The sequence below is a fragment of the Rickettsia japonica YH genome, from assembly GCF_000283595.1.
GTDB classification, from domain to species: Bacteria; Pseudomonadota; Alphaproteobacteria; order Rickettsiales; family Rickettsiaceae; genus Rickettsia; species Rickettsia rickettsii.
Map to the genome: position 1 here is coordinate 1 of NC_016050.1, position 57,671 is coordinate 57,671.

The following is a 57,671-nucleotide window of genomic DNA, read 5'->3' on the forward strand; positions in this document are numbered from 1 at the left end:
ATGACAAAGCTGATTATTCACTTAGTTTCAGACTCTTCCGTGCAAACTGCAAAATATGCAGCAAATTCTGCCCTTACACAATTTACTTCCTTAAAACCAAAATTATATCATTGGCCAATGATTAGAAATTTGGAATTGCTAAATGAAGTATTAAGTAAAATAGAATATAAATATGGGATAGTATTATACACGATTGCCGATCAAGAACTCCGAAAAGCTTTAACGAAATTTTGCTATGAATTAAAAATTCCATGTATTTCTGTAATAGGTAAAATTATTAAAGAAATGTCTGTTTTTTCAGGTATTGAAATAGAAAAAGAACAGAATTACAATTATAAATTTGATAAAACTTATTTTGATACACTTAATGCCATAGATTATGCTATAAGACATGATGACGGACAAATGCTTAATGAATTATCAGAGGCTAATATAATATTAATAGGTCCTTCTAGAACTTCTAAGACACCGACTTCCGTATTTCTAGCGTATAACGGTTTAAAAGCTGCCAATATTCCTTATGTTTATAATTGCCCCTTTCCTGATTTTATAGAAAAAGATATAGATCAATTGGTAGTAGGACTCGTTATTAATCCAAATAGGTTAATTGAGATAAGAGAAGCTAGATTAAATCTATTACAAATTAACGAAAATAAAAGCTATACGGATTTTAATATAGTACAAAAAGAGTGCCTAGAAGTCAGAAAAATTTGTGATCAAAGAAATTGGCCGGTAATTGATGTGTCGACTAGATCAATAGAGGAAACAGCAGCTTTAATAATGCGAATATATTATAATAGAAAAAATAAATATAATAAATAAAAAGATTTTCATTATTTACAAGTAGAAGTCTGTACTTTATAATTTTATTTATCAAATATAGATGTTGTCCATATATGGACAATGCTACAAAACATAGAGGAATTTATGGCAAATAACGTAATGGATAGCTCTTTTAAAAAGGAAGTATTAGAATCGGGTTTACCTGTACTGGTTGATTTTTGGGCAGAATGGTGCGGACCGTGTAAAATGTTAACACCGATAATAGATGAAATCAGTAAAGAATTACAAGGCAAAGTAAAAGTACTTAAAATGAATATTGATGAAAATCCTAACACTCCTTCAGAATACGGTATTCGTAGTATTCCAACGATAATGTTATTTAAAAATGGTGAACAAAAAGATACTAAAATAGGTTTGCAACAAAAAAAATCTCTTTTAGATTGGATTAATAAATCTATTTAATATTTATTTTATGTCACTTAGCCATCCAAAAGTATTTATAGAGATAACTAATGGTTATGTTGAAGGTATTGATACTCATAAAAGAGCTCAAGGTTTAAAGCATTTCTTCTTGAAAAAAGGAGTCTCTCTTTCTCCAAATATACCTATATTAAACAATATTAATTTTTCTTGTTATGAGGGAGAAAAAATAGCTTTTATAGGGAGTAACGGTTCGGGAAAAAGTTCATTTCTAAAGCTAATCGCTGGAATATATCCGTTAAAATCCGGTACAGTCAAAGTTCATGGAGATATTGCGGCAATTATAGATATGGGAGTTGGTTTTGAGTCTGAGCAAACTGGTCGTGAAAATATAAAAATGTTAATGCTATATAATAATATGCTGGATAAATATAGCAAAAAAATTGAAAAAGAAATTATAGATTTTTCAGAACTTGGTGGTAAAATTGATTTACCGATAAAAATTTATAGCTCCGGTATGTTATCACGTCTTGCTTTTTCTGTATCGATATTTCAAAATCCGCAGATTCTATTACTTGATGAAGTTTTTGCGGCAGGCGATAGCTATTTTATAGAAAAATCTCTTAGTTTAATGAAGAATAAATTTAAAAATACTCCTATTTCAATAATAGTAAGCCATCAAGAAGAAATTATAAAAGATAATTGCGATAGATGTATTTTATTAAAAGACGGCAATATTATAGGTGATGGTACACCATCGGAAATGTTTAAAATCTATAACCAACAACAAGGAAATTCATAAATGATAAAGTATTTTTTTTCTAAAAAATACTGGCGGGCAATAGTATTACTAGTTAAAGCTTCTATAATTAGGCAAAATAAAGATTCTTTTTTAGGTTCTTTATGGAGTTTAATTCAGCCTTTTATTCACATAATGGTAATTTCGTATTTTTTTGGTTTTTTATTAAGACAGCCGAGAGAATTTATGGTAATGAACTTAGTCGGCGGTATTCCTTTGTGGAGTTTTATAGTAAGCAGCTTAACGATTTGTTCAAGTTCTTTAGTTACACGTGATCAAATAATAAAAAAAGTTAGAATTTCTAAGACTTTTTTTCCTGTTGCGGATAGTTTAGGGCAATTATATACTTTAATTTGCTCATTTTCGGCAATGTATTTTGCTTTTATTTTATTATTTCCAGAAAAATTTTCTTGGCAAATAATATTTATGCCGATATTAATTTTGCCCTTAATAATATGTGTGATTAGCAGTTCTATCGCAGTAGCATTTTTAACGCCGTATATTCGAGATATTCCGCAAATGTTGAGTGTTATTCTTGGAGTTATTTATTGGAGTATACCAATAGTTTATCCATATTCGCTAATTCCGGAGTCTAAAAAGATATATTTTGAATTTAATCCGTTCTTTTTAGTTATAAGACCCGTACAAGCGTTGGTGATTGACGGAACATTACCGGATATGATGCTGATAGTTAAGTCTATTATAGTTGCATTTATTACTGTTTGTATTAGTTATTTAATTTATAGACAATTTTCTAAAAGAGTTATTTATTATTTATGAAACTTGGTTTTAATCTAGATTTTAATGAATTAGATTTAACCGGACTTAAAAAATTAGATCAAATATTTTTAGATTATCTCTTTAAAGCCGATAGATCTTTGCATAAAGATATAATGTTATTTAGATCGACTCCTCTCTCCATTATTCCAAAAGATTATTCCGAATTTTTGCTAAAAATTTCCCCTCATTTAGACGATTTTTTAGCAGAGTTATTTTGTATTTCAAAAGAAATAACGATATCAAGGTTAAAACATAAAGATTTTGATATTATTTATGAATGTAAAAGAAAATTTGTTCAACGTGTTGCCGTAAAAAAATATCCACCGGAAAAAATAAAAGATATTGATTTTGAAGATGTGTATTTAAAGCTAACTGATTTAATAGGTGCGAATTTTACTTCTAGAGAATTTGCCAAACAAATAGTTATATGGCAACAGGCAGAAGAAAGTTTTGCAGAAGAATTAGACATAGCAGCTAGGTATGCTGCGTATAGGGTTTATTTGTGTGAGGGTATCAAGCCACAGGATAACATCCTATTCAACCTCCCACAAAAACTAGATAAAGAAAATCTAATAGACGATAAAAAAATATTAAAATATCAAAAAAATGAGAGAGTAGATTTTGACTATACAGATTCTTTTTTAAATCTAGATGAAGCTTTAAACCATTCTCATTATTGTATTTATTGCCATAAGCAAGATAAGGATAGCTGTTCTAAGGGATTGCCACGCTCCTTGCAGTCGCTCGCAATGACGGATTTAAAACAAGGCTGCCCGTTAAAACAAAAAATTTCTGAAATGAACTATGTTAAGGCACAAGGTTTTAACCTAGGTGCTCTTGCTATTATCGTTATTGATAATCCGATGGTTGCAGCAACAGGTCATAGGATTTGTAATGATTGCTCAAAAGCTTGTATTTACCAAAAGCAAGATCCGGTAAATATCCCATTAATAGAATCAAATATTTTAGAAGAAACGCTTAAATTACCTTACGGCTTAGAGATATATTTACTGCTTACTCGTTGGAATCCGCTTAATATTTATGCACCGCTTCCGAAAGAACCTACTAATTATAATATTTTAGTTACCGGTCTTGGTCCTGCAGGTTTTAGTCTTAGCTATTATTTATTACGGTCAGGTCATAATGTTGTGGCTATTGACGGTTTAAGAATTACTCTACTGCCTTTTGACGTTCATAAGCCTATAAAATTTTGGCATGAATATAAAAATTTGTTATCGGAAAGAATGCCAAGAGGATTTGGAGGGGTAGCGGAATATGGGATTACCGTTCGGTGGGATAAAAACAATCTCGATATATTGCGGCTAATATTAGAGAGAAATAATAATTTCAAATATTATGACGGAGTAGCTTTAGATTTTAATATAACGAAAGAACAAGCTTTCGATTTGGGTTTTGACTATATAGCTTTTTGCATTGGAGCAGGTCAGCCGAAAGTTTTGGATATAGAAAATTTTGAAGCTAAGGGCGTAAAAACGGCTTCTGATTTCTTAATGACTTTGCAAAACGGAGGGGCATTTTTGAAAAATTCTAGTACTAATATGGTAATTAGGATGCCGGTTGCGGTAATAGGCGGCGGTCTTACTTCCTTAGACGCAGCAACGGAAAGTTTATATTACTATAAAAAACAAGTAGAGGAATTTGCCGAAGATTATATAGAAAAAGATTTAACGGAGGAAGATAAAGAAATAGCTGAAGAATTTATTGCTCATGCAAAATTGTTTAAAGAAGCTAAGAATAATGAAGAATTAAGAAAGGTTTTTAATAAGCTTGGGGGTGCTACTGTCTACTATCATGGAAGATTGCAAGATTCGCCGGCATATAAATTAAATCACGAAGAGCTAATATATGCATTAGCACTCGGTGTTGATTTTAAGGAAAATATGCAACCTTTAAGGATTAATGTTGATAAATACGGTCATGTGGAATCTGTGGAGTTTGAGAATCGAAACCGTCATTGCGAGCAGTCAAAGACTGCGTGGCAATCTCAGGAGTTTGGCTTAACAAGATTGCCGCGTCAATGCTACGCATTTCCTCGCAATGACATTAAAACCAAAACCGTGATTATGGCAATCGGTATAGAAAATAACACTCAATTCGATGAGGATAAATATAGTTATTTCGGTGATTGTAATCCTAAATATTCGAGTAGTATAGTGAAGGCTCTTGCTAGTACCAAAGAAGGGTACGACACTATTAACAAAAAGCTTATAAATAATAATCCTAGCTTTAAAGGTAGTTATAAAGATTTTTGTACGCAGCTTGATTATTTGCTGACTTCTAGGGTTAATAAAATAAATATTTTAGATGATAAAACTTTTGAGTTGATAATTCATTCGCCGCTTGCTGCTAAAAATTTTAAGTTCGGACAGTTTTTTCGCTTACAAAATTATTCTGAAGATGCTGCTAAGTTAATAGAGCCTGTAGCCTTAAGCCCTATCGATATTGATGTAGAAAAAGGCTTAATTAGCTTTATAGTTTTTGAAGTCGGTAAATCTACTAGCTTATGTAAAACATTATCCGAAAATGAGAAAGTAGTTTTAATGGGACCGACAGGTTCGCCGCTAGAAATACCTCAAAATAAAAAAATAGTTATTGTTGATTTCAAAGCCGGTAATATAGGCTTATTAAAAGTTCTAAAAGAAAATAATAATGAAGTTATATTTGTTACCTATCCTGATATAAAAATCCGTAAATTAGTTTCAGTGGATATAGTAATAATTAATGCTTCTCCTGAAATAATAGAAGAATTGCAAAGTCTAAAAAATGAAATATTCAGTGAAAATACAAAAATAATAGTTAGCGTTAATTCATCGATGCAATGTATGATGAAAGGAATTTGCGGACAATGTATTCAAAAAGTTAAAGGAGAGCAGAAATATATTTTTGCATGTAGCCAGCAAAATCAAAATGCAGAAATAGTTGATTTTAAGAGCTTGAAAACTCGTTTACGCCAAAACTCTTTGCAAGAAAAAATGAGAAAATTAGTGGCTAATTCATCCATAATTTAATAGCTTCAATTAACTCTTCTAGTTGTTCAGGTGATAATTCACCAATTTTTTTTGAATTTTATCACTTCTTATAGCACTAATTTTATCAACCATAATATGAGATTCTAAATTAAGACCATTTAGCTCTGTAGGAGTCAACAACAGGCGAAAAGTTGGGGCATCTATTAAATCCGTTGTTAGAGGGCAAACTGTTATACATGGATGATTTTTATATAAATTAGATTGAACAACAAAAGCGGGGCGAGGTTTACCATAATTTCCGATATTACACCAAGCAACAATATATCTTTTTTTAATTTCTATTATTTCCATTCATCTAACCAACTTTCTTCATTGTGTTTTAACCATAAGTCGGCATCAGGATTGTTTTCTTTACTAGCTAATAAGGATTGACGTTTAGCTTCTTTGGCTAGGTCTGAATTTTCTAGTTGTTTAAGATATATACGTATTGCTTCACTAATTATCCAGCTTTTTTCACGGTGTAAATCATAAGTTGCTTTTTCAAGTTATTTATTTCTAAGCGTATACTAGTCGTAATACTTTTTGTCATTTTTATCCTCCTTATAATATTTAATTGTAACACAAAGTGTTACATATCGCTAGTTAAATAAATTTACTTCTCAAAACGACAAAATGCTCTACTACTATCTTGATTAAGAAAATCGATAATTTGTATTACTATAGAATTATTGTTATATTTCTCAGCAATTTGTTTTATACGCTCAGCAAAATTACCTTCACCTGAGAAGATTTCTTCGATAGCTTTTAAAGCACTTAAAGACTTTACTTTATCAAACCCTTTTCTATTCATACCGATTAGATTTAAGCCCTCAAGCACCGCACGTTTGCTACTTACAAGCCCAAACGGTATTACATCTGCTCCGACCGGCGATAGCCCGCCGATCATCGAATATTCACCGATTCTAGCATATTGATGTACGGCAGATAGTCCGCCGATTATTGCATAATCACCTACCCCAATATGACCTGCTAGGCTTACATAATTAGCAAATACTACATTATTGCCGATTTTACAATCATGACCTATATGGACACCGACCATAAATAAATTATTATTTCCTACTCTTGTCATCATTCCACCACCTTGGCTTCCTGCTTGTACCGTAACATATTCTCTAATAGTATTATTAGAGCCAATTATCGTGCTTGATCGCTCATTAGCATATTTTAAGATTTGTGGAGGTTGACCTATTGATGCAAAAGGATAGATTACGGTATTTTCGCCGATTTCGGTAATCCCTTCAATTACTACATGGGATTTTAGCTCGACATTGTCATGCAGCACAACTTCAGGACCTATAATACAATACGGTCCGATTTTTACGTTTTTACCAAGCTTTGCACCTTCTGCAATTACAGCTGTAGTATGGATATTAGAATTTGACACTATGTCCCTATGCTTTATCTTTAATCATTGCGGTAAACTTACTTTCTGCAGCTATTTCACCTTCGAGCGTAACCGTACTTGAAAATTTCCATACGTTAGCTCTTTGCTGATCAATAACAGCGTGGATATGCATAGTATCCCCCGGCTGAACAATTCTACGAAATTTTGCATTTTCGATAGCCATTAAAAACACTTCTTTATTCTTAGTAGAACCTAAAGATTTAGCAACTAATATAGCAGCTAATTGTGCCATAGCCTCAACCATTAGAACACCAGGCATAACAGGCCTTGCCGGAAAATGTCCTGTAAATTGCGGTTCGTTAACGGTAACGTTTTTAATACCTGTTATTGATTTGTTAGGATCAATTTTAAGTACTCTATCTACTAATAAAAATGGATAGCGATGAGGTATCCAATCCATGATTTCAGTAATATCTATGATCATTTATTTAGATCTCTTCTTTAATGTAAATTTTCCGTCATTGCGAGGAAATTATGAAATAATTGACGAAGCAATCTAGTAAAAAGTACTAAAATCAGCACTTTTTGCTAATTTTTTTGGATTGCCACGTAGCCTAGCTCACAATGACGACTCAGGTATTCATGCAACAACAAAGCTCTTTTCAATAGCAAGCTACTTTTTTAATTTGCTATTAGAGGTCTTTAGTAATTGTTTCATAATAATAGATTGTCTATGCCAATCCATAATAGGAATTGCAGGGCTGCCGCCGACAATTTTACCTGCTTCTATATTTTGTGCTATACCGCTTTGTGCCACTACCTGTGCCCCGTCGCCTATATTTAGATGTCCAGCGATTCCTACTTGCCCTCCAAGAGCACAATATTTACCGATCGTGCTGCTTCCTGCTATACCTGTCTGTGCTACGATAATAGAGCCCTTACCTATTTTGACGCCATGCCCTATTTGTACTAAATTATCTATGCGGCATAAATCTTTTATAATTGTATCTTGAAGTGATCCTCTATCAATAGTAGTGTTTGCACCAATTTCAACATTATTGCCGATTTTAACTATTCCTATATGAAATATTTTGTGATGTACGCCTTTTTCGGTAGAAAATCCAAACCCGTCCTGTCCAATTTTTGCACCTGCAAGTATTACGACGTCGTCACCTATAATTGCATAATTTATTGAAACATGTTGTTCTATTCTAGCGTTTCTGCCGATATTTACGCCTCTACCTATAAAACTTCCAGCTTCTATAATACTATTATCACCTATAATAACATCGTCTTCAATAACTACATTGTGACCTATATAACAATTTTTTCCGATAGTCGCCGAATCTGCAACAATAGCGGATTTCATTATTTTAGCAGGGTATGATTTAATAGGAGCATAAAAAAAATCTATTAATTTGCCGTAAGCAAAATATGAGTTCTGGGCGTGTAATAAAACAGTATTTGGATTTGCTTCTCCCGTAAAATTTTTCGGCACTATACAAGCAGCAGCTTTGGTAGTTTTTAAAAATTCGGAGTATTTAGGATTGCTTAAAAAGCTAATATCATTTGGTGATGCTTCATGCAGAATTTTAATATCATGAATAGCTATATCTTCATGAATCTTAGGAGGTGCTATAATATCGTGTAAAAAATCTATAATTGCTGTTAGTTTTCGTGGCCCTAGATTTTTATAAAAATTACTACTTACCATATAACTTTAAGCAAATTAATCATTAGCGACAGTATATAAGTGATAGTTTTATTATGCAACAAAATTTACAGGTGGCATAAAAGGTATTGCTAAGTAAAGAATTATATCGTCATTGCGAGCAGTCGTAGTCTGCGTGGCAGTCTCATGAAATAATAACAAACTCCTGAGATTGCTTCGTCAATTGCTATGCAAATTCCTCGCAATGATGGAAAAACCGATCCACGCAACAACGTCTACTTGATTGTAAGATCTAGATAAAAAGTCACAAATATTAATTTTTATTAATATAAACCTAATATTTATCTTAATATCTAGAAAAATATTTAGTTAATATTAATTTACGTTTTATTAAGAAGAATTAAATTAATATATTGTGGCTATTTTAGTACAAATCTTATCAATTTTTACAAAAATATTAATAATCTAATTTCTTTTAATAAAGCCTAAATTATATTAACTAAATCAAGGTATTGAAAATGTTAGAAATAAACAACTTAGCCTTTGCAGGTGGTGGAGTAAAAGTCATCGTGTATGCAGGGGCTCTAAAGGCATTAAAAGACAAAGATTGTTTAAAAAAATATCCAGAAAGTAGTTGGAGCTTCCGGTGGTGCAATAGCTGCTTTCTCCATAGCACTAGGATATCAACCGGAAGAAATTGAGGATATACTTAAGAAAATTGATTTTAATAAATTTTCAGATCATACTAGTAAATGGAAGTGTATAACCTTGTATTCTACGGAGGGTTAATTTCTGAGAAATATCTAGAAGAATTTTTAGGGCAATATTAAAAGACAAGGGATTTGACCCCGATATTACTTTTAAACAGCTACATGACAGTCAAAAAACAAATATAGATTTATACTTAGTGTGTACTAATCTCAGTACTCAATTTCCAGAAATTCTATCTTATGAAAATGCTCCTGATGAGAAAGTCATAAAATTCGTATACGCTTCAGGGGCTTTTCCTATATATTTTCAGTCCGTACAAAAAACTGTTCAAGGAGTAGTTTCAACATATGTGGATGGTGGAGTTACGAATAATTACCCGGTTGAGGTGTGATGATAAAACTGCAGCACAAAGCCTCCCTCAAACATATAATAAAAATTATAAAACTCTTGGGTTTAAACCAATCAATAAAGAAATATTAGAAGCTTATCAGAATGGTACAGAATCTAAACCGTTTATGGATACTACTACTGTTGTGGATCAACTATATGCATTAGCTGAAGTTCTCACAAGCTTTGACTTGATAAGTTGTTTTCAGAATCATGATAGAACAGTTTTTATTGATGATCATAATATATCAGCTTTAAGTTTTGATATCACAGCTGAACAAAAAGAAACATTAATAAATTCAGGTTATTCTGCAACTTATGACTATGTGACGAGAATGGAGAATATAATGCTTGCAGGACTAGGAGTAAACGATTCTAATGATAGCCTTGTATTATAACAACGCGAGTGGATAACCCGCTATTCGATTTAATCTTGTTTTACAGATAGCATACAAGGTATTGCAAAATAAAGATTGATATCGTCATTGCAAACGACTGTAAGCTTTGTTGCATGGCTCGAAAAACCCGCTCGATGTCATTTCCGCGAAAGCGGGAATTACATAAAACGAGTCATGCGAGCAATACCAATTTTTGAATTCAATAATCATATTGACTTGTTTAAAGTTTTGCTTAGAATCATCTTGGAACAGCTAAGGTTGTTCTGGAGTATAGAAACCTCCATCAACAGGCGGTAAAATCACCGTTAAATTGGTTTATTCCTCGATATTTTACGGTTGGGGAGGTAGTAGTCATGTTCAGGGCTTAGAGTATTAACTTTAAGCCTAAAAACTACTCAGCTGTTCTTGTTGACGGTGTTTCTAACTCCCTGATCACCAATCGGGCTTTAGCTTAGCTTCTTGGTGATCAAACTTGAATCATTTAAGTTTAACTAATGAGAACTAAGCCGTTATGAACACTAAAACAGTAGAAATAGCTATTATTGAGTCTATCTAGATTTTTTTATTAAAGACAAATACTTATTACGTGAAATTTATCCAAATGGTATAAATAGGGAATTAATAATAGAATTTATTTTAGTTAAAAAACCTTACACATCATATTCTTACTACAAATTAATTAGAAATTTATTCAATTTACCATACCGAAAGTTATACTTATAATCGATAAGCAACTTTTAAAATCATCGCTTGGTTTATTTCGTTCAATTATTCTTGGTACTGTATTATCTAAACTTAGTTAAAATTTTTATCTATGATAAGAATGATTTTGTATTGAACATACGAGCTTTAAAAAGTAATGAAAATTACTTTTTGTTATATTAAAATTAATTACTTTAAAAAACTGATTAACTGGGAGTAATTAAATAAGCAGAATTTAAATGGTGGAGGCAAGTATACTCAAATGCTTTCAAGAATTGAATTTTATTTTGAGAGGTGAGGATGCGAATCCTTGATAAAATGAAAGAGCAATTTTTGAAAGCAGAAGAGAATAGATGATTTGTTCCACCAAGCGACAGTAAATACTTTTTTGTATAACAAAATTTATAAGCATCATAAAAATTAAAGATGAAGGCAAAATTGTCCCTCTTTATTAATTCTATGTAGCGCTACTTTTTCCAGACAACTCAACATCTATCCCCATTTTTCATTTTCTAAGTGGGAGATAATACAACATATTGCTTCATTTGGTAAGCATGATAAATGTAAAAAAGGGTTTTAGAATCCGATTGAATTTCCAGTTGAATTTTTTATATATTCCTGCAATAGCAAATGGGAATAATTTCATAAAATTATTCATCGTTATTATAATAGATTCAGTATTATTATTTTGTTCTTGTAAATAAGATGCTAATAGTTACTTATTTACTTTCACTTTTTTATAGAATTTTGTAGCATATGCAATTTTAAAAAATTATCTAAACCATTGTTATAAAAAAGTTTTATTTAGAAATGAAGCTAAATTTTTTAATAAGTTTTGTTGTTTTTCTTGCAATAATTCCCTTACCTCGGCAAATGCTTTGTCCGTATCTGCGTAGCTTGCAGCCATATTTCTATTATTATCAGCACGAATAATCATCTCAGGTGGCAGCAGCTTAATAAACTCTAGAGAAACTGCTATAATACCTTTTTGGCTGCAAGCATTAACACTGTCCTTCCGAATTTATCAATAGCGTTAATATTTTCCCCAAACATTCTTGGAATAAGCTCTATACAAACATTATCTAAATCACGCCACATAGCCTTTGTTAATGCAGGCTGACCACGTATATTCTCGATCGTATTAATAGCCCGTCAGACATCTTGGGAATAAGTTTTAAACAAGCTTCTTCTAAACCTGCATCAGCAGCTAAAATTAAGGCTGTATTACCATCCTCATCGGATTGATTAAATAAATTAGTATTTTTTATTTTATCAATTAATTTTTCAACTTCTTTTTTATCTTCATCTTTTGTGTGTATTACACACGTTAATTTTTCTAGTAAAGATATTAGTTGATTATATAATATTTCATCTGATTCTTCAGGTGTTGATTCTTTATGTATTCCAAAAATTTTTTTATACGTATAAACATAATTTATCCTTATTAACCTAAAGTTAATTAAAATTACAAAAATAAGTTTACAGATGCAATAGAAATTTAATTGAAGATATAAAATAACGGGATTTAAAGTAAGGAATGGTGGTGACCACGGTTGGAATTGAACCAACGACACAAGGATTTTCAGTCCTTTGCTCTACCGACTGAGCTACGTGGCCGTATATACTCGATGAACTTGAAAAATTGGTTTCGTCGTGTTTGTAAGTCCTCAGATACTCACGTATTAGTATACGCTCCGCTCTTCGGCTTACAGACTCCTTGCTCTTTTCCAAGTTGATCTTCGTCTATACTATTCTTTCATTTATTAGGGTGTAAGAACAAGAAATATAACTTAAGCTTATAATAGATTAATCGGCTTTTGTCTATTCTTAATTAGTAATATTAGACAAAAATACTTAATTATGATATTATGAGTGTTTATTTTTATAACGGTTTTTATGATCAAAATCGGCAATATTGAGCTTTCTTCAAATATTATACTAGCTCCAATGTCGGGTGTTACGGATTTGGAATTTAGAAGATTGGTGAAAAGATTTGGTGCAGGGCTTGTAGTTTCTGAAATGGTAGCAAGTAGAGCAATGATTGTGGAATCTAGACAGTCACTAAAAAAAAGTGCCATTATGCGTGATGATGAAACAAGTGCTTGCGTACAGCTAGCAGGCTGTGAGCCGAATGTGATAGCAGAAGCTGCTAAAATGAATGAGGGTATGGGGGCAAAAATTATCGATCTTAATTTTGGCTGTCCGGCGAAAAAAGTAGTAGGCGGTTATTCAGGCTCGGCTCTAATGAGGGATGAGCAGCTGGCAGCTAAAATTTTTGAAGCTACCGTTGAAGCGGTTAAGTTGCCGGTAACCGTTAAAATGCGTATAGGTTGGGATGATAATACGAAAAACGCTCCGACTTTAGCCAAAATTGCTGAAAGCTCAGGTGTTCAGATGATTACTGTTCACGGTAGAACTAGATGCCAGTTTTATTCCGGTAATGCCGATTGGGATTTTATACGATCAGTTAAAGAATCGGTAAAGATTCCGGTTATTGCTAACGGTGATATTACTAATTTTGCTAAGGCAAAAGAAGCCCTACAAAAATCCGGTGCAGACGGTATTATGGTCGGTAGAGGAGCATATGGCAAACCTTGGCTTATTTCACAAATTGATCATTATCTTAAAACAGGTGAAGCAAAATCTGCTCCCTCTATAGCAGAGCAGCTAGATATCGTAACCGAGCATTATGAGGCAATACTTGATTATTATGGTGAATCTGTGGGCGTACCTATTGCACGTAAGCATATTGGCTGGTATAGTAGTGGTTTACCGAATTCAGCAGAGTTTAGAGGTGCTGTTAATTTAATGAACGATCCTCTAGCTGTAAAAGAGAAAATTGCGGAATTTTATACGAGCGTTATGGAGACGAATAAATTAAAAGAATTTTAAGTTTTATTTTTGTAATATTGTTTTTTAGTTTAAGCTATGCAAGTGAAAAAGCAGTAATTATAACTGATTATAAACCGGTATTTTTGCCTGTAATTGCTGAAAATAAAAAAATAAGAATTGCTATTCGTTCTTATTTAAATAATGAAAAATCATATTTTGTTTTAGTAGATCCGAATTCTTTTAAAACTGAAATAGCCCTACAAGAGTTGGTAATTTTACCTACGAATAAAATAGAAAAAGAAAATCTTCTAAAAAATTAAGTAAAACTCCGTATATTAAAGTTTTAAATAAATATAGCTCTACACCTTATATACAACAAAATTACGGTGCTACGAGTAGCATGTATAAAGTAAAAGGACAGTTCTTGACAATTGACATGTGTCCTTCTTCCAAAAGCTTTGAAGAAGATTTTTTTAAAAAGCTCGTAGAATTATCGATCAAACTAAATAAACCTATTCCGATTGCTATATGTGTTTCAGGATTATGGATTAATAAGCATACAGAAGAATTCTTATGGTTATTAAAACAACAAGAAAACGGTTATTTACAAATAGCATGGGTTAATCATTCATTTAGTCATCCTTATTTTAAAGATAAACCTCTTGAAGATATTTCCTTCTTTCCATAAAGATGATTTTGAAAATGAAGTATTAGAAGCAGGGAAAATATTAGTAAGTTATAATATTGCTCCGTCACCTTTTTTTCGTTTTCCTGGATTAGTTTCCGATCAAACATTAATAGAAAAACTAAAAGATTTGGGATTTATTCCTCTTGGGAGTAATGCATGGCTTGCTAAAGGTGAAAAAGTTCAAAATGGTTCTTTTATATTGGTACACGGTAATAGTAACGAAAAAGCCGGAATAGATTTAATTATGCCGATGTTACCGGAATTAAAATTACTTCCTATTGAAAAGGCGTTTTTATTACATGACAATTGATTAGTTAGATATTAATAATACGGTAAGCCTATAGTTGTTCTTATATCACATGAAGAATATGAGAAAATTAATCAGCTTGAAGATATGTATTGGGCAATGCAAGCAAAAAATGCGAGTAAAAGCGGTTTTTTATCAGAGGAAGAGAGTAAGGATTTTTTAAATAAGATATTAAATATCTTTCTTATAGGAAAAAGAAATGATGGAGAAGTTTATAAATTATTTAAAAGAAAAATTAAATAGTTCATAATTATAACTTAACTTTTCTAGTAGGCCTTTTATCTCTTTGAATATCAAGTTTTGTATCGAATAGCGGAGAATCTTGTAAAAAATCAATAAGGGAAGATTATTGTGAATTTTCTTTATGATTTGTTATTATACTACATAAACGTTTATTATTATTTAATACTTCTAGATTTACTTCGATTAAAGGCGGAGTAAGTAAATGCTTAATAATTTCAGACCATTCTATTAAAATTAAATTGCCGTTTAATGCCTCTTCAAATCCAAGTTCATAAATTTCTTCAGGTGATTTAAGACGATACAGGTCATAGTGATATATAGTGAAGTTAGATGCTTTATATGTTTGCAGTAAGTTAAAAGTCGGGCTTATAATGCTTGTATTTTCACCGCAAAAATATTTAATAATTTCACGACAAAAAAATGTTTTACCTGCTCCAAGGTCACCGTTAAGTAAAACTATATCATTTGGTTTTAAGCTTTGTGCTAAAAGTTTTGCAAGCTTCTTTGTCTCTTCTTCGCTATTTAGTGTATGCATTTTTTAACTTGATAAATCATTTGTAAATATTGATTCTGAAAAGTGTTGGAACCTATATTCTGCACATTCCAGTTTTCGCTATTTAATATTATTATTTTAGCGTTTAATTTGTCGTATAATCGTGAATTTTGTTCATTACTTAAAACAAGACATTTGTTATTAGACTCTTTAATTAAATCTTCTAGCTTGCTTATATATCGGAGGCTTTTTTGACTGTCGCTATATAATTTTGCAGTTTTAATATTAGTATTAAGAAAAAAATACTCGCTACTGTCACTTAATAAAATTACGTCTTTTATCGTTGCAAGCTCATTATTTTTAATCTCTTGTAGCTTATTTAATTCTTTAAGTGCTGTTGAAAGGTTATTATTAATATCTTCTTGTAGCTCAGGAAAATTTTCACTAAATATTCGTGCAAATTCCTGTAGTAAAATCACAGCATTATTAAGATCAAGCCAAATATGCCAATTATCTTTTATAGTGGTTAAAGATTTAATATCACTGATTTTTATAATGTTTTTGCTATGATTATCAATTAATTTCTCGGCAAAACCGTCAAATTGTTCATTAATATAAATTGCTATATCAGAATTTTTGACTTTTACTAAATCACTAGGTTTTAAATTATAATGATGTGGACAGTCACTACTAATAGCTAAGCTCTCGATATCCGCTTTATCCTTAACAAGCATCGAAACAATACTGCCGATTGGCATAATACTTACAACTATCTTAGGCTTAGCATAGCTAGTAAGGCTGAGGAATGTAAGGAATAGTAATGTTAGGTATGTCATCTTTGTGAAGGCTTGCTTGCATTGATACCAAATCGTCATTGCTAGCGACTGAAAGGAGCGTGGCAATCTCAGGATTTTGGCACGAGATTGCTTCGTCAAAATTTTCAATTTTTCCTCACAATGACGGTTTGACTTACTAGCTCTCATAATTTCGCCAACAACTCTAATTTACTAGGTTTAAAATCCTGCTCTATCCAAAAATTTTTTAGATATTCTAGTTTTTCTCCTATCTCTTTTTTTTCTACATTCATATTTAACAAATCATTACCGTTTACTTGGAATTTAGGACGTAATAACGCATCATATTTAAGAATAAATTCTTTTACTTGTGAATGATTTAATTTACTGATTATGCTAGCTGCTAATAAATATTCCTTATAATTCTTTTTTTCAAACCAAATTTTTTTCATGTTAAATTTAGCGTCATTCAGAAAGTTCGTTATTGATAATATTTGTATTGCTTCATGTTTTGAGAATTTCCAATCTAGAAAGACCTTTAAATTTAAATCTTTTTGACAATATAATAAGAGTGCATATCGAGTAACTAATTCTAATTTAAAATCATTTGCCTGCTCAAAAAATTTTATTTCATAATTTTGGATAGAGAATATTAGTTCTAATATTCCTATTTCAAACATAGCTTTTAAAATTTGTGCTGCTCTTTTTGAAACAATAATTTTATCCATTTCGCTTTTAATTCGCTCTCGTGATAAAGTTTTTAAGCCGTCTTTTAAAGCTTTACATGCTTTAAAGCTGCCATCATCAAGCTGATTCGCATAATAGCTAGAAAACCGAAAAAAGCGTAGAATTCGCAAATAATCTTCTTTAATTCTATCTAGAGCTTCCCCTATAAATATAACCTTTTCCTGCTGCAAATCCTTAAACCCTTCAAAATAATCATATATCTCGTTCTTAAAGGGACAATAGCTTAAAGCATTAATAGTAAAATCTCGTCTTGCGGCATCTTCGGCAAAATCGTTGGTGAATATTATTTTGGCATGTCTGCCGTTACATTCAATATCTTTCCTAAGAGTCGTGATCTCAAATTTTTCATTATTTAAAGTAGCCGTAATCGTGCCGAATTTTAAACCGGTCGGAATAGTTTTTATTTTAGCTCCAGATAAAATATTTGTTACTTCACTAGGTGTCAAATTAGTAGCTATATCTATATCGTAGCTACCTTTCTCAAGTCGATCTCTTGGATAACTTGCTTCTAAAGGTAATTTGTACGTCGATCCGGTACTCGAATCCTCACGTACGTTTATGTACATTGCGATTCTGCGTGCCGTATCTCCTTCAAATTCCTCTTTATTAGTTTTGTTATGCAAGAGATCTAGTAACGCATCACGTACGCAGCCGCCTATAAGTCTTGCTTGTCCTTTTTCATTTAAGAGACTCAAGATTTTTCTATATCCTTTTGAGGGGATTTTTAGTATTTTGTGTGTAACTTGCATTATTCGATTTTACCTAAAGTATCGGATAGTTTTTAAAAAGACTTTGATGTCATCCTAGCTAAAAACTGGACCTTGTTATATGGCTCGTTTATGTCATTCCCGCTTGGCATTGTTGTGTGGATACTGAGTAGTCATTGCAAGCGACTTAAGGAGCGTGGCAATCCAGAAAAATAATAAAAAGCATTTTTTACTGGATTGCCTAGTCAAAACTTACAGTTTTTCCTTGCAATGACGGATAAACCTATCCACGCAACAATGCCAAGCGGGAATGACATAAAACAAAAACAGTCCGGTACTAAGATTTTACCGTACATTCCTTTTTATTGCAAAAGATAAGTGTAACAGGGCTTTTTTTAAAAAAATCTTTATTAATCGTTATTAAGCTCCCGCGGCATTTAGATTTATAATTGAGCTTAATATGAATTTCGGCTTTCTCACAATGATTATCTTTATTAATGACAATTTTTTGTCCGTAGTTGGTTAAAAAATATTATTCTCTAAAGGTAACACCATACTATCTTTTTGTCCAAACCAATTAGCCCAGTAAGTTCTATTGAAAGCAGGTATTGTATCAGCATGTATTACTAGTTTATTTTCTCTATCTTTAACGCCTACCGCCATATGATTTGCATCAAATATTAAATTCCGGCTTTGGGGAGTAGAACATAAATATAAAAGATATTGCCATGATTGCAAGACCAAGCAAACGCCAAGCAGTTTTCCATATACAAATCCAAAAAAGCCGAATAAAAAGAGTAATATGCTGAAATTGGTAATATAACCGAAATACCATACAGCAGCCGGTAAACTATTAAAATAGGCGGCTGATTTTATTATTATATCAATAAAGAATCCCATAAGCTTTAAGATATAGTTATCAAACCCGATCATGGTAAAAGGCAGAGATAACAAAGCAAGCGGCATAAGAAAAAATGACGTTATTGGAACGACAATGAGGTTAGCTGGTACTGAGTAAGTAGCAAATATAAAGAATTGATTAATTACTACAGGTGCCGTTATGATGCTTGCTAAGAAGCTTGAATAAATATTTGAGGCTGTATAAAATTTTACTGCTCCAAAAATGCCTTTCTTTTCTCCAAGTAACCATGAATTCTTTAAGTAAAATTCATAACCGGCAACAAGCGATAATACGGCGATAAAAGATAATTGGAAACTTGGATGAAAAATATATTCGGGATTTAACGGTAATATTATAAAAGCCGCAATTGTAAGTGAACGAAGGGGGAAAGCAAGAGCGTCCGGTAAATATAATACCGTAAATAAAAATTGCATCAGTAATAAAAGCTCTAGTCGTTGCTATTTGCATACCGCTTAGTTCTAAATAACCAAAGCTTCCTATTAGCGAACAATAAGCAGAGATTAATTTTATATTGAAATTATATGCCAAATAATTTGAAAGATATAATAAAAACCTTGTAGTAAGGAAAATAATCATCACAACTAAAGATAGATGCAATCCTGAAACACAAAGCACGTGTGATATACCGCTTTGCCTCATATCCTGCATTATTTGCCTGTTTAAACCTTTTGTCTCGCCAAGTAATATTGCAGCTGCAAAATTCCCTTTATCTTTTCCTAGCTTTTCTATTATTATAAATATAGGAACGACTCTATAAATAAAACTATCAAAATTTGTTTCATTACGTTCTATAATTTGCGGCTCAGACATCGCATAGCCGTTTGCTCCAATATCAGATAGATAAGCGTAAAAACCAAAATCATAACCCCCGGGTAGTATACTATTTTGCGGCTTATAGAGCTTAGCAAGCAAAGTAATTCGGTTATTTACCCTAATTTCTTGTATATATTTTTCGGTATACTAATTTTAACTTTTTGTAAGTTACGATTAATTTTTTCTATCTTTATGCGACTTAATACTACTTATCCTCCTATAATAGTCGGTTTTATCGATTCTATTTTACCGCTAATTTTAGTGATGATAGTTTTATAAAGCATTTCGCTATGTAAGTTACACGATATTTAGAGATAAATATGCCAAAAATAAAAGCAATAATCATTCAGTAAGTAAACTGTAAAAATATATTAGAATTTCTAGTAAAGGTTAATATTAAACAAACACAAAAAATGAAAAATCTGTTATATTTTCAATGATTAGAACCAAATTCTCTTGTAATTATAAGTTAAGATAAATTAACTTATATATTGCTTTTTATTAATTTATTTATTATAATGTCCAACGTTATGTATATAAAATTTTAATTTAAATTGAGATATTTGTAATGAATAAGTTAACAGAACAACATTTACTAAAAAAATCAAGATTTTTAAAATATTCTCTGTTTGCCTCTATTTCAGTAGGAGCAATAATTGCAATACCTTTTGAGGGTATGGCGATGAGTAAAGAAGCATTTCGTATCGACCTCAGTAATAAATTGTTGAATCACGTGTCACAATTAAACGGACACAAAGATAAGACAAATACCCCACAGCAGATAGGAACAGTAATTGTACCGGAACCAGAAATAAATACATATACTCCATCTGAAATAAGAGAAATGAAAATATCTAACAAACCTAAGACATCTAATCCATTAAAAGATGTTCCTATAGAGGATCATTATAAAGTGGTAGCACGTAGTAAGTCTGATGTCGGGAAAGCAAGAAAAGTACGACCAATTACTAGACGCAAAACATTTGCAGGCACTGAAAAAACAGCACAAAGTCAAAGTACTTATACTCCTGAATCGATAGAGCAAATGCCTCAAAAATCAGAGATTATAATAACAGAGTCTTCGCCTACTTTTAGCCCAGATTCAAATGGTTTTGTCACTGCACCTAATACACCAAATACTACCCTGACATCACCTGAACATTATACTACGGCACCTGGTACTCCATCATCAACACCGGCGACTCCGTATCAGCCTACTTCAGATTCTAAACCAAATGATAGTTTAGGAGCTAATACACCACCAAACATAAATACAAACTCAAAGGCAGCACGAAGATTATCGTTTAGCAGTAGCAACCCGCAACAACAGGCAGTGCAATCTAGCTCACAGGTTAAACCAGAAGTTCCTCTGAAGCCGACATTTGTACCGTTGCCTACAAAAAAAAGCAGTACTGAAATTGCAGCAGGAATGGTAAGTAATATATCACGAGTTAATGAGATAATAGGAATCAAGTTAGCTGAAGTAACACAGGCTATTAAAGATACCACAGGTAAAAAAAATAAAAAACCATTGCAGAAGTTGTATACGCAGCTAACTTCAGCACAAAAAACAACAGAAGAACTCAAGTCAAGAGCTGAAGAGATAGAAACAAAAATCAAAATAGGTAAAAATAAAGATAAAATAAAGAAGCTTGAAAAAGAGTTAACAAGTAAAAACAATAAAGCAGATAGATTATTTCAGAAAATAGAAAAAATAGATATTCCAGCAAATAAAGTTTCGATAAAATCGCAGGAAACAGTTCCGGTTACAACGGCGTCAACCAAAGTTAGTGCGTTTCAAGCACAGCAAGCAAGAATTAATGAGGCTCGGCAAGGTATATTTAATAAAAATAAATCAAGCGGAGATAATGCAAGAAAAAGTAGTGCTAGAACAGAAAGAGAAAAGAAAAAACAAGAAGCACAAAAGCAGTTATCAGAAATAAAGAAACAAGAAAAAGCTATAAAAACGGCATCAGATAAAGCTAAAGAAGTAGCTGCTAGTGTGAAAAAAGAAACAAGTAGAACGGCATTACGAGCCATGCAAGATAAAATGAATGGTGATTCTGACGGTCCTACTTATAAGCAGCCGCCAAAAGCAAAGCCAACCATACCATTAAGTCATGGGGTTCAGAGAATTTTATGTGAACAACCAGAGGATGAAGAGGGGTACTTAGTGCCAAGAAAAGTTCAGCAGCAACCTTATACAGTAATGTTGCCGAATCAAGAAATAGAGGACCCTATTCCAAGTCATTCAAAAGATATTTACGAGTCTAAGGTTTCACAATACATTAATTATTTGAATAGCATACAGCCAAATCAGTCAAATCAAGCTCAAATAGATAGTGTAATAGATAGTTTAGCAACAGAAATGAGAAAGTTTAGTGCGGATCAGTTTAGTCAAAAATTAGGTGAGATTGCACATCTTGCCAGTATAGAGGCATATAACGATTTGTTCGAGAAATTATATGAAATTCAGCAAGCTAGAATTCCAGAAACTCAAAAAGTATATAAGCAAGAGGAAATATTTCAGTCTTATGCAGAGTATGAAGAGAATTTAAGAAAAAGCAGTACACCAGTATTATCACGCTCGTCTTCAGCTAAAAGTGTAATATCATCAAATTTTGAAGAAAAATCAGCATTGTTACAAACCACAACTACAGATGAAAGCTTGAGATCTGACAACAATTGGAAAAATCCTGCACCATATTCTTCAAGTCCAAAGCTTGACAAAAGAGGATTAGAATATTTAGATTTAGCTGGCGACGCATTCGTTCAGAATCTAAAACAACCTGATACGTTAACTATAGAAGCTCTTAGTTTAATAACGCCAACACAAAATACAACGGTTGCTAAAAGTGACTCATCGAGGAAAAATAATGTAAGTGGAAGTATTCCGGAGATACAACAACTGCAATCAGAAAAAATGCGTACAGAAACTTTAGGTGTGCAGGATGATCTAGAGCTATATTTACATTATACACCTCAAGAAACTTTAACTGAAGAAAGTACCTATTTAGTTTCTAGTAAGAACAAACAAGGTAATATAATAAAGAGAGCTGTATCAAAAATAGGGTCAATTTTGCAAACAAATTATGCAGAGAACAGAAAAAGGAAAAGAGATGGAGAAACCTCAAAGCAAAGAACAGTAGATCAAGAGGGAGAATTTGGCCACGCTTGGGGAAATGAGAATCATAATGTAGTTAGTGGATTCACAAAAAAGGCAACTCAGCTTATAAGCCTTTTAGATGCAAAGAGAACCGCAATACTGCAAACAACCAGTCCTTCACAAAGAAAATCACTTAGTTTAGTTTTACAGGAAATAGAAAATGATTACCGAGAAGCAATTAAAATCTCTCAAGAATTACAGCAGGTATTAATACGCAGACCGGAAGATATAAAAGCTTATAATTCAAAAGCAGAAAAAAAATTGGATGCTATTAAAAGTAGAGCAGATAAATACTTTAATAATATAGAAACAGATGCAGATGTTGGATTTAATCCAAATGGGGGAAATAATCATTCTATGCCGACTGCTAATATGGATAGCTTACCAAAAAATTTAGCTGTAACCCCACCTATAAATGTAGGGTCACTATATAACTCTCCGCAAGCTCAACAATTTCGAGAAGATCATATAGTGAGAGAACTTACAGATGTAGATGCTTCAATATATAATACTGCTCCCCCTGAGGTAGTAAAGGAAGCTGAAGCTTTACTTGATAGATCACAAGGTAGACTAAATTTGGTTGATAGTACTATAGTGAGAGAACTTACAGATGTAGATGCTTCAATATATAATACTGCTCCCCCTGAGGTAGTAAAGGAAGCTGAAGCTTTACTTGATAGATCACAAGATAGACTAAATTTGGTTGATAGTACTATAGTGAGAGAACTTACAGATGTAGATGCTTCAATATATAATATTGCTCCCCCTGAGGTAGTAAAGGAAGCTGAAGCTTTACTTGATAGATCACAAGATAGACTAAATTTGGTTGATAGTACTATTAAAAAAGGTACACAGCCATTATCTACTATATATGAGTCGGTTAGTTATGAGAATTTAGCATCAGAAACAATATATAAGACAGAGCAACCTAAGCCATCTATAAGTTACACAAATACTAGTAAACGAAAATTACCTATACCATTATTCAGAAGTGCCGATCTTGACAAGAAATTAGAGTATTTGGATTTAGAAGATAAATTATTAGAAGTAGAGGAAGCTAGAATAGTTAAGGAAAAGCAAGCTATTGCCACATTGGATCAATATCAAGATCCAGAAAACCCAGAATTTAAGCGGTTAGCTATGGAAGCACTAGACTTATCTTCAAAAGAATCACAATTAAAAGCAAAAAGGAAAACCATAGCAGCAGAATTTTCTTTAAATGAAAAGTCTTCAAGCACAGATGTATCAATATTACGTTCCTATTCAATTGATGACATAAGCAGTGCACTTAGTGATGCAGAATCAAATCTATCCCGTTCACCTTCGGTTAGTGGCTTAGAGGATTTAAATAATTCTAATGTTATGAAATTAGGGGAATTAAAATCTAAACATAAAAAAATAGCCAATGATTATAAAGCTAAGGAATTGGAGTTAGATACTTTAAATCATGATGATCCAGAAAAGATTTGGTTAGAAGGGGAGATAAAGCATCTAGATACTGAGTCTAAACCTAAGGTAAATGAGAGTAAGCCGGTATTTTCATGTTCATCTTCAGTTGGTAGCATAAACAGCTTCTCTAATGGTGATAATTTGAGTAGTCGTGATGTTGTAACTTCGGTAGATACTCTAACTAGAGAAATTGATAAAGATTATGTAGATACCTATATAAGAGTATTAAGCAATAAAATACAAAAAATAGAAGAATTGCCTGGCTCAAGTTCTAGAAGTGAGGAACTTAATCATATTAAAGAAGCAATGGCTTATATAAGTAATCGTATACAGGATGTAGAGGAATTAGATGAAAAAATGCTTTTAGCAATAAATGCACGATTACAAGAACATGATGAAAAAATTTCTTCGTTACTTCTAGAGAAGTATACAGGCGAAGAAGCTGCAGATATTCTTGCTCAGTCATTGTTACAAGAAATGTTAGTGTCGGATGGTAAATCAGAATCTATCTTACCTGCAGGAGATGAAGAACAAGAAGACACAGAAGTAAGTAGACAATTATCTTCATTACCTGCACTTGCATCAAGTAATGAGTGTGCATTAGCATTAAGTGACGATAGAGAAAAGGAATGTTTAGCATTAGGCGATGGTAGCGAAGATGAAGAAAGTAGTAATGAGTGTGCATTAGCATTAAGTGACGATAGAGAAAAGGAATGTTTAGCATTAGGCGATGGTAGCGAAGATGAAGAAAGTTATGATTCAGGGTTTGAAGAGGAAGAAGAAACAATAGGGCAATTATCCGATTCCGATGGGGGTAATCTTAAAATAACGGAAGTTGATACTGCTATTCCTCTTGAACAGGAAGCAAAAAAAGAAATGCAAACACAAATTTCAGAAAACGCTCCTACTTTAAATCAAGCGAAAGTTGTTAATACTATTGTAAATAATATGATTCGTAACAGATTAGATGCATCTATGAATATGTCTAATAATATGGTAGCAGTGGGAGCTGGTGATGAAGAAGAGTCTCATATAAAAAGAGGTTTGTGGATGCGTGGTATGTACGGCACTAATAATCATGGACGCGTTGAGAATATGACCGGTTATAGAGGTACTAACAAAGGTGCTACTATCGGGTTTGATGCTGAAATCGACAATAATATCGTAGGTATAGCTTATAGTAATGTTCATTCAGTATTTAAATTTAAAAATAGTAAAAATAATGATAAAGAACTTATTAATAGTCATGTGGTTTCTATTTACGGACAAAAAGAATTACCGAAGAATTTTGCACTACAAGCTTTAGTATCTGCTTCTAAAAACTTTATTAAAGATAAAACAACTTATTCATATGGTGATACTAAAATTAGAAGTAATGTAAAACATCGTAATAATAGTTATAATGCGGAAGCATTACTGCAGTATAATTATCTTTTGCAGAGCAAGTTCGTTATTACCCCGAATATCGGCTTAAGATACGTGAAGTCACGAGATGGGGTATATAATGAAATCGGTGTTAACGTACAAGAAATAGCTCTTACAATGAAAGAGAATAATATATTGTCCGGAATTGTCGGTACTAAAGTCACAGTACCTTTAAAAGATGCTCTAAAATTTAATAATTTAAGTCTAACATTCCAAGGAGCGGTAGAACATAATTTTAAAGAGAAAACCCAAAGAATAAATAGAGTTGTTAAAATATTTGATAATACATTCAAACATAATTATCTAATACCGAAGCAACCGAAAACATCCTATAATTTAGGAACGGGTATTATAGGCAGTATCAAAAATACTACTATTTCGTTGGATTATAATTATTATCTAAATAAACATTATAGAAGTCATCAAGGTAGTGTTAAGCTTAAGGTAAACCTATAATTTTTATACTTGCAATATTTGCAAAGGTGTTATATAAAACTTCTAACTTAATGTCATGCCGTGGTCATAGCCACGGTATGACTAATATATCTATATTGCTTACTTAAAATTAAGGCCCCTTCGTCTAGCGGTTAGGACACCACCCTTTCACGGTGGGAACACGGGTTCGAGTCCCGTAGGGGTCACCATTCTATATTTTCCTATAATATAAGATCTTAAATAATCTAATTTTAAATTCAGAATAAAAATAATAGTTGAAAATAATAACTTTTAATTTATGATGCTTCAAAAAAATCGGCTGAAAACACAAAGTTCAGTTCAATTAGTATTATACAATACAACTAATAAAATTTTATGAAGTATATTTATGAAAGCAGATGTGTTTTCTTCAAAAAATCTAGTTAACTATTCTCAAACTATAAGTGACTATCAAACAATTATAGTGTGTCTAGAAAAGCATGCCCCTTCATTTGTTCATTTAGATTTTAGCAATCTACATTTAACGCTTCCGCAGCTAGAGGAAATAGCTGCTAAAATCCAAAATAATAATTTTATCGGTAATGTAAGCTGGGGCAAGGTGCCTAATGCTTCTAGTGAGCTTGTACAAAAGATTGAAAGTAAAATTATCTTAAATAATCAAAACTATAAAGCACCACCCTACCGACTTTGTCCATGGTTTATTTAGTTTACATGCTTATATGGATTCTACGGAAAATGATATTGTAGATTTTATTGTAGAAAAAGAAAATAATGAAAAGGTCAAAACCCGAAATGAACAATTAAAAGACAGGAAAGTATTTAAAATATTTAACAAGCCTGAAATAGGTAGATATTACGCAGTAAGCATATGTAAATGAAAAAGTAAAACAAATGGTACTTACCTCTCGAGGTACTACATTTGAAAAATTAGATTTGCTCAAAATTAATTCACCGTTTAAAGCTCATTTTAAAAGTATTTTAGGTGGACAGATAGTGGCACAGCAAGCGGCCGCATATGAAGCTACAAAGGAGATTACCAAATATGCTGAAGAGAATAATTATAATTGATCTTTCACAGGTCATTCTTTAGGTGTATGGCTCGCAGAAGCTTAGTTTATATTTTGCTCATAGAGATTTTCATTATCCAAAAGCAAAGGCAATCACATTTGATAGCCCGGGTTTAGCTACAGAAAATCTTTAGCCGCAGATGTATAGCCATGAAACTACCTTTGACGTAAAAATTTTAAATATAACAACTTATTTATCAGCTCCAAATTTTGTAAATGTCTGTAATCCGCATATTAATAAAGCACTTTTTAGCAAGCAATCTAATATATAAAAATGTTACTGCAACGACATTTGGAAGCTTCTTAGAGGTAATCGATCAGCTTATATAAGCGGTAATATTGCAACCGGACAATTTTTAGGGGTTTATAAGCATTTAGAAAATAATGCCGTACAAGGTTGCCCATCAAAAGAGATCATAACCCCTGAGGGAAAATTTGAACTTTCTTACAAAGGTCATTATCGTATAAAAGAAGTAAATTTGTCTGTAGATATAACAAATACAAATAATAAGGACAGTAGCGATTGGTATCTAGCACAGTTGAGCAAATTGAGTATAGATAAAAAAGAAATACCAAATTTAATAAAACAACAGTTAAAAGTAATAAAAGAACTATATGAAATAAAACCTCAATATGGCAAATATTATATCTTTACAAACTTACCTAAAGTTAAAGTAGATGACTTAAGAGAGCAAATTTTAAGGTTAATTGAAGTCAGTAGGGAAGCAAGGAAGTATTAGAAGACTGCAATGCTTATACTCCTAATGAATCAATTAAAGTTACAGAAAATATAATTAGCAATTTACCCACCTTTATCAACTTATAATCTGATTGTCCATAATGAAATATTACAACAAATAGAAGAAACTTTAAACGAAAAACGATTTGTAACAGTTAGTGCTTTCGCTGGAGCCGGTAAAACCATTCTAGCTATAAAATATGGAGATAGACAAACACAAGCGAAAAAGAAAATAGTACGTTTTATTAACACAGATTCTGCGGACAAAGTCCTTGAAGCATATAGACAACTTGCTAAAGAATTTACTATTTACGTAATAGATGAAAAGGAAGAAAACATAATAAGATTAGTCCATGAGAGGATTGCTAATTTAAATTCAGCTATATTATTTATTTTTGATAATGTTGAAGATCATAAATATATAGAGCCTTATCTTAACAGTATAATTAATATACTTAATGATAAGGTACAAGTGATAATTACTACTAAAAATAATAATTTAAGTGATGATATAGAAAATATTATATTAGAGTCTTTTAGTAAAAAAGAAGCGATATTATATTTAAAGAAATCTCTAAAAAATAGATTAACAAGAAAGATATTGATAAATTAGTAGAAGACTTTGGTAGTAACGATGCTGCATCACCTTATAGGCTATCTAAAGCAGTAGCATATTTAAAAGCAAATAAATTACTTAAAGTAAATGATTACATTAATTACTTTAAAAATAGCAAAGATGATCATATAGAAACCGTTTTATTACTACAATTATTAGAAAAATCACCTTTAGCTTGGCAGATATTTTACAATATTCTGCAGATTTAGACCCTGATTTTATCAGTATAGAGATTTTCAAAGAATTATTTTTAATAGATGAAGAAAAGCTACAAGAACCTATAAAAAGGTTAAAAGCATTATCGATAATGAATCTAACATACCAAAATAGACAAGCCGGCTTACAATTACATAGATTAATGCAATTTATAACAAAGCAAAATATATAAATAAATATAAAGAACATGTGATAGATGAAAAAGAGATTTATACAAGACTAGCAGAAATCTTAGATGATTTATTTCCAATATTAACAGATGTTCCAAGTGAAGACTGGGAAAATTCTAAAATATTTTATCCCCATGTAGTAAAAATATTAAATGATGATATTGAAATGGATAAATGTAGAAAGGCAAATTTATATCAAAAAATGGGTTATTATATTTATAAAAAATAATGAAACTAGGGAGTTTATATTACAAAGAGGCGATTTTGAGGAAGTTACATTAGAAATGAAACAAAAAATACAAAAGAATGTTTTAAATAAAATATATATTAATGCTGATAAAGATAAGAGGAATAGTAAGTTCTCAATCTTAGGAAATTGGGGGCGAAAGGCTATTTAGGCGATAGATATTTATCACAAAACAACTAGGAGTTTTATCTGACCTTAAAAATATAGAAATAGCTAAAATGTTATGTTTTGAAGCGATTTGCTTAGGAGCGATTAACAGCTCTAGTAAAAACTTCACTTGTGTAAAAGAATCTGTTAGAGCCTATCCTGAATTAACAAATAAGATAACGAACATCCTGAATATTTTATTGATGGCTCAATATTACGGGTATGTGTTAATGATGAAGCAATTTTAAATAAATTGCTAGCTAGTGATTAGTGTGGCTATGTAGCTTTACCCTCATCCTGAGGAACATCAGATTTATCCATTAAATTTTTAGCAATGTTGCTTTCTGAAAGCTTAACTGATTGAAAATATTCGGATACAAGTTTTATCACTTCATCACAAAATTCATCTTGTAGCTCTTTACTTGCGGTTGATTTTTGGTTTTGCATTAACTGTATAGCATCAGATTTTTTATGCTCTAAAAATTCTTCAATTTCTTTAGTTTTTTCTTGAATGATTTTCTTGGTAACTTCATTACTTTCTTCTATCATTTGAGAGCGTAAAGTTTCTAATTTCTTTATTTGTGCGTTGGTGTGTTTAAAGAGCAAAGCAGCATCTTCTTTTAACTTTTCAGCTTTTAGAACTTTTTCTTGGACTTCTAAAATCTTAGCATCTAAAGAATTTAAAATGGCTTTTTTTGCCGGTCTATAAACTAAATATACAAAAATTACAAAACTAACGGCAAGCCAGAAGCTCTCATCTAGGAAATTCATTATTTTACTTTTATATTTTGTAGTAAATTCATATCTGCTTTAGTGCCAGCTATTTTTTCAATAATATTAACGGCAAGCTTTATGATTGCTGCGCTTTTATTAGTTCTAAATTGCTTAGCAGCTAAATTTATATCTTCAATGTTTTGATTTATAGCGTTTTTTAAATCTTGCTCTAGATTCTTTTTTTTAATTAAAAATTCTGATTCTAAAGAGTCTATTTTTTCTTTTTTTAGCCTATCTATTTCAGTATTTGTTTTGTCTATTTCCTCGTTATAATATTTATTTAGTTTTTCTACTTCTATGGTCAATGTATCGGCTTGCGTAATATTATCTTGAATATTTGTCTTTCTATTATTAAAAATTTCTTCAGCTTTTGGAGTTATAAATTTATAAACAAAGATATACAATAAGCCAAAAGTAACGATAAGCCAAAAAATTTGTGAATAATAGGTAGCAATATCAAATTGAGGCATCTTATTTAAAAATGAATTTTAAGAAAAAATAAGTAACATAGCAATTACAAAGGAAAAAAGCCCCATTGCTTCAGCAAGACCTGCGCCGATCAGAGCCATTCTTTGTAAGTTTTCTGTAGCCGAAGGGTTTCGTGCTATTGAACTAAGTAGAGAGCTAAATATATTACTAACGCCTAAAGCTGCACCGTACATGCCGATAGCCATAAGTCCTGTACCAATAAATTTTAAAGAAACCATGTCCATAAAAAACCTCACTTTTAATTAATAAAAAAATTTTATCTAATTATCTGTATAATAGGCTTGTTGCACAACGAAGCTAATAAAGAGGAATTTGCAGGAAACACGAAGCACAGAACCGCAGCGTACAAAAAAGTACGTGAGGATTCGAGCATCGGATTGACGTACAAATTACCTTTAGAAGCAAGTTGTGCAAAAAGCCTAGTGTAAATTAATAGCATCATTAAGATACATACAAGATAAAATAGTAAAAATATAAGCTTGAAGTATTGCAACAAAAATTTCAAATCCAATTAGTATCACCATAAGAGGGATTGGCAGAAATTTCAAGTAAATCATTAATGAAACGGTAAAACCGGATATTACTTTTAATAAAACATGTCCCGCCATCATATTAGCGGCAAGTCGCAATGATAAACTAACCGGTCTTGCTAAATATGTAAATAGTTCAATTACTATCATCAACGGTGCTAACCATAAAGGAGTACCGTGCGGTAAAAAAAGGGTTAAAAAACGTAAGCCGTGTTTTACAAAACCGACTATAGTTACCATTAAAAATACTAGAATTGCCAAGGTAAAAGTAACGATAATATGACTAGTAGCAGTAAAGCTATAAGGTGTCATACCAAGTAAATTACAGAATAAAATGAAAATAAATAAACTAAAAACTAACGGAATAAATTTACGTCCTTTTACTCCTATATTCTGATTTAACATATCAGCTATAAGATTATAAACTATTTCAGCACTCACTTGTAATCTAGAAGGTACTAATTTCCGGTTATAAAAAGCTAAGTAAAAATAAGTTAGAGCTAAGATGCTAGCAAGTAACATATAGATACTCGAATTAGTAAAGCTGACGTCAAAACCGAACATTTTGATGTCTATTAATTTTTTGATATCAAATTGTGCTAAAGGGCTATGAGTCATTTCATTACTTTTTATTATTTACTTTTTGCCTTATAATGTTAAAGCCAGCAATCATTCCTATTATTGTAAATATAATAAGAAATAAAGGTTTAGAATTAAAAAATTTATCCGTAAATATTCCAATTACGACACCTACCATTGTACCTGAAACTAAATCTACAGCGATAGTGAACGGGCTAATTTCTGGCCGAATTTTAGGATTAGAAAACTTAGGAGTTTTTAAGTCTTTAATTCTTGCTTTGATATCTTTTAGTTTTTCCTTATTCATTAGTTTATCTCCGTCTTGCGAGAAGACGCCATAGGCGTCAACGAAGCAATCTCAGGATATTTAACGAGATTGCCGTACAGTCTACGACTGCTCGCAATAACGATCTAAATTACAAGCTTATTTCATTTTTTGCTTTTTCTTTCTGCTCCTCTAAAGCTTTATCAACTGCTGTGGAAATAGTATCTATGCTATAACTTCCTGTTTGTACTCCGTTAACGAAGAAAGAAGGAGTACCTATAAATTGGGGTGCTTTTGCTACAAAATTGGTATTAGCAATTAGTATTGCAGTAATTTTATCATTATTTAAACATTGTTTATATTCTTCCGGAGAAATACCGCCAAGTTGTCCTATATCAGTTAATAATTCTCTGTATTTATTGCTATATGCCCACTTATCTTGTTGTATTAATATGATATTATGAAGTTGTGTAAAACTATTTGTATCCCCCTTGCAGCGGGCTAAAATTGCAGCATCTAAATCTTGTTTAGTAGCAATAAATTCACGAACCACATATGCAATTTTGTTAGTATCAATATATTTTTTCTTAAGTTCCGGAAAAATTGTTTGATGATAATAAGCACAATGCGGACAGGTAGGAGAAAAATACTCGACTACTATAACATTTGATTTTTTGTTACCGAGAACCATATCATTATCATCAACTTTAAAAGTGACTTTAACAGGTTTTATTGCAGGATTTTTTTGTTCTTGTGAAGCCGGCGTTGATACTTCATCAGTCTGATTATTATCATTAGCAGGAACTATTGATTCAGCCATATTTTCAGAATTTACGGCTTTCTGATTCGTTTCTTTAGAAGTTGCGTTATTTTGTAGAGTTTTGTGCTCTATTATTTGTTTTTCCTCATGGTTCTTATCTTGTGCTTTTTCTTCTGAACAGCTACTCAAAAATAATAAAAATATTAGTACAATAAAAATACTTCGCATATTTATTCCTTTAACTTATTAATATTATCTACAATAAGATCGTATCAATTTTATTTCAATAAAAATCTCTACTTTATAATAAAAGCAAAATATGCTATGCTATAGAAAATAATAGTCTAACATTAAGTTCTTAGGCATTAAAACCACTACGGAGGAATTAATAATGGCAAATACAACACAATCCGAACAAAAATCCGAGTTTAAAATAGGGCAGAGAATTGTCTATCCTGCACATGGAGTTGGTGAAATAACAAATATAGAATATCATACTATTGCAGGTACTGAAATTAAAGTATATGTAATTTCCTTTTCGCAGGATAAAATGACATTAAAAGTGCCTGTTAGTAGAGCTGCGGTTGTTGGTCTTAGAGCGGTTGCAAGCAGAAAAGATTTAGATGTCATATATTCAACTCTTCAAGGTAAACCAAAACAAGGAAATAGAATGTGGAGTAGAAGAGCCCAAGAATATGAAGGTAAAATTAACTCAGGTAATATTGTAGCCATAGCCGAAGTATTACGGGACTTACATAAAAATGTTGATAATGATCGTTCTTACAGTGAAAGAACACTCTACGAATCAGCTTTAAATAGACTTGCAGGCGAGCTTGCTATCCTTGAAAATATCCACCCAACCGAAGCAATTAATAAGTTAGTTGAAGTATTGCGTGAAAAATTAGTAGCATAGTTATACTCGTTCAACTTGAAAAATTGGCTGTGTCGTCTTTGTAAGTCCTCGGATGCTCACGTATTAAGTATACGCTCTGCTCCTCGGCTTATAGGCTCCTTGCTCTTTTCCAAGTTGAGCTTCGTATAGCTACTCTTCATTGACTCGGATTATATTTTTATGGATTGGCTGTAGTCTACGACTATTCGCAATAACGAAAAATCTGATCCATGCAACAAAGCAGACTTGACCACGAACATTTTAATTACTCTACTAACAGATAATTCATCCGGAATTTCTCAAGGGATGTATTAACTACATAGTCAACAAATTCTTTTAATAATTTTGGATCTGTTACTTCCTGTCCTTTATCGTCACGAGCAGTTAAAAGTTTTGAATTAATTTTTTCAAGAACGCCTTTCTTAATATCATCAATATTATGCGTACCGTCTAACATTTCTAAAATATATTTTTCATGTATCGGTATACCTACCATATCGTTAAGTCTATTAGTGACGCTAAACACGCTAGTTACATTATTAAAATATGCTTGTTTTGCTTGGTATCTTGCAAATTCGCTAGTTTTAGGTTTTTCGGTGATAGTTGCTATAGCATGAGGTTTAGTCTCAAATATTTTGAGATAACCTTGAAAAATGAATATGATAAAATGCTGTTCTAATGCTGCTAAGAAATCTTGTAATTGATATTTACCAAGCTTTTTAAAAGCTTCTTTTGCTACTTGCTCTAAGCTTATCGGATTGCTAATATTTTCGGCATATACATATAAAATAGCTTTCATGATCGGCGAAGTGGTTGAAATAAAAGGCTCAGGTAAATTTTCGTAATAGAAGCTAACATTTTCCTGTTCGTTAGTTAAATCAACAGCTTTTTCTAGAATTACCGGTCTAATATTAAGGCTAGTAAAAAACTCTTTTAAATTATTAAATTCAATTTTTCTGTTTATAGGTATGTTTTGATGACATAATAATGTCGAGCGGAACTTTCTATTAGTGATAAAATCCATATATTGCTCAGTACGAACAATATCATTAACGGCTTGTAGCTTTTCTGCTGCCTGAGTAGGTAAATTACCGATAAACATTGCAGTAAGCGACGTATCACCTAAGTAATTTAGATGATTTTTTTGAGCTTTTTCTATGAATTGGTGAAAATATGTACCTGTATTAATTTCGCCTAAATATTCATGTAATACATATGAGTCCGTATATGCAGATAATAATTTTGTTTCATCTCGTAAGAAATTAGAATAAGGCGTTGTGGAGCTTTCTAATGAGTCATTGATGAACTTTAAAAGTAATTTAGCTTGTTGTAATTTATCATGGCTAGTATTAAATAGCTCTGAATGGAACATAATCATTTCACGTATTGTTCTTTGCATATTCCAGCCCGGGAGCGTATTATAGCTTACAAAAGCTATGCCGTTCGGATTTAGCAGTTTATTACAGACTTCGAGTATTTTATCTTGTACTTCTTCAGGTACCCATGAATATACGCCGTGACAAACTATGTAATCAAACTTACCGTATGACTCATCAAGGTCCAATATAGATAATGCCTTTAGTTCGGCATTTTTTATTTTCAAATCACTGATAATTTTTTTACCTAATTCTATTTGTGTTTTGGATAAGTCAACACCTAGAGATTGTGATTTAGGATATGTTTCAGCAAAGTTAAGCAGATTAACACCGATTCCACAACCGAGTTCAAGTATTTTAGCAGTTTCAAGAGGTGGAGGGTTTAGCCCGAATAGCTTGCCGATAGTTCTTAAATAAGGTGGGGAGGTATAACTGAAAGTAAATGGAGAATAAGGTACTTCATCATAGGATATTTTATTAGCTTGTTTTGTCATAGTATTTACATAAATTAAAAATTAATTTTAAGCAGTTTCAAAAGATTAAGCAATATATTTATATACAAAAAACTTTAAATTTAACTAATGCTCATATAATAGTAAGTGAAGAGTAATTTTATTTTATGAAAAATAATAATAGTTATTTTGGTTTTTTAAGAGGTGCGATAAAAATCAAGAAGGATGTTGTAAATTTTTCTTGTGAAGCTGATTGGGATAGTGCTTTATTTTATGGATCAGAAAATACTCTTGATGTCATTCCTGCGAAAGCGGGAATGACATTATTAAACAAACTATAACTTAATCAATTGTGCTTTAGTTGCAAAATTTTCTATTCCCTCTAGATTGGTAGTGGTAACCCATAGTTGCATGTTTAAGCCGGTAAAAAATTCGATTAAATATTGACGTCTTTTGTCGTCTAAATGCACAAAGACCTCATCTAAAAGTAAAATCGGTGCTATTTTAGTTAGCTTTATAGCATAATTCATTTCAGCAAGGATTATTGCAATTAATATAGCTTTTTGTTCACCGGTAGAACAGAATTTGGCTAAGATATTTTTCTTTTGATGCTTTACTAAAAAGTCACTTTTATGAACTCCAAAACTAGTGCGACCAAGTAGTTTATCTTTGCTTCTTGTTTGATAAAGTTCTGCAATAATAAAACTAACAATATTTTCTTTACCGTTTAATATTTTTTGTTCAACAATGCCGTCAATCGATAAATCGGCTTTTGGAAATTCATTTTCAAGGTCATCTATTGCTTGCTGCATAAATTCTAAGGTTTTTAAGCGATTATTAGCAATATGGTTAGAAATATCAGCCATCTTTTCTTCAATAATTTTAAGCCAATTATCATCTCTTATATCTTCTACTAGAATTTTATTTCTCTCATGCATGTAATATTCGTATTTACTAACTAGCTCTGCATGCTTTGGATCAAAATTATAAACTATTCTATCAAGAAATTTTCTTCTATCACTGCTACCGCTTGTAAAGATTCCTTCCATGTGCGGAGTCAGCCATACCATGCTAGTGAATTTACTTAACTCATTATTGGCTATTTTACTTTCGTTATACTTAGTTATCCTTCTATTAGAACTACGTTTAAATTGGGTGGTAAATTCTGCAAGTCCTAGCTTACTTTGCAATAGAGCTTTAACTAGACAATGATCTTCTGAAGTTTTGAATACATCGGCAAGTTTTGCTGATCTCAGTCCTCTTCCTGGATAAAATAGCGATATAGCTTCTAAAATATTAGTTTTACCGCTACCGTTTTCACCTATTAAAATTATTGGTGTATTATCTGTTTTTAGTTCAAGATTTTTAAAATTACGATAATTCTCAAGACTTAAGGAATGTAGGAAGATATTTTTCATTTTATGAAAGAATAATAGTTAAATTATTGATACGTTGCATTTATACCGTCTAGAAATTGCCATAGTAGTTTTGCTCCTTGATATGCTAATTTTTGTTCTTTTGAGCTTAAATTATTAATCAAATTTGCACATTCTTGTGTATGCCATTGATCAACTTTACTATGAACAATGAAAAATTGTAAAGTTCTGTAATCTGAATTTCCATAAAATTTTTGTAATCCTTGAATTTTAGAGTCAGATACTTTAGGAGTCTGACGCTCATAAGCATAAAGTACTCCAAGACCTATAGAAAAAGATTTCTCTGTTAATTTAATAACCTTGAACAAGTTTTTAAGTTGAGTCTAATTTAGGTTCTGAAGTGCGTTGGTTTCTTAAACAAAGTCCTTCAGCAAAACGTTTCCATAGTTCCGGGTGATTTTCTTCACCTTGTTCTTCTTCTATAAGATTACCAAGTAATATTTGCCTAGCTTGTATATCACTACATTTGTAATGTAACGTGGGAAAGCTGTAACGTGATGATAATATTCTTTTGTGTAAATTTGTAAAGTAGAATGAGTAAGTTTTCCCATATGCCATAATTGATAAAATGGATGATTTAAGAGGTTATATTGCTCAAGATTTTTATATTAAGCTGTTCTAAAAATTTCATCTTACCTCCTCTTAGTAAATTTATAAATCTGATAATTGTTTGTCTTATCTATTATTACAGAATGCCATTCTGCTAAAAGATTAAGAGGCAAAAAAGTATCTCCATCATAATTTTTATTTATTTTTGTAAGTAAAAATTCATAAATAAGATTTTGTTCTAGGAAAAGAGTTGCTATTTCTGCCCCTCCAACCATAAAAATTTTCTTATCAGTAAAAGGTTTTATTACCTGCCAAAAATCATCTAAGGATTTAATAAAAAATATATTATTATAAGATTGTAATGGTGTATTTCTTGAAAAAACAATACAAATACAATTTTTTAAAATCTTTGTAGGTATAGAGTCAAAGGTTTTTCGTCCCATGACTATAATATTATTTTTCACTGTCTGATAAAAATATTCAAACTCCTTAGTATAAGACCAAGGCATCTGACCTTTATTACCTGTCACCCCTTGTGGGTCACATGCCATTATACCGATGATTTTTCTATTTTTCATAAGATATAGTGAATCATATGGTCTGCTACAAAAAATCTTTGATGCTCTATAACATTATGCACTCGTAAATAATCAACTACGTTTTCCATTAAATATTTTGATATTGCTATTATTTCTAAGTCTCTTTCCGATGCTTTGGAATTATAAAAAGCAGAAATATAAGATTTTCGTGAGTGTCCTAGCAATATCTCACATCCTAGATTTTTAAATTCTTTAATATGTTGTAATATATATAAATTTTGATAAACGGATTTTCCAAAACCAATTCCAGGATCAAGAATGATATTTTTCTATCAAATCCACATTTTTCTAATTTTGTTATTTCTTGCTCTGTCCATATATTTAAGCTAGCAAGCGGAGATTTATCGAAATCAAGACATTTTTGTTTTTGCGGTGGAACGGTTAATGAATGCATAGTAATAATTTTACAATTATAATCGGCAATTAATCGTAATGTATAATCATCTAGATTATTTTTAACCAAGTTGATACAGGAAATAGGGTATTTTTAAAAACACGTTTAATTACTTCAGGAATAAAACTATCAATACTGACTATAACTTCCTTAAGCTCTTCAAGAACATTATTAAGCCTTGCATATTCTTCATCTTCATTAATAATTAAAGCAGAAGGACGTGTTGATTGTGATCCAAGCTCAATTATTGTAGCCCTTCATTTATCAAGCGTACAAAATTTCTCACGGCATCTCCTTTATGAAAACTCAATCCTGAAAAAGAATCAGGAGTAATGTTTAAAATACCGACAAATTGAGGATTTAAAACAAGAGAGCGTATAACTCCTTGATTTTCAATTAAATGTGCTATTTCTGCAAAGGTTTTATTGTTGTAAAAATTATTGATCGGATATGAATAACGACATTCCAAGCTTAAACCTGCAATTAGATGAATAAGAAACGGTCTGTTTAATAATTCAGGATGTGGTATCTTTAAATCAGGTAAATCTATATTGCAATTATTCCAAAGTAGGATATCTAAGTCAATAACTCTTGGAGACCATTTATCGTAAGAGCTTGCTCGACCTAGTTGTTTTTCAATCTTTTTAAGCTTAATTAGAAGTTTACTAGGCGTTAAAGTACTTTTGTCCTGCACCACCATATTTAAATATGATTTATCCCAAGCTTTATCTGCATTAGGTGGTAGAATAGCTTGTGTTTCAAAAATAATAGCTTGCTTAAGCAATACAAAATCATAACTTTTTAGTAAATTTAGCGCTTTTTTAATATTTAAAAGTCTATTACCTAAATTACTGCCTATAGAAATATAAATCATAGTGTCTCCTTTCCTGAATAAGAAAAAGAAACTCCGCCATGCACTCCTGAAACCGGTGATTTTAATTTAGTAACGGTTAAGTTTAGAAAAATCTTTTCTAATTTAGATTCGATAAAATTTTGATAAATAATATCATATATTTGTGCGGCTAAATACTCGATAAGATTAAAGTGATTTTCTTGAGAAAGTTTTTGTACTAGCCGTACGATTTCTGCATAACAAACAGTATCGTTTATATTATCCGTTACAGTAGCAAGGGGAGGAGTTAAGAGAAAGAGTTTTATTTTTATGTTAATTTTTACAGGTTGAGCGTGGTGTTTTTCTTGAGTACTGCAGCCAAGATATACCCAAGTTATTAGTTCTGAAAATATTAAGTTTACATGAATAACTTAAGTTGAAAGCTTGATACCTATCATAATATTAATGTTAGTTTAGTATAAGCTCTTTATAAAAGATACAATAGTTAAATTGATATACCGCCACTTTTTTTAAAGCCGACATGAGCTTTTTCAAGTTTTTTAATAAGTCTAGGTGAATATGATTTAATTTCTTGTTCCTTGCCGCCTTCATATTTTTTAGCGAGTTTCATGCCCCCTTTGATCATATTATAGGCGAAGTTCATTAGCTTCGTTTCGCCTGCTATTCTTTTTGGGTTCATAAACATATAAATTTGGTAAACGGCAAAGCTTTTTAATAAACGTTTTAAGTCTATTCTAGCTTGTTTGGTTAAACCTTGTAATTTGTCTTTTGGGTTTGCAAGGTTTTTATTAGCATCTCTAACTATTTTAGAATGCTGATGTATTAAATAATTACTGACTTCGGCAACATTCTTGTTAATGAGCTTCTCATCCATTTTAAGCATTTTAAGCTTTAAGTTTTTAGTTTTACCTAAATACTTACGGATTAATAAGATAATCCGACTTTGCAGTTGAGTTAAATCCATAGTTTGTTCATTTAAGATAGCAAGCATTCGTTCCATCTCATACTCAAATTCTTCATTTTGGCTTAATTCTTCAAAAATTTCCTCTACCTCTTTACTTTCAAGTACAAGATCGTCACTAATACCCATTAATGCATCTTTTATTTGATCAGCAATTTTTTTGGTATCTTCGGAAAATTGATTATTTGTCATAATCTAATTCATCGTTAAATATAGCTATTTTTATACTAGCACCACATTTCTGCTTGTCTATAAAAATTGTATTAAGAGATATTAAATTTTTCTGCTAAATTTTTATATTTTTCAGTTTTTTGTATAAATTTAAGTTGACTACACGGTGAAAAAATTATTGATGTTAACCCTTTAGACAAATCATATAATATTCCATAAGGTTTAGGTCCTCCTCGTTCTTCTATGAGAGCTTTCGTATTAAGACAAAATACTTTTAGTGAATCTTGCAGACTTTTTTCTGATATATCTAGATTATATTGGTTATAAAAATCACCTTGGCTTGAATATAATTCAATTATTTCTGATGCTAATTTAGCTATATCTTGCGGATTCTTTTGCTGTATTTTCTTTTTTAGTTCTGATTCTTTGAGATGTAATAATTTATTAAAAGCATCTTTTGCATAAGATATATGAGTAGTATTTTTAAAATATTCTAAAGCTTTTACATAATTTCCGCTCTTAAATTCAATCTTCCCAAGTTTTATATTTGCCTCTTCAGAACCAAGGTTAGCAGCGTTTTCATACAATCCTATTGAGTCTTTAGATAGTTTTGTTGAGCCATTAGGTGTACAGATTTGTGCTTGTTGACAATAAATTTTTGCTAATTGATGTTTATATAAGTTTTCATTTTTATAACAATCATTAATAGATTTATGAGTTTCTTTTAGTAATTTTTCTAATAAATTATAAATAGGTAGCGCTTGATCAGGTAACACAGGCTGATGTAAAAGCTTATCATATATTACTTTATCGAGATTTTGAGATATTTCTGTAATAGATTTAGAGGCGGTAATATACTTCCAAAGAGATTTAGCTTCTTGCTTGCTGACTGAGCCTATTAGTTTTTCTAAATTACTAATGCTATTATTTATAGTTATACCTAATATATTATTAATATTCTTACAGCTCTTTGTAAAAAATAATTTAATATATCTAAATTTTCAACATCAGTGCTAGAATAGACTATATGCTGTAAAAAGTTTTTTAAGTTATATATATTATAGATTACTTTTAAGTCTAAAACATCGTTATTGTTGATATCTTCATAAAATTTTTCAATAGTCTCATTTAATCTGTTATAAAATGAATCTTTATCTGTGCATATTGTATGCTTAAATGATTCTAATAACTTTTCTTTTATATTATATGCCCCGAGGTAAATAAATCGTTAAACCATTTTGCAGAATTAAGTGTAACCAAATTTTCTTTTTCAGAAAATTTGATGTTAGATAAATATTTAAGGTAATTTAGAAGATTCTCTAATTTATTTTCTGATTTCGGTGTTTCTAAAAGCTGATTTAATTTTTTAACGATTTCTAAGAAAATTCCTATAGTTTTGGCATTGTCTTCTAACTGTTTATAATAATTTACTATATCTATTAATTGTTTCAATTTGTCTGTTTTAGGCAACACATCTTCAAAACTTAAATTATATTCTATATATGTTTAAGCTCATTGATACTAATTGGTACGTCTTTATTAATTACATTAATAGAATTTAAAATATATGTTAAATTTTCGTCATCGATTGTTTTTTTATTATACTCATCTAGAATGATATAATTATCATTTCTAATATTTACTAGCTTTGTACAGTCTTGTGCTTGTTCGCTAGCTTGAGGTAATAAATAGAATCTTTTATTTTATTAATGATACTCTTTTGTTCATCGCTAAAATTACCGAGTTTTATAGTGTCATCAATAATTTTAGATATACGAGTATGATTATTGCTTGCTTGGGCTATCCGGTCACTACTATAGATAAATTACCTTCATTTATATCAATATATCTCAATAATTTAGTAAATTGTTCAAATATACCGACAAGTTTTTCTATTTTGGCTTTGCCAAGGGAAGAGTAAGAGTTTTTGGTTTCACTATTTTTTATTGCTAATATAAATTTAGTAGGAGTCATACTTAGAATTTTTTGTAGGAAAAATTTGTCAATAGTAGATTCAGAGGATGAATTAGCAGCATCCAAATAAGAACTGTTATATGTTAAATATTTTTCGTTTTTTATATAAAAACTATCTAAAATATTTGAACTTTCTGTTAGACTTTTTTTGAGAAGTCCCAATCTCCATACTCATTACTTTCTAATATTAATTCACCGTCTTTGAGAAAAATTAGCTATGAGCTTTAAATCTTCTTTCTCTTGCCCTAATATAATTATAGCTTTATTACTCCTATCAATAATAGATTCATATTTCTCACTATCTTTATTAATTAAGTCGATAAAATTTTTATCCTTTAACATATCGGATATAAAATGTTCCATTTCTGCTTTCTTTATTTCTTCTTTTTTACACATCATTATATCCCTCATATCTTCTGCTTTATTGGGTTCAATATTATTTGTTATTTCAAACGAATTTTGATTTAGGAGTGTTTGTATCGGTTGAGTTGCATTATTGTTGTCATTTAGTATTTGAAATAAATGGTCTTCAGAAATAGTACTATCTACTATTTCCGTATGTTCTTGTTTTTTAAATTTATCATTTAAACGTTTTACATAAACGGTATAATTGTACATAATTAATCTGTTTCTTAGTTGTTTTTTTATTTAATAATCTTAACTCAAAAAATTTCAATTTAGTTAATAAATTAATTAACTAAAAATATCACAATTTAGATATTACGATATTTAATATACTGAAAGATGATTTTTATTGCATATATGATAAGAATAAGGTTTATTATAAATAAATATTAATAATTACTTAGGTTATGAGAAATAATAAAAACCAAATGTATATTATAAAAATTTTTATAGCCCTAGCTATGATTACGGGCATAATATTTTTATGTTTATTGTATTCTTCATTAACTCCGTCTAAGCTTAAGATTGGTGCGAAAACTAGTAATATGGACGATTCGCCTAAAATTAAGTTTACTCTTATAGATCAAGAAGGAAAGAAATTTGATAGTACCCATTTGCAAGGTCATTTAAGTTTGATTTATTTTGGTACTACCTATTCCTTATATGACAATCAAACACTAAAAAGAGTAGAAGATATTATTAAGATTTTGAAGAAAGAGAATATTTTAGTACAAGTAGTTTTTATTACTCTAGATTCTGAGCATGATACAAGTGAAGTATTAAAAAAATATTTAGAAAAAATAGATGATAATTTTATAGGTTTAACAGGGAGAGTCCAAGATATTGAACAATTAGCAGATCAATTTAAGGTCTTCTATACATCCAAAATATTTGATGTAAAAACAAACAAATATGAATTACAACATTCTAATTTTGTGTATTTAATTAGCAGTCAGGGAAAATTTTTAAAGCATTATTGCTTAGGCTTACCGAAAAATGGTTAACAGATAATCTCTAAGCATTTCCTATTTGTGATGAGAAATGTATTTCATCAATGCCTAAGTGTTTTAATGCATTATGCCATTTACTTTCAGGATTATCGGCAAAAATAAATTCTTTATTACAATCCATAACCAGCCATAGATTTGTCTCTAATTCTTCTTCAAGCTGCCCTGGTTTCCATGCTGTATAACCGACAATGAATAAGCTATTTTTAGGTCCTTTACCGAAAGCTATATCTTCTGAAATTTCTAAATTAGAGCTTATTGCTAAATCATTATGGAAATCCAATAACAAATTTTTATTATAATCGCTAGAATGAAGAAAAAACCCTTTTTCATGTTCTACGGGTCCGCCAAGATATATAGGAACCATAACTGGGGTTGTTATTTCGTCATTTTTTATTTTAAAAAACGATTTTAAATCTATATGATTTACTAAGCGGTTAAATATTAATCCTATTGCTCCTTCTTCCGTGTGTGATAACATATAAATTAAGGATTTATGGTAAATGCCTTTTGTAATTACATGCGGTGTAGCAACTAGTGTTTTACCGGATAAGTTATGAAAAATTGTATCGCCCATAAATAAAACTTTAATTATATAAGATTTAAATATATAAGATTTAAATCCAATTATTCAATAGAAGTTAACAATAATGATCACATTTTTTGATATTACTATTTTTGCTATTATTACTCTTTTCTCATTTTTCGGCTTATATCAAGGCATAATCGGGTTTGTAACTAGAATACTCGGTTTTATTACTTCTATAATGTTAGGATATTTTTTATATCCATATATTTCTGACCTAATCGGGAAATATATGGATAATGAGATTATAAGAATAATTATTGCCGGTGTTATATCTTATGTTATTGCTTTAATTTTATGTGTTTTTATAGTTTATAAATTTCTTGCTATAATTTCATTTATGAGAAACGGTTTTATTGACAGATTTTTAGGGCTATTGGCAGGATTTGCCGTAGGTACTACTATCTCGTTAGTACTATTTTTTATAACAATGATCTTTACTTCTGAAAACTATTTTAAAAGTAAATCTTTAAAAGATTTTGTAGTAAGTAGTAAACAGAGCAAATATGGAGGAGTACTGAAAGTTTCCGTTACCACTGATTATTTATATGAATTAAGTAAAAATATTATAGTTATAATTCCAAATGAGACTTTAAAATCTATTGAAATATTTGAAAATAAAGACCTAAATAATTTCAAAAACTCTCTTAAGAAATTGAATGATTCTAACGATGATGAGGATGTATTTTCTCGAGAATTACAAGATGAGCTTTCTAATATATATGATGAATAGGATGTTATTTTGACGTCATTGCGAGGAAATTACGACATTGTTGTGCGGATCGAAAAACGCACTCGGTGTCATCCCGTGGCTTGACCACGGGATGACACCGGAAAACTGATCCATGCGGGCAATGCCTGCTCGCAATGACGATTACCTACCAAACAAACACCATAACCCCTACCTTTCATTAAACCAGCCTATTTCCCTTAAATTTCATAAATCACACCATCGTAAATAATTAATAAATATTAACTAATAGTAAATTTATTCATTAATTATTGTGCGTCGTAAATAAATAGTGTATAATGACCGATAAGTTAAGTGGTAAAATCATTAAAAGCAATAAGTTATAGGGGAAATTATAACTAATAAGAACAAAACTTTTTTTTAATAAAATTTTACTAGCAACCAGTAGTATCGGGCTGCTTGCAAGCATGGGAGGCTTTGCGGCGGATATTATTCCGGCGGGAAATCCATCTTCTAATATAGGTACGATGAATGATTTGAGATATAATCACAACCATTATCTTCCACAAGATAATGACAATATTATTATCGCAGAAAATAACCATAGGGTTAATTTTGCCCAAAAATATTAATATTAATGATATTAATCTTTATGGTTTTAATGGGGTATTTACTATTATTGAAGGCAATCCAACTACAAGAGTTAGTATTAACAATATAACTAATGTTGACAATCCGCAAACTCAAAGGGCAGTTCAAAATGCTTTAGGAGCACCTCTTGCATATGGCGCCAATAATAATGCAAAAGCAAAGCTAAAGCTTACAAGCGGTAATGGAACAGGTTCTGAGCTAACCATTATCGGTAATGATATTAGTGCCGTTGAATCTATTGAGCTTGTATTTAAAGAAAAAGTTGATATGAAACATCGCAACGGCAGTGTAATAGATACAGGAAATTTAGAGTTTATAAGTTTTGGGAAGGTAAGGGTTAATAAAGGTTTTACCGGTAATATTACTAATACTAAAACTATGAGAGGAGAGGTAACTTTCGTAGAGATTCCTGATATTTATGAAATCGGCTCACAAACCAAACAAGTTTCTAAAGTGATGTTTGAAGGTAATCATGAACACAAATTGCATAATGATATTCATTCTAGACAAACTAATTTTGATTCGGGAACTTATAATATTTGCACGCAGGACATTACAATTAACGGTAATGCTAACTTTAACGGCTCGACATTCGATCTTAGACGTAACGTAATTTTTACCGGTGATGTAGTATTTGAAGGCAATATTACTATAAATGCTTTAGGAGAAAGCGGTATAGTTTTTCAAAATCTCCCTACGGCATTCGGTACAAATATTGTGATTAATATTAATAGGGCTCACATGGCGAATAATGTAGCCGTACTATCAATTTTGAGGATGAGTAATGGAGTTTGTTCCTAATGGATATACTGATACTGCAGCTACCGGAACCGTTGTTTTACTGCAAGGATTACAAGTACAACAAGTAGGAGTGCAAGCAGCGGCACAACCGGCACATGCTCAAGTAAGAGTGGAAGCAGCGATAGTAGGAAACGTAATAGTAGCAAGAGAAACAGTAGATATGTTAGGACAGAGACAAGCACGACTAAGATATGGTAGTGGCTCCGGTGAGGGGTCAGCAACAAGTAGACAGAGAAAACTTAAGGTTAAGGCAAGCACAGAATGCACTGGCACGAATACAAGCTGAGAATCCGCAACAATTAGCAGATGCACAGCAACGATTAAATGCTGCACGTGCAGAAGCCGATATAGGGGACTAAAATCGAGCACAGCAAGCTTTATTTGATATTCGTAACGCTTCGTTTGTAGCACAGCTGGACTTAACAAATGCACAAAGAGAAGTACAGGTACAAATTGCAGTACTGCAGCGAGATACAATAACCAATTGATAATATAGCTCTAGAATTGGTTCAAGCTAGACAAGATCAAGTTGATGCAGAGACATAAGCTAACCTAACCGGTTTAGTAGTACCGGCAGATGCACAAGCACAGCAACAAGCACAAGCTCAGCGTTAACGAAAGAGCTGAACAGCAAAGACTGCAAGCGGAGTATCGGCAACGTCAAGCTAACGAAATAAGAGTAGAGAGGAATATGTTAAAAAACCTGAGTTGCAAAAATTAGCTGAGGCAATCAATAATGCTATCGTTGTCCATACGGAAAATACTTTTGTAGCGGAAGCACAAAAGAAGTGATTAGAGAAAAATCTGCACTTGTTATGCAAAATCCTGAAAAACACGCTGTAGAGCTTGCTAAGGAATTAGTAAATAATAAAGCTGAGCTTAAAGAAGTAGCTAATGATGATACTGTTGTAGTGAGTAAAACAAAACAAGAACAATTCTGATTATTCGTAGCAAACTTAGCTCAAGTTGCACCTGATAATGCAAAAAAAGTAGTAGAGCATTTAACCGAGCAAGGAACAAGATCGGTTAGTGTAGTTACAGCTGAAGCAGTAACTACTAGTATTAATAATCACTTATCAGGCGGTACTATGATAGCCGTTGCAGCAGGTGATGAAGCAAACCCTATAATTACTAAAAAAGGATTATGGGTTGCCGGTACTTTCGGTTCAAGTAATCAAGATGCATATAAAGGTAATCCTAGCTATAAAGGCACGGTATCCGGCGGCACGATCGGCGGTGAGTTTTACATCGGGGAAAATAGTCTTGTCAGTATTGTATATAGCCGTATGAACTCTGACTTTAAGTTTAAAGGTTCAAGCACTGGTGATAAATTATCGGCAGAAAGCTATATTATTTCTCTATACGGTCAACAACAATTTAGTAATGGCTTTATATTACAAGAAATATTTTCAGCAAGTAACAGTAAAATCAACAAAAAGGACTTAAGACCGGTCGGACTTCATAGATATAAAACTGCTAGCGGTAAATATACAAGCAAAGCTTATGGTTTTGAGGGGGTAATGTCGGTTATCAATTCTCTGCCATGGACGGTATAAATTTAATACCTAATATCGGTATTAGATATAATACATATAAAGATACCCAAACCGGTACAGGTATCAATAATATTTATGTCGCTGGTAAGTCCGGTAACTTAACTACAGGGATTGCAGGCATAAAATTAACCGCTCCTAAGAGATTATCAAATGATACTCAAATAGTACCGGGACTACATGCTTCTGTAGAAAATAGCTTTAGCAATAAGCAACCTAAGGTGAAAGCTAGATTTATTTGGGCAGATAATTACTTTGAGAACACTACAAGTAGCAGCACACCGAAAGTCGGCTATAATGTAGGTGCAAGTTTACTTACCGCTCATAAGAATATTGAGCTATTTGCAACGTATAACTGTAATTTACGCAGCAAATATACTAGCCACCAAAGGTTCATTAAAGTTAAAGATATTGTTCTAAAAATATCATTCCTGTGCGGGATACCAAATCGTCATTGCGAGCAGCCGTAGGCTGCGTGGCAATCTCATGAAATAATAACAAACTCCTGAGATTGCTTCGTCAAATTACTTTGTAAATTTCCTCGCAATGACGAAAAAACAATATCCACACAGCAATGCCTCATCGCCTTGTGAATTCCTTGCTCTTTTTGAAGTTAATCTTCGTCTACCATTCTTCATTTCACATCAGTATACTCATAATTCCCTAACCGGTTTTAGTACTAACTTTTTGTTACTAAAGATATTGATTTTAGAAAAGAAATTACTTTTGGGCTTTTTAAAATCACGTTGATAATTTTCACCGGTGATAGCATTATAGCTAGTAATTAAAGAAGGTATAACCTCGTTATAATATATTTTATAAAGGTCATGCATAGTTTCTTTGGTAGTTAAATATCCCCATTTTACGGCTTGTTGCGGTACTCTTGCTAAGGCTTCAATGCAGGCTATCGCTTCTTCAATTTCAGGATTTTTATTTTTATACACGTCAGCTGCTGGTGATAAATTAGCTTGCATATCTTTAAACATAGCATCAATCATTAATGCCATATATTCATCGGTTTTAAATTTTCTTACAAATATTAGATTATTCCTACTGCTATAATTTAAAAGCCGAAATTTATATATAAAAATCATAAATTTTATAGCATAAACTTTTAAGCCGCTAACTTTATTTGTATTATAAAATTTAAGTTTCGTTTCATAATCTAATTGCTTTTTCATACCTGCTTTAAGGAGCTTACTCAGCAAATTATGACAATGTATTATGTCATTTTTTCTAGCAATTCGTACTTTATCGGTAGCTTTAGTACCGGAAAAATTAGCCGAATGGCGAGTTATTTGCCTGCCTTTATCATCTCTTTTTATATCGGCAAAATGCCCAAGCTCTTGGGCTGCGATAATCTGAAGTCTTGCTGCCGCAGCAAAGCCGTTGCCGTAAGTCGGATGATCTTTATTGTTTTCAGCAAAAGGATTACCGCCGCATGAAACAAAAATAGCTACATCCTTGCCGTTAGTGCTTTGCATACCGCTATTACCGCCTACTCGTTGCCAGCTAACCATATCCATCATATCGCCGATATTATGTGAGTAGGTAAGAAATACTTCCGTCTTATTAAGAAGAAGCCACCTTATTACAATCGGATGAGCCGATTGAACAAAAATACGTGCTAGCATTTCGGTTACTTCTTTCTTAACCGGCTGTAGCTTTTGTATTTGCTTTTTTAAATTATCGAAAATTGATTTTATTTTTTGATCTGAAGCGGAATTTCTGTATAAATTTTGAAAAAGCTTGGTAGTTTCAGGGATTAAATGCGGGCTTGTTAGTTCTTCTTGACTAACCATTAAGCTTATATTAAGAGCAGGTTCGGTAAACCTTGCAAAATTGCAGCAATCATCAGTATCTATCCGTAATTTACCGGACTTAATTAATTGCATAGCCAAATGCTCATACTCTATTTCCATGTCCTGCTTATAAATAGCAGGCACACGGTCAAGAATGTGATATATGCTAGTCATTTTAAAAATTTAGTTGTTATTTTCTATTACTTGTTGGTAGTACATCATCATTTTCGTCTATATTTAAAGGTATGAGCTCTAAGTTAAATACAAGCTCAGGTTCATTAGGTACGTGCTTCGGTTTAGGTTCTTCTTCAAATATGAGGTTTACAACAACATCTACCTTAGAGAATACTGTATCAAAGCAATCTTTAAAAAATTTATCTGACGATTTTAACTTTATTGCATCTCATGCTTTTTGTCTACCATCTTTATTTTTAATACATATGTTAATTGCCTCTCTCCTAAAGAATCAATGAGGATAATCATCAAAAATTTTTGTAATTAGCTCCGGCTGTTGCTCGCTAAAATATTTGAGACATACTTTATTACCATATCTAAATATTTTATATGCTAAGAATAAGACAAAACAACCTTGTTCTTCTTCAGTAAATTTATCAGCAAAATATTTTTGATTAAGAAAATCTTCAACTCCTCTTCTGATGCCGGTTGAAGAAATCGCTATTTTTTTAAAAGTGGTTTTGAGCAATCAACCGAAAAGCAAGATATCTTTATACTTCGCAGTTGTCCGCTTTTTGCTTTCTCAGTTATTATTTCAGATTCAGGTACTTGCTTTTCCATTTGCCATAAATCGTACTCTACATTGCCGGGAGTAGTTTTCTTTATATAATCCCATGATGTGCTTAATCCTTCTTTTGTAGTAGTTAAAATTTGATTTAACAACGATTTAGAACTCTTTAATATATCCTCTGCATGATGATACATATAACTAATCAAAGAAATAGCATCTTGAAATGCTAATTTTTCCATAGGATTACTATTCATTTCTTTGGTATTATTGGTATCATATTATCACCGGCATCATGCAGAACTGCTATTAGAGCAGTGGCAATAGAATTTAAAAAACCGGACGCTGCTATGTCGTCAAGATAACAAACCCATTTTATAAGAGAAGAGGCACTCACACGTTAAATACCCTGCATCAGGAACTACTAGGCCGCTACTTACAGCACTAGCAGCAATACATACATTGTGTAAAGCCATATTAAAACATTTATAATATTCTTCTAATTTAGGGTTAATGACTTTCAATTCTTTAATTTGATTGTTTATATCTGCAGTATACCCAACATTTGCAGATTGTAACATTTTTTTATGTCTGCAATTGCTTGCGCATGTCGAGCTATATCGTGGTCATATTGACTACTATCTCTCGATAATATCGGTGAATTAGTAGTTTTATTAAGTTCTGGAGTTATTTGACTGAGAATTTCCTGAAATTCTTCCTCATTCTCTGGACAAGATATATATATTTGTTAAGTACAGTACCAGCTTCGCTTAATTTGCCTGCTTTATAAAAAGCTTTTCCTAATAAAACATCAGTATCTTTAGGTTTAGATTTATATAGAGCTGCTTGTCGTAATGAAGCTACTGCCTTAAGGTAAAAGGTCTATTTGTTCAACATTATTATAATACTCTCCCCAACACAAGTAAGTGATGCCTTCATAATAATAGATATGTAGAAAACCTTTATATTATTTAATTTAAGGTAAATATATTAAGTGCTTCTTTATATTCATTTTTACTGAAAAGTTCTCTTCCTTTAGAGATTAATTGGTTTACGATCTCTTTCATATTCTAATCTATTATTAGTTAATTGTTTAAATCATATTATGGCCGCCGTTGATAGAAATAGTCTTACCTGTTATAAATCCGGCATTTACAAGAATACTTACCGGTTTTTTAAACTCCTCTTCAATTTCCTTTACTGCTTTTCTACATTCTTCAAAATCTGCAACATTCCAGCGTTTGGTTTTTATACCGTATTTTTCTTCCATTTCTTTAGCAGTGTCGTAATTGCTGAAGAAATTAGCAACTACCGTAAGACCCTTATTTTTTAATTCTAAAGCGGTAGCTTTACCTATTCCTCTAGTACTGCCTGTTACAATTGCAAGTTCTGACATTATTTCTCCATACCTATATTTTGACGTTTATTAAATTTAACCGGTGGGGTTATACTTGGTTTAAGCTGTGATACCGATTTAGTTAACGGTTTAACAATTTTCCTATCACTGCGTATTGCGATGGATTCTCTAGGGTGATTTTTTTTTCATATTCTGCATCTATCTTTTTATCCATCTTTTTTTTGTCTGCAATTTTATTTAGCAGTTAATGCCATTATAACAGCAAGTGTTTCTTTTCTACTTTTTGGAATGACTCTTTTATTTTCTTTTTTAGTGCCGTAACAACCTATTTGTTGCACCGCCCGCATAAATACTACCTGCTTGCTGAGCAATATCACAGTTTTTAAGTAATTGTTTATCGATGTCTGTTTCTTTTTATACCGGTATATTTTGATACTGCTTGAGATATTTTATTATGTTTATTAAGCCCTTCTCTATCTTTACCGCTGGCACACATTGTTAATATTTCTTCCTGAGGTAAATTTATTAAACTAGTGGTTTTAGTTTCTTGTTTATTTTGTCTTATTTTCGCTGTTAATTTACTTAAGACATCTGATATATTTAGATTAATATTTTCTTTATCAAAAGATATAAAAGGAAGTTTTGTCTCGAAGGATACTCTAAAAGGAATATCTGCTTGCTCAATATTTTTTCTTAATGTTACAGCTTTTTTAAATATTTCTTTTTCCTGATCCGTTAAATTTGCATTGTTAATTGTTTCTGCTGTATTTCCTTTAGGTTTATTTATCATAAAAAAACGTTCAAATTTGCTTCTAGGTTTAATATGTGCTTTTAATTCATCAATTCCTTTTTCAGTCGGTAAATTTTTTGCTATTTTGTTTAAAGTATCACTCACTCCTGCAAAGTTATTTGTTACTCCTATAAGCCTAAATAAATTAAGAGGAGTATTAGTATTTTTCCCACCGACATTTTCCATAGATTTTTTTGTCTGATCAACAATTGTGGGATCATTGCCACCAGCTCCTATAGGACCTGAGTTTAATGTATTAGTATGAAGAGTAACACCGTCTTCAAGCTATTCTTGAGCTTGGCGTGCATTTAAGTCGGTAATTTTTTGTCTAGAATCTATGTCATTTGAAATCGAGGCTTAATGTACCTGCATGTTTAGATGTAAGCAATGTTTCAAAATTTTTACCGTCTGTGTCGGTTATTGCCCCAATTTTCTCAAAGGCGTTTTTCATGCCAACAATTTGTCGTAACTGGGTTGGGATAACATGCCTACCGTTTTAAATTGTATCAGTATACTGATCAACAAGCTTCCTCTCCCATTCAGGCATTACATTATACCAGTTTTTACCGTCTCTATTTTGATATTCTTGCTTTTGTTCTTCTGTTAAGTCTTTAAAAGCTACTTTCGCTTCGACTACAATATGCTCTTTTCCCTCATCATTGATGACTTTTGACAAAGTTACTATATTACAATGCTCATCATTGAAATTTTGAAAATCTTTAGCAACATTTAATTTTTTGTGAGCATTTTTAATACCATTTTTTCCTAGCAATTCAGCAACACTGTCAATTTCAGCTTGCATATTTTTTGAGATGTTTTCTTGTGATTTTTCCATGTTCAAAGCATTAAAACTATTAATAAATTTTACTGCTTCTTTATTTAATTTCAGCACAAGCTCAGGTTTATTTTTGCCCTTTGCTATGTTTATCGCTCCTCTGATAGCATTTAAATATTGCATTTCAAAAGCTTTAGTGCCTAAAACAATTTTTGCATTGGGATTGTTACGACCGTCACGTATTAATATTGGAGTTTCACCGTTTTTCCCTTCAATTTTAGTAAGCTTTATACCGGTTTTCTCATGACGTAACATTGCTAAACCCTGTAATGCCTTGGTAAAGCTACCTTTTTCAACAGCTTCTTCAATTTTCGCTCTATTTATTTCTAAAGTAACGCCTACTCCGGGTGTGGTTAAAAATTCTTTTGTATGATTTAATAAAAACTCCTTATCGTTATCAAATTGTTTTTTTAATGATGAAAGTATTATAAAATTCTATATGTAGTTGTGCATCTCTTGTTATTTTAATTAAAAATTATTATATATAAAAGTAGTCTAGTTAAAAATATTTAACTTTATTAATTAAAATATATTATTTATATGAATATTGATAAATTTACTACACATGCTAAATCAGTGATAGCTAGTAGCCAATCACTTGCTGCTAAAAATGATCATCAGCAAATATTACCTTTGCATTTATTATCTAGTCTTTTAAGTGAAGAAACAGGTATAATTCAAACCCTTATTAATAATACCGGCGGTAATATAAACTTATTAAAAGATCAAGTTCAGCTAGAACTAAATAAAATCCCAAAAGTTCAGGTTGAGGGAGGGGGACAAGTTTATTCTTCTGCTGAAGCTCTTAAAGTTTTAGAAAAAGCTAGTAGCATTGCTAAAGACAGTGGGGATAGCTTTGTAACCATAGAGCGTATATTTGAAGCATTAACTTATGATAATACTATAGCCGGTAAAATTTTAACGAATAATGGAATTAATAATAAAAAAATAGCAACAGCTATTTTACAACTTCGTAAAGGCAAAAAAGCAGATACCGAATCGGCAGAAAATAGTTACGATGCTTTAAAGAAATACGGCAGAGACGTAACAGAGCTTGCCGAAAGCGGTAAGCTTGACCCGATAATCGGACGTGATGAAGAAATAAGAAGAACGGTGCAGGTACTATCACGACGTATGAAAAATAATCCTGTATTGATCGGAGAACCTGGAGTCGGTAAAACTGCTATAATAGAGGGGCTTGCACAACGAATATTTAGTAAGGACGTACCTGAATCACTTATTAATTGCCGTATTATTGAGCTTGATATGGGAGCTTTAATAGCGGGAGCTAAATATCGAGGTGAATTTGAAGAGCGTCTTAAAGCAGTGCTTAGCGAAATCAAAGAATCAAGCGGTGAAATTATTTTATTTATCGATGAATTGCATCTCCTAGTCGGTACGGGAAAAACCGACGGTGCTATGGATGCCTCGAATTTACTAAAGCCGATGCTTGCTCGTGGTGAGCTACATTGTATCGGTGCTACTACTCTAGATGAATATCGTAAATATATCGAGAAAGATGCGGCACTTGCTCGTCGTTTTCAGCCTGTTTACGTGAGTGAGCCGACGGTTGAGGATACTATATCAATACTTAGAGGAATTAAAGAAAAATATGAGCTGCATCATGCAGTGCGAATTTCCGATAGTGCAATAGTTGCAGCAGCGACGTTATCAAACCGTTATATTACCGATCGTTATTTACCTGATAAAGCTATTGATTTGATTGATGAAGCTTGTAGCCGTATGAAAATAGAGCTATCAAGTAAACCAGAAGAGCTTGATGAGCTGGACCGTCGTATTATTCAGATAAAAATAGAGCTTGCAGCACTTAAAAAAGAAAATGACGAGCATTCTAAAAAGAAAATAGAGCATTTAACTACAGCATTAGAAAAATTAGAGTCTAAATCCTATGATATGGGAGCTAAATGGCAAGCTGAAAAGTCTAAACTACAGCAAACACAAAAGCTCAAAGAAGAACTAGACCGTAGCCGAAACGAGCTTGAACGTGCCGAACGTGATGCTAATCTCGCTAAAGCTAGTGAGCTAAAATACGGAATTATACCTGAGATTATGAAAAAGCTTCAGGAAGCCGAAAGTATGGATAATAAAGGGCTGTTAAAAGAAATTGTATCGGAAAGTGATGTAGCAAGTATTATCTCTCGTATTACTGGTATTCCAATTGATACGATGCTATCAAGTGAACGTGAGCGTCTGCTTGTGATGGAGCAGAAATTACGAGAATCGGTAATAGGGCAGGATGAGGCAATTAAAGGTGTTAGTGATGCGGTAAGAAGATCACGTGCAGGGATTCAAGATATTAACCACCCGCTTGGTTCGTTCTTATTCTTAGGACCGACCGGAGTCGGTAAAACCGAGCTTACCAAAGCCTTAGCTGGTTTTCTTTTTGATGACCGTAATGCAATACTTCGTATAGATATGTCGGAATATATGGAGAAGCACGCTATTTCTCGCCTGATAGGAGCTCCTCCCGGCTATATCGGATATGATCAAGGCGGAGTGTTGACGGAGGCAGTAAGACGCCGTCCTTATCAGGTAATATTATTTGATGAGGTTGAAAAAGCCCATCCCGACATATTTAATATTATGCTGCAAATACTTGATGAGGGAAGATTAACAGATAGTCAAGGTATAACGGTTGATTTTAAAAATACTATAATAGTTTTAACATCTAATTTAGGTGCTGAGATACTCGTTAATCAGAAAGAGGACGAAGATACATATAAAGTAAAGGATGAGGTTATGGAATGTGTAAAAGCAGTATTTAAACCTGAGTTTTTAAACAGACTAGACGAGATTATATTATTCCATCGCCTAAATCGTAATAATATTCATGATATAGTTAAGATACAGCTTGAAAGCTTAAAGAAAATTTTACTAGCACAAAATATTATTCTTGAATTTGATGAATCTGCCTTAAATTATTTAGCCGAAAAAGGTTATGATCCAAGCTTTGGAGCAAGACCCTTAAAACGTCTTATCCAGCGGGAAATACAAAATAATTTAGCCAAAATGATTTTAGCAGGCGAAATAAGTAGCGGTAAAACGGTTAAAATAAATGCAAAGGATAAAGAATTGAAGGTAACAATGAGTTGATTAATTTTTTCCGAATAACGAATTATTGCATAATCCACTATTCTTGTTAAAGGCACTGTTTAATAATTATTGATTTTGTTATTGTGGGCTATTAAAAGATTTGTTGTATAGCTCAAAAAACGCGTTTGATGTCATTCCCGCTTCCGCAGGAATGACACAAAACGAGCAATGCAACAAGACCACAACTAGAAAAAGTAATAAAAAAATTCTATTAATTAGTATTAATAATATTCAATTTCAGCTAATGTTATACTTTCAGTACCTGATAATTTATAATCATCACTACTAGTAGAGTTAGGAATTTGTAAGTCAAATAATAGTGCTTTTTCTTCTTTATACGGATCAACTAAGTAAGAATTTGTAATACCTGTAACTATTGGCGATAAATAGGTTGTTGTTTCAATAAGCTTATCAATAGCATTCTGTCCGTCTTTTAATATTTTATCGACTAGTTTTTTATCTTTATAAAAAGTATTTACGGCCCCTATTAAGGTTGTTGATATCTCATATATAATAACACCGTTTTTAATTATATTGGTTATATTAGAGTCTAATTTTGCTGTTTTAGAAAAAATTAAAGAAATAACAGTAGGATATTTATTAAATACATTAGGTAGTTCTAAAAAAGTATTTACGGCTGAATATGCAGAATTGGTTGCTTCTGAAAAACAATTAAATGCTTTGTATATGTTTTCATAATTGCTATTGCTCATAAACTTACCTCTTTTTTATATATGTAATTGCCATGTTTCATGGTAATTACATATCATACTACTAAATTAAGAAGTGTCAATATTAAAAAATTATATTTCTTCTTAGAGGATATCAGTAAATAAATTTTTATTACTAATATCCTCTAAACTCCACCTAGCTTTTGGACAGAAATTCAAAGGAGTAAATAACTTATTATTGTAACGCTCAAGTCCTGCATATGCAATCATTGCAGCATTATCGGTGCATAAGTGGATAGGTGGATAAATAAGCCGATAACCATATGTTTTAGCACAACT

62 protein-coding genes, 2 tRNA genes and 12 pseudogenes (1 of these 76 running past the window's edge) are annotated in these 57,671 nt (G+C 31.6%); 31 read left to right on the forward strand and 45 right to left on the reverse strand.

Annotation, left to right across the window (positions count from 1 at the left end):
- The 5 genes from RJP_RS00015 to RJP_RS00035 all read left to right on the forward strand — a co-directional run bounded on the left by RJP_RS00015 (window position 1) and on the right by RJP_RS00035 (window position 5,811).
- The gene (locus tag RJP_RS00015; protein ID WP_014120431.1) at window positions 1–822 is read left to right on the forward strand and encodes a pyruvate, water dikinase regulatory protein; all 822 of its coding nucleotides are present in this window, start codon (window positions 1–3) and stop codon (window positions 820–822) included.
- A gap of 105 nt (window positions 823–927) precedes the next feature.
- On the forward strand, window positions 928–1,245 hold the full coding sequence (gene trxA, locus RJP_RS00020; RefSeq protein WP_014013720.1) for a thioredoxin: 318 nt from the start codon (window positions 928–930) through the stop codon (window positions 1,243–1,245).
- Window positions 1,246–1,255: 10 nt separating this feature from the next.
- Window positions 1,256–2,005 carry an ABC transporter ATP-binding protein gene (locus tag RJP_RS00025; RefSeq protein ID WP_014013721.1) on the forward strand — a complete coding sequence of 250 codons (750 nt, stop codon included), beginning with the start codon at window positions 1,256–1,258 and terminating at the stop codon, window positions 2,003–2,005.
- Window positions 2,006–2,782, forward strand: a complete 777-nt coding sequence (locus RJP_RS00030) for an ABC transporter permease (protein ID WP_014120432.1) — start codon at window positions 2,006–2,008, stop codon at window positions 2,780–2,782. It begins immediately after the preceding gene.
- On the forward strand, window positions 2,779–5,811 hold the full coding sequence (locus RJP_RS00035; protein WP_014120433.1) for an FAD-dependent oxidoreductase: 3,033 nt from the start codon (window positions 2,779–2,781) through the stop codon (window positions 5,809–5,811). Before RJP_RS00030 ends, RJP_RS00035 begins: the two co-directional genes overlap by 4 nt.
- Window positions 5,812–5,829: 18 nt before the next feature.
- Here the strand turns inward: RJP_RS00035 and RJP_RS00040 are convergent, their stop codons facing one another.
- The 5 genes and pseudogenes from RJP_RS00040 to lpxD all read right to left on the reverse strand — a co-directional run bounded on the left by RJP_RS00040 (window position 5,830) and on the right by lpxD (window position 8,894).
- Window positions 5,830–6,123: a type II toxin-antitoxin system PemK/MazF family toxin gene (locus RJP_RS00040; protein WP_014120434.1), complete on the reverse strand. Its 294-nt coding sequence runs from the start codon at window positions 6,121–6,123 to the stop codon at window positions 5,830–5,832.
- Window positions 6,114–6,361 (reverse strand): annotated as a pseudogene (locus RJP_RS11185) (hypothetical protein). Before RJP_RS11185 ends, RJP_RS00040 begins: the two are co-directional and overlap by 10 nt.
- Window positions 6,362–6,424: 63 nt before the next feature.
- Entirely contained in the window at window positions 6,425–7,219 is a 795-nt protein-coding gene (lpxA, locus tag RJP_RS00045; protein ID WP_014013725.1) for an acyl-ACP--UDP-N-acetylglucosamine O-acyltransferase, read from the reverse strand.
- Window positions 7,220–7,226: 7 nt separating this feature from the next.
- Window positions 7,227–7,664 carry a 3-hydroxyacyl-ACP dehydratase FabZ gene (gene fabZ / locus RJP_RS00050; RefSeq protein ID WP_014120435.1) on the reverse strand — a complete coding sequence of 146 codons (438 nt, stop codon included), beginning with the start codon at window positions 7,662–7,664 and terminating at the stop codon, window positions 7,227–7,229.
- Between the two features lie 189 nt (window positions 7,665–7,853).
- Entirely contained in the window at window positions 7,854–8,894 is a 1,041-nt protein-coding gene (gene lpxD, locus RJP_RS00055; RefSeq protein WP_014120436.1) for a UDP-3-O-(3-hydroxymyristoyl)glucosamine N-acyltransferase, read from the reverse strand.
- Between the two features lie 627 nt (window positions 8,895–9,521).
- On the opposite strand from lpxD, the gene RJP_RS11505 reads away from it, so the two are divergent.
- From RJP_RS11505 to RJP_RS10015, 3 genes are all read left to right on the forward strand, one after another.
- Complete coding sequence (locus RJP_RS11505; RefSeq protein ID WP_390889716.1) at window positions 9,522–9,641, forward strand: hypothetical protein; 120 nt, start codon at window positions 9,522–9,524, stop codon at window positions 9,639–9,641.
- 64 nt (window positions 9,642–9,705) lie between these two features.
- Window positions 9,706–9,954 carry a patatin-like phospholipase family protein gene (locus RJP_RS10010; protein WP_231839151.1) on the forward strand — a complete coding sequence of 83 codons (249 nt, stop codon included), beginning with the start codon at window positions 9,706–9,708 and terminating at the stop codon, window positions 9,952–9,954.
- Entirely contained in the window at window positions 9,917–10,348 is a 432-nt protein-coding gene (locus RJP_RS10015) for an alpha/beta hydrolase (protein ID WP_225981281.1), read from the forward strand. Before RJP_RS10010 ends, RJP_RS10015 begins: the two co-directional genes overlap by 38 nt.
- Before the next feature lie 1,489 nt (window positions 10,349–11,837).
- Here the strand turns inward: RJP_RS10015 and RJP_RS10020 are convergent.
- From RJP_RS10020 to RJP_RS00085, 4 genes are all read right to left on the reverse strand, one after another.
- A complete protein-coding gene (locus RJP_RS10020; protein WP_225981282.1) occupies window positions 11,838–11,987 on the reverse strand; it encodes a hypothetical protein in 150 nt (49 codons plus the stop codon).
- A gap of 38 nt (window positions 11,988–12,025) precedes the next feature.
- A complete protein-coding gene (locus tag RJP_RS10940; RefSeq protein ID WP_261792622.1) occupies window positions 12,026–12,148 on the reverse strand; it encodes a hypothetical protein in 123 nt (40 codons plus the stop codon).
- Between the two features lie 8 nt (window positions 12,149–12,156).
- Window positions 12,157–12,624, reverse strand: a complete 468-nt coding sequence (locus RJP_RS10025; protein ID WP_225981283.1) for an ankyrin — start codon at window positions 12,622–12,624, stop codon at window positions 12,157–12,159.
- Window positions 12,592–12,667: transfer RNA gene (locus tag RJP_RS00085), tRNA-Phe, on the reverse strand. The genes RJP_RS10025 and RJP_RS00085 overlap by 33 nt, the downstream gene beginning before the upstream one ends.
- Window positions 12,668–12,946: 279 nt before the next feature.
- On the opposite strand from RJP_RS00085, the gene dusB reads away from it, so the two are divergent.
- From dusB to RJP_RS09505, 3 genes and pseudogenes are all read left to right on the forward strand, one after another.
- Complete coding sequence (gene dusB, locus RJP_RS00090) at window positions 12,947–13,942, forward strand: tRNA dihydrouridine synthase DusB (RefSeq protein ID WP_024704415.1); 996 nt, start codon at window positions 12,947–12,949, stop codon at window positions 13,940–13,942.
- A pseudogene (locus RJP_RS08535) lies at window positions 13,927–14,880 on the forward strand (polysaccharide deacetylase family protein). Before dusB ends, RJP_RS08535 begins: the two are co-directional and overlap by 16 nt.
- An 84-nt stretch (window positions 14,881–14,964) precedes the next feature.
- The gene (locus tag RJP_RS09505) at window positions 14,965–15,120 is read left to right on the forward strand and encodes a hypothetical protein (RefSeq protein WP_016917307.1); all 156 of its coding nucleotides are present in this window, start codon (window positions 14,965–14,967) and stop codon (window positions 15,118–15,120) included.
- Between the two features lie 7 nt (window positions 15,121–15,127).
- On the opposite strand, the pseudogene tsaE reads toward RJP_RS09505, so the two are convergent.
- From tsaE to RJP_RS11195, 5 genes and pseudogenes are all read right to left on the reverse strand, one after another.
- Window positions 15,128–15,655: pseudogene (tsaE, locus tag RJP_RS00100) on the reverse strand (tRNA (adenosine(37)-N6)-threonylcarbamoyltransferase complex ATPase subunit type 1 TsaE).
- Window positions 15,643–16,596: a metal ABC transporter solute-binding protein, Zn/Mn family gene (locus tag RJP_RS00105; RefSeq protein ID WP_014120439.1), complete on the reverse strand. Its 954-nt coding sequence runs from the start codon at window positions 16,594–16,596 to the stop codon at window positions 15,643–15,645. Before RJP_RS00105 ends, tsaE begins: the two are co-directional and overlap by 13 nt.
- Window positions 16,593–17,903 (reverse strand): palindromic element RPE1 domain-containing protein, encoded by a 1,311-nt coding sequence (locus RJP_RS00110; protein ID WP_014120440.1) that lies wholly within the window; start codon window positions 17,901–17,903, stop codon window positions 16,593–16,595. Before RJP_RS00110 ends, RJP_RS00105 begins: the two co-directional genes overlap by 4 nt.
- Before the next feature lie 480 nt (window positions 17,904–18,383).
- Window positions 18,384–18,591, reverse strand: a pseudogene (locus RJP_RS11190) (hypothetical protein).
- Window positions 18,592–18,692: 101 nt separating this feature from the next.
- A pseudogene (locus RJP_RS11195) lies at window positions 18,693–19,422 on the reverse strand (ComEC/Rec2 family competence protein); the annotation flags it as partial.
- Between the two features lie 742 nt (window positions 19,423–20,164).
- Here RJP_RS11195 and RJP_RS00130 point away from each other — a divergent pair.
- From RJP_RS00130 to RJP_RS08825, 10 genes and pseudogenes are all read left to right on the forward strand, one after another.
- Window positions 20,165–26,092: an autotransporter outer membrane beta-barrel domain-containing protein gene (locus RJP_RS00130; RefSeq protein WP_014120441.1), complete on the forward strand. Its 5,928-nt coding sequence runs from the start codon at window positions 20,165–20,167 to the stop codon at window positions 26,090–26,092.
- A 113-nt stretch (window positions 26,093–26,205) separates the two neighbouring features.
- Window positions 26,206–26,280, forward strand: a tRNA-Glu gene (locus tag RJP_RS00135).
- Window positions 26,281–26,459: 179 nt separating this feature from the next.
- The gene (locus tag RJP_RS10040) at window positions 26,460–26,777 is read left to right on the forward strand and encodes a hypothetical protein (protein ID WP_014120442.1); all 318 of its coding nucleotides are present in this window, start codon (window positions 26,460–26,462) and stop codon (window positions 26,775–26,777) included.
- A gap of 13 nt (window positions 26,778–26,790) precedes the next feature.
- Entirely contained in the window at window positions 26,791–26,949 is a 159-nt protein-coding gene (locus tag RJP_RS10045) for a hypothetical protein (protein ID WP_225981285.1), read from the forward strand.
- Window positions 26,950–26,962: 13 nt separating this feature from the next.
- Window positions 26,963–27,139 (forward strand): hypothetical protein, encoded by a 177-nt coding sequence (locus RJP_RS10050; RefSeq protein ID WP_225981286.1) that lies wholly within the window; start codon window positions 26,963–26,965, stop codon window positions 27,137–27,139.
- Window positions 27,140–27,617: 478 nt separating this feature from the next.
- Window positions 27,618–27,878, forward strand: coding sequence for a hypothetical protein (locus tag RJP_RS00150; RefSeq protein ID WP_041405553.1), 261 nt, complete (start codon window positions 27,618–27,620; stop codon window positions 27,876–27,878).
- Window positions 27,879–28,070: 192 nt separating this feature from the next.
- Window positions 28,071–28,298, forward strand: a pseudogene (locus RJP_RS10055) (AAA family ATPase); the annotation flags it as partial.
- A gap of 51 nt (window positions 28,299–28,349) precedes the next feature.
- Window positions 28,350–28,490, forward strand: a complete 141-nt coding sequence (locus tag RJP_RS10060) for a hypothetical protein (RefSeq protein ID WP_231839101.1) — start codon at window positions 28,350–28,352, stop codon at window positions 28,488–28,490.
- A gap of 178 nt (window positions 28,491–28,668) precedes the next feature.
- On the forward strand, window positions 28,669–28,881 hold the full coding sequence (locus RJP_RS00160) for a hypothetical protein (RefSeq protein WP_037215223.1): 213 nt from the start codon (window positions 28,669–28,671) through the stop codon (window positions 28,879–28,881).
- 17 nt (window positions 28,882–28,898) lie between these two features.
- Window positions 28,899–29,108 carry a hypothetical protein gene (locus RJP_RS08825; RefSeq protein WP_151201690.1) on the forward strand — a complete coding sequence of 70 codons (210 nt, stop codon included), beginning with the start codon at window positions 28,899–28,901 and terminating at the stop codon, window positions 29,106–29,108.
- A 441-nt stretch (window positions 29,109–29,549) separates the two neighbouring features.
- Here the strand turns inward: RJP_RS08825 and RJP_RS00170 are convergent, their stop codons facing one another.
- The 3 genes from RJP_RS00170 to RJP_RS00180 are packed head-to-tail and all read right to left on the reverse strand — an operon-like array spanning window position 29,550 to window position 30,760.
- Window positions 29,550–30,044, reverse strand: a complete 495-nt coding sequence (locus RJP_RS00170; protein ID WP_014120443.1) for a F0F1 ATP synthase subunit B — start codon at window positions 30,042–30,044, stop codon at window positions 29,550–29,552.
- On the reverse strand, window positions 30,044–30,517 hold the full coding sequence (locus tag RJP_RS00175) for a F0F1 ATP synthase subunit B family protein (protein WP_014120444.1): 474 nt from the start codon (window positions 30,515–30,517) through the stop codon (window positions 30,044–30,046). The genes RJP_RS00170 and RJP_RS00175 overlap by 1 nt, the downstream gene beginning before the upstream one ends.
- 18 nt (window positions 30,518–30,535) lie before the next feature.
- Complete coding sequence (locus RJP_RS00180) at window positions 30,536–30,760, reverse strand: F0F1 ATP synthase subunit C (RefSeq protein ID WP_010976714.1); 225 nt, start codon at window positions 30,758–30,760, stop codon at window positions 30,536–30,538.
- 57 nt (window positions 30,761–30,817) lie between these two features.
- Here RJP_RS00180 and RJP_RS07260 point away from each other — a divergent pair, with 57 nt between their 5' ends.
- Window positions 30,818–30,964 carry a palindromic element RPE1 domain-containing protein gene (locus RJP_RS07260; protein WP_225981287.1) on the forward strand — a complete coding sequence of 49 codons (147 nt, stop codon included), beginning with the start codon at window positions 30,818–30,820 and terminating at the stop codon, window positions 30,962–30,964.
- On the opposite strand, the gene RJP_RS00185 is transcribed toward RJP_RS07260, so the two are convergent.
- The 3 genes from RJP_RS00185 to RJP_RS00195 all read right to left on the reverse strand — a co-directional run bounded on the left by RJP_RS00185 (window position 30,956) and on the right by RJP_RS00195 (window position 32,898).
- Complete coding sequence (locus RJP_RS00185; RefSeq protein WP_014120446.1) at window positions 30,956–31,684, reverse strand: F0F1 ATP synthase subunit A; 729 nt, start codon at window positions 31,682–31,684, stop codon at window positions 30,956–30,958. The two genes, RJP_RS07260 and RJP_RS00185, sit on opposite strands and share 9 nt — an antisense overlap.
- A 4-nt stretch (window positions 31,685–31,688) precedes the next feature.
- Window positions 31,689–31,952: an AtpZ/AtpI family protein gene (locus RJP_RS00190; RefSeq protein WP_014120447.1), complete on the reverse strand. Its 264-nt coding sequence runs from the start codon at window positions 31,950–31,952 to the stop codon at window positions 31,689–31,691.
- Between the two features lie 109 nt (window positions 31,953–32,061).
- Entirely contained in the window at window positions 32,062–32,898 is an 837-nt protein-coding gene (locus RJP_RS00195; RefSeq protein ID WP_014120448.1) for a DsbA family protein, read from the reverse strand.
- 163 nt (window positions 32,899–33,061) lie between these two features.
- Between RJP_RS00195 and RJP_RS00200 the strand changes: the two genes are divergently transcribed.
- Entirely contained in the window at window positions 33,062–33,583 is a 522-nt protein-coding gene (locus RJP_RS00200; protein WP_010976718.1) for a CarD family transcriptional regulator, read from the forward strand.
- Window positions 33,584–33,593: 10 nt separating this feature from the next.
- On the opposite strand, the pseudogene RJP_RS11200 reads toward RJP_RS00200, so the two are convergent.
- Window positions 33,594–33,696 (reverse strand): annotated as a pseudogene (locus RJP_RS11200) (palindromic element RPE5 domain-containing protein).
- Between the two features lie 131 nt (window positions 33,697–33,827).
- On the reverse strand, window positions 33,828–35,432 hold the full coding sequence (locus RJP_RS00205) for a methyltransferase regulatory domain-containing protein (protein WP_014013752.1): 1,605 nt from the start codon (window positions 35,430–35,432) through the stop codon (window positions 33,828–33,830).
- 125 nt (window positions 35,433–35,557) lie between these two features.
- Between RJP_RS00205 and RJP_RS09385 the strand changes: the two genes are divergently transcribed.
- Complete coding sequence (locus RJP_RS09385) at window positions 35,558–35,731, forward strand: hypothetical protein (protein WP_162098692.1); 174 nt, start codon at window positions 35,558–35,560, stop codon at window positions 35,729–35,731.
- Here RJP_RS09385 and recF read toward each other — a convergent pair.
- The 13 genes and pseudogenes from recF to RJP_RS00260 all read right to left on the reverse strand — a co-directional run bounded on the left by recF (window position 35,726) and on the right by RJP_RS00260 (window position 42,945).
- Window positions 35,726–36,808, reverse strand: coding sequence for a DNA replication/repair protein RecF (gene recF, locus RJP_RS00210; protein ID WP_014120449.1), 1,083 nt, complete (start codon window positions 36,806–36,808; stop codon window positions 35,726–35,728). The two genes, RJP_RS09385 and recF, sit on opposite strands and share 6 nt — an antisense overlap.
- Window positions 36,809–36,831: 23 nt before the next feature.
- Window positions 36,832–37,134, reverse strand: a complete 303-nt coding sequence (locus RJP_RS00215; RefSeq protein WP_024704420.1) for an iron-containing redox enzyme family protein — start codon at window positions 37,132–37,134, stop codon at window positions 36,832–36,834.
- 111 nt (window positions 37,135–37,245) lie between these two features.
- On the reverse strand, window positions 37,246–37,377 hold the full coding sequence (locus tag RJP_RS07270) for a hypothetical protein (protein ID WP_081497870.1): 132 nt from the start codon (window positions 37,375–37,377) through the stop codon (window positions 37,246–37,248).
- An 81-nt stretch (window positions 37,378–37,458) separates the two neighbouring features.
- Window positions 37,459–37,953 carry a dihydrofolate reductase gene (locus RJP_RS00225; protein WP_024704422.1) on the reverse strand — a complete coding sequence of 165 codons (495 nt, stop codon included), beginning with the start codon at window positions 37,951–37,953 and terminating at the stop codon, window positions 37,459–37,461.
- Window positions 37,950–38,212, reverse strand: a pseudogene (locus RJP_RS10070) (dihydropteroate synthase). Before RJP_RS10070 ends, RJP_RS00225 begins: the two are co-directional and overlap by 4 nt.
- A gap of 206 nt (window positions 38,213–38,418) precedes the next feature.
- Window positions 38,419–38,616, reverse strand: coding sequence for a dihydropteroate synthase (locus RJP_RS07280; protein ID WP_081497954.1), 198 nt, complete (start codon window positions 38,614–38,616; stop codon window positions 38,419–38,421).
- Window positions 38,613–39,242: a 2-amino-4-hydroxy-6-hydroxymethyldihydropteridine diphosphokinase gene (folK, locus tag RJP_RS00235; protein WP_081700744.1), complete on the reverse strand. Its 630-nt coding sequence runs from the start codon at window positions 39,240–39,242 to the stop codon at window positions 38,613–38,615. The genes RJP_RS07280 and folK overlap by 4 nt, the downstream gene beginning before the upstream one ends.
- Complete coding sequence (locus RJP_RS07285) at window positions 39,239–39,628, reverse strand: dihydroneopterin aldolase (RefSeq protein WP_323811207.1); 390 nt, start codon at window positions 39,626–39,628, stop codon at window positions 39,239–39,241. Before RJP_RS07285 ends, folK begins: the two co-directional genes overlap by 4 nt.
- Window positions 39,629–39,705: 77 nt before the next feature.
- Window positions 39,706–40,374 (reverse strand): DUF5394 family protein, encoded by a 669-nt coding sequence (locus RJP_RS00240; RefSeq protein WP_014120450.1) that lies wholly within the window; start codon window positions 40,372–40,374, stop codon window positions 39,706–39,708.
- A gap of 71 nt (window positions 40,375–40,445) precedes the next feature.
- Window positions 40,446–41,129: a hypothetical protein gene (locus RJP_RS07290; RefSeq protein WP_024704424.1), complete on the reverse strand. Its 684-nt coding sequence runs from the start codon at window positions 41,127–41,129 to the stop codon at window positions 40,446–40,448.
- A gap of 421 nt (window positions 41,130–41,550) precedes the next feature.
- The gene (locus RJP_RS00250) at window positions 41,551–41,823 is read right to left on the reverse strand and encodes a hypothetical protein (protein ID WP_024704425.1); all 273 of its coding nucleotides are present in this window, start codon (window positions 41,821–41,823) and stop codon (window positions 41,551–41,553) included.
- 330 nt (window positions 41,824–42,153) lie between these two features.
- On the reverse strand, window positions 42,154–42,489 hold the full coding sequence (locus tag RJP_RS00255; protein WP_231839103.1) for a hypothetical protein: 336 nt from the start codon (window positions 42,487–42,489) through the stop codon (window positions 42,154–42,156).
- Window positions 42,490–42,519: 30 nt separating this feature from the next.
- On the reverse strand, window positions 42,520–42,945 hold the full coding sequence (locus tag RJP_RS00260; RefSeq protein WP_014120451.1) for a hypothetical protein: 426 nt from the start codon (window positions 42,943–42,945) through the stop codon (window positions 42,520–42,522).
- Window positions 42,946–43,139: 194 nt separating this feature from the next.
- Here RJP_RS00260 and RJP_RS00265 point away from each other — a divergent pair, with 194 nt between their 5' ends.
- Window positions 43,140–43,736, forward strand: coding sequence for an SCO family protein (locus RJP_RS00265; RefSeq protein WP_014013763.1), 597 nt, complete (start codon window positions 43,140–43,142; stop codon window positions 43,734–43,736).
- A 10-nt stretch (window positions 43,737–43,746) separates the two neighbouring features.
- On the opposite strand, the gene RJP_RS00270 is transcribed toward RJP_RS00265, so the two are convergent.
- Window positions 43,747–44,316, reverse strand: coding sequence for a YqgE/AlgH family protein (locus RJP_RS00270; protein WP_014120452.1), 570 nt, complete (start codon window positions 44,314–44,316; stop codon window positions 43,747–43,749).
- Window positions 44,317–44,389: 73 nt separating this feature from the next.
- On the opposite strand from RJP_RS00270, the gene RJP_RS00275 reads away from it, so the two are divergent.
- The 5 genes and pseudogenes from RJP_RS00275 (at window position 44,390) to RJP_RS10950 (ending at window position 48,491) form a co-directional block, all read left to right on the forward strand.
- Window positions 44,390–45,058, forward strand: coding sequence for a CvpA family protein (locus RJP_RS00275; RefSeq protein ID WP_014120453.1), 669 nt, complete (start codon window positions 44,390–44,392; stop codon window positions 45,056–45,058).
- A 485-nt stretch (window positions 45,059–45,543) separates the two neighbouring features.
- Window positions 45,544–46,490, forward strand: a pseudogene (locus RJP_RS00280) (hypothetical protein); the annotation flags it as partial.
- 766 nt (window positions 46,491–47,256) lie between these two features.
- Window positions 47,257–47,409, forward strand: a complete 153-nt coding sequence (locus tag RJP_RS09390; RefSeq protein ID WP_162098693.1) for a hypothetical protein — start codon at window positions 47,257–47,259, stop codon at window positions 47,407–47,409.
- 147 nt (window positions 47,410–47,556) lie between these two features.
- The gene (locus tag RJP_RS10945; RefSeq protein WP_162098694.1) at window positions 47,557–48,024 is read left to right on the forward strand and encodes an autotransporter outer membrane beta-barrel domain-containing protein; all 468 of its coding nucleotides are present in this window, start codon (window positions 47,557–47,559) and stop codon (window positions 48,022–48,024) included.
- On the forward strand, window positions 48,012–48,491 hold the full coding sequence (locus RJP_RS10950) for an autotransporter domain-containing protein (RefSeq protein WP_162098705.1): 480 nt from the start codon (window positions 48,012–48,014) through the stop codon (window positions 48,489–48,491). The genes RJP_RS10945 and RJP_RS10950 overlap by 13 nt, the downstream gene beginning before the upstream one ends.
- 183 nt (window positions 48,492–48,674) lie before the next feature.
- Here RJP_RS10950 and RJP_RS00300 read toward each other — a convergent pair whose 3' ends face one another.
- From RJP_RS00300 to RJP_RS10090, 7 genes and pseudogenes are all read right to left on the reverse strand, one after another.
- Complete coding sequence (locus RJP_RS00300) at window positions 48,675–49,997, reverse strand: DUF2748 family protein (RefSeq protein WP_014120454.1); 1,323 nt, start codon at window positions 49,995–49,997, stop codon at window positions 48,675–48,677.
- A 16-nt stretch (window positions 49,998–50,013) separates the two neighbouring features.
- A pseudogene (locus RJP_RS10085) lies at window positions 50,014–50,530 on the reverse strand (hypothetical protein).
- A 391-nt stretch (window positions 50,531–50,921) separates the two neighbouring features.
- Window positions 50,922–51,146, reverse strand: a complete 225-nt coding sequence (locus RJP_RS00315) for a hypothetical protein (protein ID WP_014013772.1) — start codon at window positions 51,144–51,146, stop codon at window positions 50,922–50,924.
- 106 nt (window positions 51,147–51,252) lie between these two features.
- Window positions 51,253–51,487: pseudogene (locus RJP_RS11205) on the reverse strand (hypothetical protein).
- 213 nt (window positions 51,488–51,700) lie between these two features.
- Window positions 51,701–51,961: pseudogene (locus tag RJP_RS00320) on the reverse strand (SDR family NAD(P)-dependent oxidoreductase); the annotation flags it as partial.
- 355 nt (window positions 51,962–52,316) lie between these two features.
- Window positions 52,317–52,898: a hypothetical protein gene (locus tag RJP_RS09690; protein ID WP_024704428.1), complete on the reverse strand. Its 582-nt coding sequence runs from the start codon at window positions 52,896–52,898 to the stop codon at window positions 52,317–52,319.
- Window positions 52,899–53,208: 310 nt separating this feature from the next.
- Window positions 53,209–53,802 (reverse strand): hypothetical protein, encoded by a 594-nt coding sequence (locus RJP_RS10090; RefSeq protein WP_225981289.1) that lies wholly within the window; start codon window positions 53,800–53,802, stop codon window positions 53,209–53,211.
- A gap of 285 nt (window positions 53,803–54,087) precedes the next feature.
- Here RJP_RS10090 and clpB point away from each other — a divergent pair, with 285 nt between their 5' ends.
- A complete protein-coding gene (gene clpB / locus RJP_RS00345) occupies window positions 54,088–56,661 on the forward strand; it encodes an ATP-dependent chaperone ClpB (protein ID WP_014120456.1) in 2,574 nt (857 codons plus the stop codon).
- 221 nt (window positions 56,662–56,882) lie between these two features.
- Here the strand turns inward: clpB and RJP_RS00350 are convergent, their stop codons facing one another.
- Complete coding sequence (locus RJP_RS00350; RefSeq protein WP_014013779.1) at window positions 56,883–57,374, reverse strand: DUF5424 family protein; 492 nt, start codon at window positions 57,372–57,374, stop codon at window positions 56,883–56,885.
- 102 nt (window positions 57,375–57,476) lie between these two features.
- On the reverse strand, window positions 57,477–57,671 hold the end of the coding sequence (gene tsaD, locus RJP_RS00355) for a tRNA (adenosine(37)-N6)-threonylcarbamoyltransferase complex transferase subunit TsaD (RefSeq protein ID WP_014120457.1). Its footprint extends 864 nt past the window's final position; the window shows 195 of its 1,059 coding nt (coding positions 865–1,059); its start codon lies beyond the right edge, outside the window — the gene reads right to left on this strand; its stop codon occupies window positions 57,477–57,479.

Coding starts and splice junctions, on each gene's coding strand:
- RJP_RS00015 (WP_014120431.1), top strand. CDS start 1: ATGACAAAGCTGATTATTCACTTAGTTTCAGACTCTTCCGTGCAAACT.
- trxA (WP_014013720.1), top strand. CDS start 928: ATGGCAAATAACGTAATGGATAGCTCTTTTAAAAAGGAAGTATTAGAA.
- RJP_RS00025 (WP_014013721.1), top strand. CDS start 1,256: ATGTCACTTAGCCATCCAAAAGTATTTATAGAGATAACTAATGGTTAT.
- RJP_RS00030 (WP_014120432.1), top strand. CDS start 2,006: ATGATAAAGTATTTTTTTTCTAAAAAATACTGGCGGGCAATAGTATTA.
- RJP_RS00035 (WP_014120433.1), top strand. CDS start 2,779: ATGAAACTTGGTTTTAATCTAGATTTTAATGAATTAGATTTAACCGGA.
- RJP_RS00040 (WP_014120434.1), bottom strand. CDS start 6,123: ATGGAAATAATAGAAATTAAAAAAAGATATATTGTTGCTTGGTGTAAT.
- fabZ (WP_014120435.1), bottom strand. CDS start 7,664: ATGATCATAGATATTACTGAAATCATGGATTGGATACCTCATCGCTAT.
- lpxD (WP_014120436.1), bottom strand. CDS start 8,894: ATGGTAAGTAGTAATTTTTATAAAAATCTAGGGCCACGAAAACTAACA.
- RJP_RS10015 (WP_225981281.1), top strand. CDS start 9,917: ATGGTGGAGTTACGAATAATTACCCGGTTGAGGTGTGATGATAAAACT.
- RJP_RS10020 (WP_225981282.1), bottom strand. CDS start 11,987: ATGATTATTCGTGCTGATAATAATAGAAATATGGCTGCAAGCTACGCA.
- RJP_RS10940 (WP_261792622.1), bottom strand. CDS start 12,148: ATGTGGCGTGATTTAGATAATGTTTGTATAGAGCTTATTCCAAGAATG.
- dusB (WP_024704415.1), top strand. CDS start 12,947: ATGATCAAAATCGGCAATATTGAGCTTTCTTCAAATATTATACTAGCT.
- RJP_RS09505 (WP_016917307.1), top strand. CDS start 14,965: ATGTATTGGGCAATGCAAGCAAAAAATGCGAGTAAAAGCGGTTTTTTA.
- RJP_RS00105 (WP_014120439.1), bottom strand. CDS start 16,596: ATGAGAGCTAGTAAGTCAAACCGTCATTGTGAGGAAAAATTGAAAATT.
- RJP_RS00110 (WP_014120440.1), bottom strand. CDS start 17,903: ATGCAAGTTACACACAAAATACTAAAAATCCCCTCAAAAGGATATAGA.
- RJP_RS00130 (WP_014120441.1), top strand. CDS start 20,165: ATGAATAAGTTAACAGAACAACATTTACTAAAAAAATCAAGATTTTTA.
- RJP_RS10040 (WP_014120442.1), top strand. CDS start 26,460: ATGAAAGCAGATGTGTTTTCTTCAAAAAATCTAGTTAACTATTCTCAA.
- RJP_RS10045 (WP_225981285.1), top strand. CDS start 26,791: ATGGATTCTACGGAAAATGATATTGTAGATTTTATTGTAGAAAAAGAA.
- RJP_RS10050 (WP_225981286.1), top strand. CDS start 26,963: ATGGTACTTACCTCTCGAGGTACTACATTTGAAAAATTAGATTTGCTC.
- RJP_RS00170 (WP_014120443.1), bottom strand. CDS start 30,044: ATGAATTTCCTAGATGAGAGCTTCTGGCTTGCCGTTAGTTTTGTAATT.
- RJP_RS00175 (WP_014120444.1), bottom strand. CDS start 30,517: ATGCCTCAATTTGATATTGCTACCTATTATTCACAAATTTTTTGGCTT.
- RJP_RS00180 (WP_010976714.1), bottom strand. CDS start 30,760: ATGGACATGGTTTCTTTAAAATTTATTGGTACAGGACTTATGGCTATC.
- RJP_RS00185 (WP_014120446.1), bottom strand. CDS start 31,684: ATGACTCATAGCCCTTTAGCACAATTTGATATCAAAAAATTAATAGAC.
- RJP_RS00190 (WP_014120447.1), bottom strand. CDS start 31,952: ATGAATAAGGAAAAACTAAAAGATATCAAAGCAAGAATTAAAGACTTA.
- RJP_RS00195 (WP_014120448.1), bottom strand. CDS start 32,898: ATGCGAAGTATTTTTATTGTACTAATATTTTTATTATTTTTGAGTAGC.
- RJP_RS00200 (WP_010976718.1), top strand. CDS start 33,062: ATGGCAAATACAACACAATCCGAACAAAAATCCGAGTTTAAAATAGGG.
- RJP_RS00205 (WP_014013752.1), bottom strand. CDS start 35,432: ATGACAAAACAAGCTAATAAAATATCCTATGATGAAGTACCTTATTCT.
- RJP_RS09385 (WP_162098692.1), top strand. CDS start 35,558: ATGAAAAATAATAATAGTTATTTTGGTTTTTTAAGAGGTGCGATAAAA.
- recF (WP_014120449.1), bottom strand. CDS start 36,808: ATGAAAAATATCTTCCTACATTCCTTAAGTCTTGAGAATTATCGTAAT.
- RJP_RS07270 (WP_081497870.1), bottom strand. CDS start 37,377: ATGGGAAAACTTACTCATTCTACTTTACAAATTTACACAAAAGAATAT.
- RJP_RS00225 (WP_024704422.1), bottom strand. CDS start 37,953: ATGAAAAATAGAAAAATCATCGGTATAATGGCATGTGACCCACAAGGG.
- folK (WP_081700744.1), bottom strand. CDS start 39,242: ATGATTTATATTTCTATAGGCAGTAATTTAGGTAATAGACTTTTAAAT.
- RJP_RS00240 (WP_014120450.1), bottom strand. CDS start 40,374: ATGACAAATAATCAATTTTCCGAAGATACCAAAAAAATTGCTGATCAA.
- RJP_RS00260 (WP_014120451.1), bottom strand. CDS start 42,945: ATGTACAATTATACCGTTTATGTAAAACGTTTAAATGATAAATTTAAA.
- RJP_RS00265 (WP_014013763.1), top strand. CDS start 43,140: ATGAGAAATAATAAAAACCAAATGTATATTATAAAAATTTTTATAGCC.
- RJP_RS00270 (WP_014120452.1), bottom strand. CDS start 44,316: ATGGGCGATACAATTTTTCATAACTTATCCGGTAAAACACTAGTTGCT.
- RJP_RS00275 (WP_014120453.1), top strand. CDS start 44,390: ATGATCACATTTTTTGATATTACTATTTTTGCTATTATTACTCTTTTC.
- RJP_RS10945 (WP_162098694.1), top strand. CDS start 47,557: ATGATAGCCGTTGCAGCAGGTGATGAAGCAAACCCTATAATTACTAAA.
- RJP_RS10950 (WP_162098705.1), top strand. CDS start 48,012: ATGGACGGTATAAATTTAATACCTAATATCGGTATTAGATATAATACA.
- RJP_RS00300 (WP_014120454.1), bottom strand. CDS start 49,997: ATGACTAGCATATATCACATTCTTGACCGTGTGCCTGCTATTTATAAG.
- RJP_RS00315 (WP_014013772.1), bottom strand. CDS start 51,146: ATGTTACAATCTGCAAATGTTGGGTATACTGCAGATATAAACAATCAA.
- RJP_RS09690 (WP_024704428.1), bottom strand. CDS start 52,898: ATGGAAAATGTCGGTGGGAAAAATACTAATACTCCTCTTAATTTATTT.
- RJP_RS10090 (WP_225981289.1), bottom strand. CDS start 53,802: ATGTTACGTCATGAGAAAACCGGTATAAAGCTTACTAAAATTGAAGGG.
- clpB (WP_014120456.1), top strand. CDS start 54,088: ATGAATATTGATAAATTTACTACACATGCTAAATCAGTGATAGCTAGT.
- RJP_RS00350 (WP_014013779.1), bottom strand. CDS start 57,374: ATGAGCAATAGCAATTATGAAAACATATACAAAGCATTTAATTGTTTT.